Raw genomic sequence first — 55,192 nt, forward strand, 5'->3', positions numbered from 1 at the left:
CACGGTGACCTTGAACTCCGACGGCTCGGTCACGGTCACGGACAATGGCCGCGGCATTCCCACCGACATCCATGCCGAGGAAGGCGTGTCGGCGGCCCAAGTGATCATGACGCAGCTTCATGCCGGCGGCAAGTTCGACCAGAACTCCTACAAGGTCTCGGGCGGCCTGCACGGCGTCGGTGTTTCCGTGGTGAACGCGCTCTCCTCCAAGCTGACGCTGCGCATCTGGCGCGACGGCAAGGAGCACATGATGACCTTCAGCCATGGCGACGCGGATGCGCCGCTGAAGATCGTCGGCCCGGCCGATGGCAAGCGTGGCACCGAGGTGACCTTCCTGCCCTCGACCGACACCTTCACCAAGGTCGAGTTCGACTATGCCACGCTGGAGCGCCGCCTGCGCGAACTCGCCTTCCTCAATTCCGGCGTGCGCATCGTGCTGACCGATCTGCGCCATGGCGGCTCGACCAGCGAGGAGCTGATGTATGAGGGCGGCCTCGACGCCTTCGTGCGTTATCTCGATCGCTCGAAGAATGCCCTGGTGCCGACGCCGATCTATGTGAAGGTCGACCGCGACGGCATCGGCGTGGAAGCGGCCTTGTGGTGGAACGACAGCTATCACGAGACGGTGCTCTGCTTCACCAACAACATCCCCCAGCGTGACGGCGGCACCCATCTGGCAGGCCTGCGCGGGGCGCTGACGCGCCAGGTCACCGGCTATGCCCTCTCCTCCGGCATCTCCAAGAAGGAGAAGGTCGAGATGACGGGCGACGATTGCCGCGAGGGCCTGACCTGCGTGCTCTCGGTCAAGGTGCCCGACCCGAAATTCTCCTCGCAGACCAAGGACAAGCTGGTCTCCTCCGAGGTGCGCCCGGTGGTGGAAAGCGCCATGAACGAGGCGCTGTCGACCTGGTTCGAGGAGCATCCGGCCGAGGCCAAGGTCATCGTCGGCAAGGTGGCGGAAGCCGCCGCCGCCCGCGAGGCGGCCCGCCGCGCGCGCGAACTCACCCGCCGCAAGGGCGTGCTCGACGTCGCCTCCCTGCCCGGCAAGCTCGCCGACTGCCAGGAGCGTGATCCGGCCAAGTCGGAACTCTTCATCGTCGAGGGTGACTCGGCCGGCGGCTCGGCCAAGCAGGGCCGTGCCCGCGAATACCAGGCCGTGCTGCCGCTGCGCGGCAAGATCCTCAATGTCGAGCGCGCCCGCTTCGACAAGATGCTGTCTTCCGAACAGATCGGCACGCTGATCACCGCGCTCGGCACCGGCATCGGCCTGGAGGAGTTCAATCCGGACAAGCTGCGCTACCACAAGATCATCATCATGACGGACGCCGACGTCGACGGCAGCCATATCCGCACGCTGCTGCTGACCTTCTTCTTCCGCCAGATGCGCGAGATCATCGATCGCGGCCATGTCTATATCGCCCAGCCGCCGCTCTATAAGGTCTCGCGCGGCAAGTCCGAGCAATATCTCAAGGACGAGCGGGCGCTGGAGGATTACCTGATCGACACCGGCGTCGAGGGCTCGGTTCTCAGGCTGGCCAGCGGCGAGGAACGCGCCGGCCAGGACCTGCGCGCCATCATCAATGATTCCCGCAACGTCCGCACCCTGCTCGGTGCCTTGCACAGCCGCTACGACCGCACCGTGGTCGAGCAGGCGGCGATCGCCGGCGCCCTCAATATCGGCGTGGTCGCCGATCCCGTCCTCGCCCAGAAGGCGGCGGACGAGGTGGCAAGGCGGCTCGACGAGCTCGCCGAGGAGTTCGAGCAGGGCTGGACGGGCACCGTCGACAAGGGCGGCTACCTGTTCGAGCGCACCATCCGGGGCGTGAAGGAAGCCCACATCCTCGACGCCCAGCTCCTCGCCACCGTCGACGCCCGCCTGCTCGACGAACGCTCGGCGGCACTGCGCGAGATCTATGGCGGCCCCGCCACCCTCAGCCGCCGTGGCGACGAACTCAGCGTCCACGGCCCCGTCGCGCTCTTCGAGGCGATGACGGAGGCTGCCCGCAAGGGTCTTTCGCTGCAGCGCTACAAGGGCCTGGGCGAAATGAACCCCGACCAGCTGTGGGAAACCACGCTCGACCGCAATGTCCGCTCCCTGCTCAAGGTGCAGGTGAAGGAAGTGGTGGAGGCGGAGGATATCTTCACCAAGCTGATGGGGGACATCGTGGAGCCGCGGCGCGAGTTCATCCAGGACAACGCGCTGACGGCGAATTTGGATGCGTGAGGGGTGGGGGCGCTTACGGAGCGCGGAGATAAAAAGGCTAAATGTTAGCCGATGACAGGATTTGGCCCAACGTTTGCCCTCGGGCCATATAGCTTGACGCCGACTTCACGAATTATCGATTGCGGGAGTGAACAGGAATTCCCTAGCGGAATTGGAATCGACTCTTCGGTGAAATTCAGCCCTTATCTCTTCCCTGAAGAGCGCTCTAAACTGTGCAAAGGACGAAAATCCAAATTTTCTGACAAGCCGGCTGATTGCCGATGCGGGCAGGCCGCACGCCTTTGCGAAATCTTGAGCCGAGCCGGCCGCCAGGTCCAGGCGATTGCTCAGGGCATAGTCCATGGCAGATCTGGCCCACGGTTTCAGAGACAGCCAGGTTTCACGGTATCTCAGAGTCAGGTCGTCCAGGTTGGCTGGGTGATGTTGGTCCATTGGTCCCGTTCCCAAATCCCAGGACAACCACAACCTGACCTCGCCTACGATTGGCGCTTCAGGAGAGGCGACAGGTTGGATCCATTTTCCATCAAGGCGAGAGCGTAAGGCCGCTCCTCCGAAGCCGGACGACTTACCCGGCTCGCAGTTTCGCAGCGGATTGGCGCCCGGCGCAGTTGCCGATCAGACACGGCCGCGGAGGGAACCCTCGAGTTCGACCAGCTCCTGTCCGCCCGCCATCAGGTTCTGAAGCTCATCGTGACCAACCTCTCCCCTAAGGGCAGTCCCCAGCGTCTTGCCATGGTTCAAGACAGTGAAGCGGTCGCCGATTGCCATGGCGTGCCGGACGTTATGGGTGATGAAGACAACCCCCACGCCGTTCGCGCGAACCCGATTGATCGTCGCCAGCACGTTGGCGGTTTGCCGGACGCCCAGCGCCGAAGTCGGTTCGTCCAGGATCAGGACGCGGGCCCCGAAATAGACGGCCCGAGCGATGGCAACCGACTGTCGTTCGCCGCCGGAAAGCGTTCCGACGGCCTGGCTCGGCTCGCGGAGCTTGATCCCCATCCGCGTCATTTCTTCCATCGTGATGCGATCTGCCTTGTCGAAATCGTAGAACTGGAAGGGCCCAAATCGCTTCTTGGGTTCTCTCCCCAAAAAGAAATTGCGGGTGACCGACATCAGCGGGATCATGGCCAGATCCTGGAAGACGGTTGCGATTCCGCCGTCGATCGCGCCACGTGCGCCGTTGAACACGGTCTCCTTGCCATCAAGCAGGATCTGTCCGTTGGTCGGGCGATGCACGCCGGACATGGTCTTGATCAGGGTGGATTTGCCCGCCCCGTTATCGCCAAGAAGGCAGTGGACCTCCCCTTCGTTGATCGCGATGCTCACACCGGCGAGTGCGATGATAAGGCCGAAGTGCTTTTCGATGTTGCGGAGTTCAAGGATCGGCGTTGCCATCTCAGCGCTCTCCCGTGATAACGCGGCGAATATAGGTGTTGAGAATGACCGCCAGCAGGAGGATGATTCCGAGGAAAACCCTGAAAAGGGAGCTCTCGACCCCGGCAAAGAACAGCCCTTGTTGCACGACGCCAAAGATGATTGCGCCGAGAGCTGCGCCGGCAACCGTGCCGTATCCGCCGGTCAGCAAGGTCCCGCCGATCACCGCGGCGATGATGGCTTCGAATTCCTTCAGGAGACCGCGATCAGCCGCCGCGGAACCGAACTCCAGAACCTGGCAGGTGGCGAGCACTGTCGCGCAAAACGCAGTCAGCATGAACATGTAGATCTTTACGCGACCAACCGGGACGCCGACGTTGCGGGCGGCATTCGGATCGCCGCCAGCCGCAAAGATCCAGCTGCCGAAAACGGTTCGCGTCAGGATGACGTGGGCAATGACGGCAAGTCCGAGCGCCCAGACCATGAGCATGGGGATGCCGTCGACCACAGGCTGGCCGATTTTCGGGCCGGCCTTGAACGTGCTGATGATGCCATGCTCGGCGAGCCACACGAACAGGCTTGAAAGGATCTTGCCCCCGAAGACTGGGGCCAGCCAGTCATTCGCCGCGGCAGCCTTGAGGCCCCCAATGATCGTCGAGCCGTTGATCATGATGGGGATGTAGGTCGTGAGGCCGCGCAGAATGAAGAGCGACGCCAGCGTCACGATGAATGAGGGCAACCCGGTGCGCAGGATCAGAAACCCGTTCAGCGCGCCGATTATCAAAGCCAGGGCAAAGGCAACGAGGATCGAAACCCACATCGGAAGGCCGAAGGTGGTCGAGAGCAGCGCGATGACGATTCCAGAGAAGCCGATCATCGAACCGACCGAAAGATCGAACTCTCCCGAAATCATGAGGAGGCAGGCGCCGACGGCGATGATCATGAACTGGGCGGAAACCGTGCCCCAGTTCATGAATCCTTCCAATGAAAACATGCCGGACGTGGGAGCGGCCACAATGAAAAACGCGAACACTGCGATTGTGCCGCAGATCGCGCCGAGTTCGGGTCGAATCAACGCTTTGCGAAATGGCGATACCGAACGAAGGCGTGCGTCACGCATAGGCGCCGCCGCCCCTTTGGGGTCATTCATCTTGTCCTCCCTGGTCTCCGCGACGCATTGTTCGCCGGAGCCGTCGAAAGCGCAGCCTTGTCTTGTCCTGCTGGCAATGCACCGCAGTAAGCTGCAATCGGTCAGGAAAACTTGCCGTCAGAGCGGTCGCTCTGCATTGAATGTCTTCCTGCTACCTTGCGTCAATTGGCAGACGCGCATTTCGTTGCGCTTTGTCGCCCAAAACTGAATTAGTTTCGAACGACTCCATACTAGGGGAGAAGGCACTTTCCAGGCGATAACATTTATGATCATATTTCATCAAAGCAGGCGTCGCCGGCAAACGGCGAAAGGCTTTGGAAACGCCGATGAAAAAGGCAACGTTAGCCGATATCGCCAGGGAGGCCGGTGTCGGGACCGCGACCGTCGAGCGGGTCCTCAACTCGCGCGGCAACGTCACAGCCTCGACGATCGAGAAGGTAATCCAGGCGATGCGGCACCTGGGGAGCACCCGGGCTTTGCCGCAGCGGTACAGTGGCGTTCTTCGCATCGAAGTCTTGATGGTTCGGCGCGAAACCCCGTTCTTCAAAAGGCTCAATGATGCCTTTCTGAGAATTTCAGAATCCCTGGATTCGAGCATCCTGTTGCACAGGACCTTCGTCGACGAGAACGACCCCAAGAGCGTGGCTGGACGAATTGCAGAGCCCGGGTTTCGTCGCGTGGGCCTCATCATCGTCGCCCCGGATCATCCAGCTGTACGGGAGCGCCTGAGCGAGGAGCGAGCCAAGGGCGTTGCGATCGTCCAGATCGTCACGCGGATTGACGGTTCGAACGATGCTTTCGTCGGTATCGACAACTATGCCGCCGGCCGCATGGCGGCGATGTTCATGTCAAGAATGCTGAGGGGCATCAAGGGACGGATCGTGGCTGTCTGCCATAGCGGCGTTTACGAGGTGCATCGCCAGCGCATTCTGGGATTTTCGGATTACCTGGCAGAGCATTCGGACGCAGACCGTATGTTCTCTCGCGTTCTGTTCGGGCTCGACCAGGATCTGCGGTCTGGTGAGCTTGTTGAAAGCGCGATCGAGGAGGACGCCCGGATCGTCGGCATCTACAATGCGGGCGGTGCCAACGCCGGTATCGCGGAGGTCTTGAAGCGGCGCAAGCAGGATCCGCATATCATGTGGGTAGGGCACGAACTCACCGATGAATCGCGACTTTGGCTGAAGTCCGGGCTCATGGATATCGTCCTGGACCAGGCCCCGGAAACCCAAGCCCGCCGCGCGATCGATACGGTGTTGAGGAAGATCAATTTTCTGACCGTCGAAGTCAGCACCGAGCCTGTCCGCTTTTACACAATAACCGCTGAAAATGTATGAGGCGGGAGCGAGCTCGCCCTCCCGCCTCATTGGGTCAGATCTCAGCGGTACTTGCCGGCGAGGGCCAGGACCTGGTCGATGTTCTGCTTGGTAATGAGTCCGGGGCCCGACGATATGTCATTGGCCTGGATAACCCCGTAGCGGATGTAATTTGCCAGAATGACGACAGCGTCATAACCCTGCAGGAAAGGCTGCTGGTCGATAGCGACCTTCACGGTTCCATCCTTCATCGCCGCGACGATGTCCTTGCTGAGGTCGAACGTGGCGAAAAAGTACTTGTCGCCCGCGCCCTGGTCCTTGACCCACTTGATCATCGGGTCGGCGCTGGTCGGGCCGAGGGTCAGGATGGCCTGCGTGTCGGGATGGGCCTTGAGGAAGGCGGCAGACCGATTGACGACATCGTTCGGATCGGTGCCGGAATCGATTTCCTGGTCACCGACGGCGATGCCAAGCCCATCGGCAAAGCCCTTGCAACGCAGATGCGAGACCGGATGCTGATAGAAATGATTGACACAAAGGAAGCTCTTGACATTGGCTGCCTTCGCCTGTTCGCCGGCAGCCTTGCCGGCGTCATATTCCGCCTGGCCGATGTAACGCAAAGCGCCGATCTTCTTGGCGAAATCGGCAGATCCGGAATTTACGAGAACGACGGGGATCCCAGAGGCGACGGCGTTGGTCAAGGGGTCGGTGACGAGATTTTCGTCGGGGACTGTGGAGATGATCGCGTCCGGCTTCGAGGCGGCCGCCTGATCAATCAGGCGTCCCATTTCGGAAAGATCTCCGCCTGTCGGATTGCGGAATTCAATCTTTACGCCGACCTGGTCGGCGGCGAGTTGCGCCGAATTTCGGATGACATTGAAGAACGAATCCGACTCGGGCCAATGTCCAACGAATACGAACCGTTCCGCGGCGTGTCCCGAGACGGTGGTCATCAAGAGCGCACAAGCGCCAACCGCGGCTTTAAGCCAACGTTTCATCGAGTCCTCCCATAGCTATGCCGGCTGAGCTTGTTTCATCTGGAGCCGCGCAGCGACGCTCAATTTAGACGTCGTCCAAAATGGCTCAACGAATGATATGATCAAATTTGATCTTCGCTGCGGGAGGGGCGAGCTTAGGATAGCTCTTCCTTCCGAGTTCCCTTTGAGAAAAGATGAGTGAAAGGGAGTCCTTAAACTGCGAAAGCCAGTCGCATATTCGCGGCTGGCCCTTGGGAATATGGATCGATGTTCAGCCGCCGACAAACAGGCGACTTCAGTCCGGGCTCAAACGCGAATTTTGACGTCGACGCCGTCGGTCTCTGCTTGGTAAGTCTGCAAATTGATGCAAGGCGGCATTCTAAGCGCCTCACCCGTTCTGTAATCGAACGCCCCGGAATGCTTGGGGCATTCAATCTCGTAGTCCATCACCAGCCCGTCAGCCAGGTGAACAGCCTCATGCGAGCAAAGGCCGTCGGTACAGAAAACTTCGTCCGTCGGTGAACGATAAATGGCGTATGTTTTGCCGCCGTGGTCGAAGCGGATAACCCCTTCCGCCTCGATGTCGGCCAGTTTGCACGCGGTTATCCAGTCGGCCATCGTCAAGCTCCCGCCCTGTCACTTTCTTTAGCGTTCTGCGATTGGGCCTTCGCATTGAGCTTGGCCTTTTTCTTCTCGTAACGGACCTGCATTTGCTTCTCGCCGTCCTTGCTGCCGTCATGGAAGGTTCCAAGCCATTTATCGAATGGGATCAGGCCATCGCCGTAATTCACCTCGAAGTACTTGTGATGCAGGTAGTGGATGTAGGCATGGCTATCCATCGACGTATCGTTCGTGAGTTCAACCTTATCAAACCCGACATGCCCAGGAATCGCCCCAAAACCAGCGACGTGCAGCTGATACAGGGCAATGATCGGGTTGGACGGGATGATGAGATGCCAGAACATCGTGCCGAGATAGAAGAACTGCTCGACGGGATGCATGGAAAGCGACGACCAGGGCGAGGGGTTCACCGAATTGTGGTGGACCGAGTGAACCCACTTGTAGAGCGGTCCCCAGTGGATTGCCCGGTGCAAAATGAAGAAGTGGGTCTCATGGATGATTGGCACGACGAGGGCGAGCAGGAACAGGTAGACCGGGTTCTGGGCGAATGTCAGCCACGGCACCCAGCCGTTTGCGAAAGCCATGAGCACGAATACCTCGATGGCTGTCCAGATCGGCAGGCCGGTACCGAAGGTCCGCATCATATTGTCGACGTTCTGCCGCTCAAAAAAGAACGCCTTCGACCGCTGCTCGGAAGGGAACTTGCCGTTATATTTGAAGCGGTTGCCCTGGCGCCGCAAAACATAGAGCTTCAGCTCAAAAGCACCGAAGAACAGAAAAACGGTGACAGCATTGGCTATGAAGAGCTTCAGGACCCAGCCCCAAGCCAATGTCTTCATGACTTCGGGGGTTGGCAAAACATAGTACCACCACGCGACCGCCGACAACGCGTACAGGACGTTGTAGGGGAAGAAGTAGTGCGGCAGCCACTTCAGAAACTGCATCGGCCGCGGCGGAAATACGAAAACAGGCGCGGTCGACGCCGGCTCGTTTGGAGCCCAGTCACCGCGCTTATTGCGAGTGCCATATGAGAGATCGTCCATGATCGTCTCCTTCTAGAGCTTGTTCGATAATGTGAGAAACCGCTCAAAAGCGGCGTCGTCCATGTCCAGCTGGTGACCGGCTTCCGGGTAGGCACCGGTCTCGACTTCACCGGCGAAGGCGCGAAAGGCCGTGACGCGCTTGTCCTGAAGCTCTGCTTCAAGAGCAGCGAAGTCGGCATATTTCTTGGCATGCCTCGGATAATGGCCCGTGTTCGTGCCCAGGACGTCGGACGAAAAGAGATACTGCGTATCGCAGGCCGTACCGCAGCCCATGCCCATCGTGATCATGGGCGTATTACGGGTGATGAAGTCTGCAAGGCGCACCGGCACCACTTCGACCTCCACAAAGGCAGCACCGGCATTCTCGATATCCTTGACCGCCCGCATCACGCGAGCGGCTTCATCCGCCGTCTTGCCAATGGCTCGGAAGTTCGTCCAGGTCGCGCGGTTTGGCACAAGCCCGACGTGCCCGGTCACCGGAATGCCTTCCCGAGCCATCGCCTCGATGAACGAGGGCGAATGCGAGCAATAGACAGCATCGGCGCCACGCCGGAGGATCTCGAACCCCAGCCGAATGGCCTCCTGCGGCGAGGATACGGCACCATGGGGCATGCCAGCTGACAGGAACGCTCCAGGCGCTGCCGCCCGGATGGGCTCGAGATTTCGGTCTGGTTCGCACGAAAGAATAGCGATGCTTGCGGCCAGAGCAGCGGCAGCTTCAGCCGGCGTGTCCACGTGCAACTGGACCCACTTGCGCAGACCTTTCTGGCTCTGCAAATCATAGACGGACGGCCGACGGCCCATCACGCTTCCTCCATTTTCTTCGCCTGCGATGATATCCAGGAGCGTGGTGGACGTCGTGAACTAACTTGATCAAATTCGATCAGGCGTTGGCGGATCTAATGGTCACGAACCGTATCCGCGGGTTGTCTGTCGTCATGTCCAGAATGCTCAGGCGAGACAGGAAGATTTCCATGGCCTGACGCGCTTGCGCCTCGGGCGCCAGAGAACGTGCCCTTTCGCCTCAAGCGGCGAGCAGGCTCTTGAGCTTGAAATCGGAGGCCGACAGGTCTGCCAGCCTGGGTCTCGCCCGCTTTGCAATAAGCATCTCTGCGATGCGGATGTCGCGCGCAACGGCATTGCCCGGGCCGATACCGCAGGCGGCGACGAGCCTGCCTGTCTCATCCAGATGGAATTGCAAAAAGGCATCCACGCTCAGCTCCCGGCGAATGGTGGAGTGCCCCTGATCAATGAGCCCGGCGACCTGGAGAGTCAGCTCATACTGATCCGACCAAAACCAAGGAATGCTTGAAATTTCTTCGTTCGCACCCAGCATGTTGCGTGCGGCGAGTGCTCCATGATCCTGCGCGTTGCGCCACGCTTCGAGCCGCACCCGTCGATTGTCGTAGATGGGCAGGGGGAAGGAGCAACAGTCGCCGGCCGCGAATATCGATGCATCGCTTGTGCGAAGCATGGAATCGACTGCAACTCCGTTTGAAAGTTCCAGGCCCGCCGCTTCAGCGAGAGCGGTGCACGGGACGGCCCCGACGCCCACCACAACAAGATCGGCGGTAATTCTTTGTCCACTTGCCAGGCGGACAACGGCCTGGTTATCGCGATCCTCGATTGCCGCGATCCGGGTGCCGCAAGCAAACTCCACGCCGGCAGCCCTATGGCGCGATTCGACGGCACGGGCGATCTCCTCTGGGACGCCACGACCTAAGATCCGTTGCTGAACTTCAATGACCGTGACCCTGGCACCACGCTTGACGGCGCTGGCCGCCAGTTCCAACCCAATGAAACCGCCACCAATAATCGCAATCGCCGCCCCAGGCTGGAAATGCTTGCGCAGTCGCGCGATATCTTCGAAGCGGCGCAGAGTTACACAGTGATGTTCGGCCTCACCCGGAAATGCAACGCAACGTGGCATGGCACCCGTCGCCAGGAGCAATTTGTCGTATCCGATGCTTTTGCCATCGGAAAGATGGACAACTTTTGCTGCAGTATCGATGCCGCGAGCCGTCGTGCGGGTGATACATTTGATATCCGCGGCGTTGAGCCGCGCAGCATCAGCAATAGTCTTTGGAATCGGTACACCCTCAAAGGCGAGCGCTTCTTTCGACAATGGAGGCCGTTCATAGGGCAAATGTTCTTCGTCGCCGATCAGCGCTACAGGCCCGTCATAGCCTTGCTCTCTAAGGGCAAAAGCCGCGCGGGCCCCAGCTTCGCCCGCACCTACGATAACCATCCCGCTATTCATTTTTTGCTCCCGTTTTCTGGCGAAGGCAGTGCTGGAATTGTTTGCCGGAATCTCAATCCCGGAGGACCTGCCTGCAAATCGCCGGGCGTCCATCGCCTGGCACGTTGCCCGCGTTGGACTTCGTTGAGGTGGATTGAACAGCAAAAGCGAAACAAAGTTGATCGCAGATCTGATCAAATTTGATCGCCCACCCACTCGCCGGCGTGCAAGCCAATATACCAACGGTTACTCGAAACATATTAAGAACAGTTATTGACAAAAATCTCCCCTTATGTCCTACTCTCGTACGGAACGAAGCACATGCGGTTCGATCCGAGGCCCGATTGAACCGCCGCTTCCGCCCAGCCCCTTTGATCCCGGTTTTTGCCGGCGGCACGCCAGCCGCAGCGCTTTTCCTGTCTGCTCATCATGCCTGCAAGCCAGCATGGGGCGGGAGAGCGGGGATCAGGCAGGCCGGCTCGCCGTCTTCGGGCGGCGGGGGATTCTCGCCTTCGGCTGTGCCGGAGGCTCGATCCGGTCCGTTTGGCCTGCTTGACGGGGCTTGATGAGGAACCTGTGGGATCGGCGGTCCGTGGAACCGCCCTTGCGATCCCCATGCGATGGGAAAGGGCTTTCGGGCTCGGCTTGCAAGGCCGAGCCTTGGGAGCCCGGTTGGATCCCTGCCGGCTTGCCGGCAGCGGTGGCGGTGACAGCGAGGACAGGGCTGTCGGCGCCGGCGAGCGGGGCGAGAGATCGCTCCATGCGCTCCCATCCCCATCGTCGGTTCCCTGGGCGAGACGATGCATGCGGCCGATGGCTTCCCTGGCTCGGAAGCCTTGATGGCTGACATCGTCTGGCCGGCATGGCTTGGAGGGGAGGGGCCGCGCCCTCCTGTCCTCTTCATGCCTTCCATCTGGCGGCTTGGAGCTACTCAAATGGCGGGGCCGGAAGGCCGCGCTGGTGCGGGGCTCCCAGGCGATGGAAAAGACGCCCCGGCCTTGCCGCGTTGATGTCGGCGCGCGGGCCATGGGTGAAGGAAGGGGCGACGGCGGCCGCATCGACAGGCAGCCAGGTCTCCACGGATATGAGCATCGCGGCCGCATCTGCGGCCGCCGTCGCCCCGATCTTCCTCATGCTCCGGCCCGGACAGGGCGCGGAAAGGCGGAGTCGTGGCTATGGGCGGAAGCGCCACGCGAATGGAGTGTCGATCTCCACAGCTACATCGGCCAAGCCGATGGAGTGAGATCGACATTCTTGGAAACGACGCGCTTGTCGAGAAGAAGGATGTCGATCTGGAGATCGACACTCCGTGTTTGGTGCGCCTCGCCTCGGAAGGTTATCGCCAAAAGGCGAGAATGACCACGGAAGGTCCGATCGTCACTCGGCCGGTGGGGCGTATTGAATGCCGCCGAGGCTCCAGAGCTGGTTCAAGCCCCTTGGAATGCCGAGCTTGGAGTTCTTGCCGAGATTGCGCTCATAGACCTCGTCATAATTGCCGACCTGCTTGACGACGTTCACCACCCAATCCTTGGAAAGGCCCATCTTCTGGCCCATGTCGCCATCCGCACCGAGCAACCGCCGGACGGCGGGGCGGGTCGAAGCCTTGGCCTGGTCGAGCGTAGACTGGTTCACGCCGAGTTCTTCCGCGTCCAGCATGGCAAAATGCACCCATTGGACTAGGTCGCGCCACTTCGGATCATCCTGGCGCACCGCCGGCCCAAGCGGCTCCTTCGAGATCACCTCGGGCAGGATGATATGCTCGCCGGCATCGGGCAGCCCCAGGCGGGCGGCATAAAGCTGCGAGACGTCAGAGGTCACGACCGAGCATTCGCCCTTCTTGTAGCGATCGACGGAGTCCTGCGTCGAGTCCGTCAGCACGACGTCGTATTTCATCGAATTGGCATCGAAATAGTCGGCTTGGTTGCGCACGGTCGTCGTGTCCTTCTGTACGCAGACCTTGCTGCCGGTAAGTTCCAGCGCCGAATTGACGTTCCTGGCCCGCGGCACCATGAAGCCCTGGCCGTCATAATAGGTGGTGCCCACGAAGCTCAGGCCGTAATCCAGTTCCCGCGACAGCGTCCAGGTCGAATTGCGGGCCAGGATGTCGACCTTGCCGCCGTGCAGGGCGTCGAACCGGTCGGTGGTCGAAAGCGGCACGAACTGCACCTTGCTGGCGTCGGCGAAGACCGCGGCAGCAACCGCGCGGCAGAAATCCACGTCGAAGCCGGACCACTTGCCCGAGGCATCTTTGCTCGCGAAGCCCTCCAGGCCCTCATTGACGCCGCAGATGAGGTTGCCCCTTGCCTTTACGGCGTCGAGCGTCTGCGCGCCGGCACCGGTCGCCGCTGCCAGGCCGAGCATCACGGCCGCGGCCTGAATGGAAATTCGCTTCATTTTCGTTCCCCTCGCTCGCAACTTCAAGATGCCAGGCGCGCCGTCGGCGGCGCGCAAACGGGCAGGCGGCATGTCACACCTGAGTGAGCTCAGACCTTCGGAGCCTGCCGAACGACCACGCGCGTGCCCACCGGGACCCTGTCGTAGAGGTTGATGACGTCGGGATTGACCAGGCGGATGCATCCGGACGAAACGGCATAGCCGATCGTTTCGGGCTGGTTGGTGCCATGGATGCGGTAGTCGGTGCCACCGAGATAGAGCGCCCGCGCCCCCAGCGGATTGCCCGGGCCGCCCGCCATGAAGCGGGGCAGATAGGGCTGGCGCTTGATCATCTCCGGCGGCGGCCGCCAGTCAGGCCATTCCTGCTTGCGGCTGATCTTCAGGAGACCCGACCACTGGAAGCCTTCGCGCCCGACGCCGATGCCGTAGCGTATCGCCGTCTTGTTGTCCTGGACAAGATAGAGGAAGCGATCTTCCGTCTCGACGATGATCGTTCCGGGCGGTTCGTTCGAGCGGAAATAGACGGGCTGCGGCCGGTATTCCGGCAGGAGCTGCTCTTCAGTCGGATCCGGGACGAAGCCGGGCCGTTCCATGTCATATTTGGGGTCCAGCGCCTGCTGCTGGGCAAGGGCCGCCGGACCCACGATGAGAACGGCGCCCAGGGCGAGCGCCATGTATCTGCCTGTCCACGTCATGATTTTGCCGCCCCGCAACGGACATAGAGCAGCGTGCCATAGCGTTTGGCAGCGTCCGGATCGACCCACAGGGCGGTGAAGCTCGTGGGGTCATAGGACAGGACCCGCCGGTCGTGCGGATCGCCGGCCGGTCCCTGCGGGCCGATATAGACGGCGCCGTCACTGGCCGTCTTCACGAAGAGTTCCTGCGGCGTCGCCTGATCGGCGAGATGCATCATCACGCCGCCATTCGCACCCTTGCCGATCACATAGGGATTGGAGCAGGCCGCCTTCGCTTGCGCCTGGGTCCGGACCCGATCCTGCTCAGCGCGGTAGGAGGCCAGGCCCCATTTGCCGACGAGTTGGTCCGAGGTGATGGAAAATTGCGGCGTGGCCACGGGCGTTGAAGTACTGCATCCCGCCAGGGCGATGGCACAGAGCAGCGCGCCACCGGCGCCCTTCCCTCGTACCGCTGTTACGAAACTCTGCAAATGTGGGCGCATGGAACCAGTCCTCGGTAGCATTCGGCGGCGAACCGTATCGATAGGCATTGGGAGGAAACTTGTAACGGTAGGATAGTAGACGATACGGGCGCGGCGGCAAGAGGATAGTAGCGTTGCACTGTGGCTTTGACCGATTGGACGGCGGGCTACATTCGATCCATAGCAGCGATTTAGTTCGCGAGGGCAGCGGGCATCCTTCGAAGTGCTGTCATAACTTATTGAGGCCGCCGTTCATTTTAGGCTCAGGAGGAGGAAGATTTGAGCGAAAAGACACTACGCCTCCACATACAACAATGGCAGGGCGGAAACCTTGAAGCCTATCACCTCGGTGCGCAATTGCTGGCATGGCTGGCACCGGCAGCGAACGACCCGGTGGCGACGGTCGACGTCGCTGAGTCCGACGGCCCCAAGCTCATGCTGGAAGACGGCATCATCACCCGCAGCGTCGTGCTGCAGCAACTCGACCGCACAGAACAAATCCTCAGAAGGGAAGCGCCGGACAAGGTGGTCGTTCTGGGAGGCGACTGCCTCGCGGACCTTGCCCCTTTCGCCTATCTCAACGAGCGCTACGAAGGTGACCTGGCGGTTCTCCGGGTCGATGCGCATCCCGACGTGATGACGCCGCAAGAGACTGTGCATGCGCATGCGATGGTCCCGGGCAACCTGATGGGTCTCTCTCCTTTGCCGATGCCCGGTCCGAAAATCCAGTTTGCGACAAGTGCAAATCCATGAGAACGCTGGATAGAGTTCGAAGTCCGACGGACGCTGCCGTCCCGGGGGCCGCTACTCCAAGGCTTTCAGGCGATCAGCAGACATTTTTCCACTGCGCTTATCGGCCACCAGTTCGAAGCTGATCTTCTGACCTTCCCGCAACTCGTACAGGCCTGCGCGCTCTACGGCGCTTACGTGAACGAAGGCATCCGGACCACCGCCCTCGGGTGAGATGAAGCCAAAGCCCTTTTGGGAGTTGAACCATTTTACAGTGCCAGTTGGCATAGGTAGAACCTTTCGCGTCAAGAAAGTGACCTGCAAAAGCGCAGACCTGCAGAAAATCATTTGGACGTATAGATAGGCGGTCGATCGCTGCCCGGATGCAAGCTAAATTATGCATCGTGTGAACATTTGGGCGATTTAACTTCGAATGGTATCACCGAGATTCGCAAACTTCGTTTGATTTCGGTGCGTTAGCCTGGTGATCCTCTCCCGCCGGAACGCATTTTGCTTTGGGCATAGATTGCTGGGACGCCAGGCTGACGATGTGCACATGACGACGATCGTCGCATGTTTGCCGCTCATCCTGAGATTCTCTGCATGGTACCAGAAGTGCGCCCGCGGCCGATGCGTCCGAACGGATCGTGCCATCGGCCGGATGTAGCTCACTGGCAACCAGATGAAAGGATGCGGGTTTTCAAGGCGTCAAACTCGACAGCAGATCGGCGATCTCTATCGTCGAGACATGGCAGAAAGTATCGGATACGGCATAGGGCAGAACAATCCGGCTGCCATGCCGCATCGCGCCGCAGGTATAGACGACGTTCGGAACATACCCCTCACGCTCGGAAGGCTCGGGCTTTATCAGAGGTTGGCTTGACCGTGCCAGAACCTTCGAGGGATCCTGCTTGTCCAACAGAACCGCTCCGATGGAATACTTCCGGACTGGGCCTACGCCGTGGGTCAGCAGAAGCCAGCCCTCGTCAAGTTCGATGGGCGAGCCGCAGTTGCCGATCTGAACGAATTCCCAGGGGAAGCGCGGTTTCACAATAGCCGTGCCGCCATCCCATGCATAAAGATCGTCGGAATAGATCAGATAGAGATTCTCGTTGTCCTGCCGGGCAATCATGGCATAGCGGCCGGCAATCTTGCGCGGAAACAGGGCCATGCCCTTGTTTCGGGCCGCCGATCCTCGCAGTGGCATCATCCGAAATGAGACGAAATCCGTGGTCTCGATCAACTCCGAACGTATGGCCATGCCATTATAGGCTGTGTAGGTGGCGTAATTGGTCCTGCGGCCCTCATCCTCGAATGCAACGAAGCGGGCGTCCTCGATGCCATTGGACTGGCTGAGCGTAAGGGGAAAGATCACGCGCTCGCTCAGTTCCTCGGCGGGGTCGAAACCAACCTCGACCGCTTCGCCCCCCTCGACCGCTTCTCTGCTTTCCACTCTTGGAAGCGAGGCGAGGCGCGAGGCGGGCGCCATGCTGACCGAGCCATCGGCCGCGATGAGGCCGGATCGAAAGGTGAGAGAGGAAATATGTCCCTCCCCGACAGCGCGCAAGCTGAGGACGACGCGGTATCCTCCCTCGGGCGCGCCCGACTGATCGGGATCGACGATGATGCTTGGATTGAACAGGGCTGATGCCTCGAACGAATATTCGTTCAGGAAGTAGGCCCCCACGAGCAGGCGCTGGGCACGGGTGAAAACGGTGTGCGACGCGAATGCGTCCTCCATTTCCTCGGCCCGCCTCTCGAGCAAGGTCAGGAGATTGCGGTGCCGGGATTGGAAATTGCCCAGAACTTCGGTGAGTTCCAATGTCGCTTCCTCGGGACTGAGCGCCAGGACACGGTCGACAATGTGGTTGGCTCTCGTCTTGTCGACCGGGCTGAGATCGCGCGGCTCGGTCGCGGGCCTGAAGGGGCGCACGATGACTCTCGCCGGATTGGGGCGAAGATAGACGTTCTGCCGATTGAAGGCTGGGCTCTGGGACACCACGTCCTCCATTTGCCTGGGCGGGTGCAAGATAGGATCCATCAATCTATTCCAACTTTTCTGGACAAGCGCCGACAACAGAACGAACCGAGAGCACTCTCAGGCATGGAGGGCGCGGATCGGCTTGAGCCGCACCGTCTCGGCATTTTCGCGCGCCAGCTGGCGAATTTCCGCCAGGCTGATCAGATAGGACAGAACGGATTCGCCTCCCTTGTTTTCGTTGGCCCGATCAGGATGCAGCCCGTCGCTGCAGCTTCCCGTCCGAGGGTCGACCAGCGGCACCGATAGATCATTGCTGCCCAGGAACCAGGCAAAGATCCGGGTCGCATCGCCCTGCCAGATCACGTCATTGGTTGCGCGCCAGGCGGACAAGCAGGCGGAAATCATGGCTGTCGCCTCTACCGGCTGCTGGTCGAAGGCATGCGGAGGCTTGCGCTTCTCGCCGAAGCCCCTGGTGCCCACAGGCCTGAAGAAACCGCTCGGACTTGTCTGCAATTGTGTCAGCCAGCGGAGGGAACGCAGGCCCGCTTCGACATAGATGGGATTTCCCACCGTGCTTCCGGTCACGATCAAGGCTTGCGACAGCCGGGCATTGTCATAGGAAAGCCCTTCCTCGAACCAGATCCAGTCCGCTGTCTCGACCGAGTGGAGCAGCGAGATCAATCGGTCGGCAAGGAGCGTTCGTAGACGCAGGGCCCGGACATCGTGTCTCGCCACGGCGCAATAATCGTCGAGGCCAAGCAGTGTGAACGCCCAGGCACGGGGTGACGTGAAGTGCTCGACCGCCTCCAGCGCCTGCTCGAACAGAAAAGCCGCCCAACGCCGGCGCGATCCGTTGGCATCGCTGCTCGCTGTCTTGCCGAGAGCCCAGAGCGTTCGTCCGTGGCTGTCTTCCGAGCCGGTATCCTCGAGCCAGCGACGATCGAAACTCATGAAGTTGCGGAAGCGCTTCGTATCCGAATTCCAGGCATGCTGGACGAAGGCAGCCAGGCGCGTCGTCTGAATTTCGGAAAGCCGCAGTTCACCCGGGCTGTTCAGCGCGCAGGCCAGGAGGAGCGCTCGGGCGTTGTCGTCGACGCAGTAGCCATGGTCCCGATCCGGCACGCAGAGAACCGCATGCTGGAAGAGCCCGGTGTCGTCGCACATCGAGAGGAAATGACTGAGTTCCATCGGGGGCGAAGCAGCGGTATCGCGCGCGAAAAGACGATGATCGATCTGCCTGCGCTCCTTATGGGCCGCCTTGATGTGGCTGTTGCGTATGGCCTTCTCGAAGACGGCGAGATAGCGCTCGGCCGTGCGCTCCCACGTCATCGACCGGCTTGTGGCATAGGCCCGCTCCCGCATGGCCTGGCGACGGGTATCGTTGCTGAGCAGTCCTCCCACCGCGCTTCCGATGGCGCGGGTATCGTTGAAGGGAACCAGGATGCCGCGACCGTCGGCCAGAAGTTCCTGGGCATGCCAATACGGCGTGGAGACCACGGCCTTGCCGAGCCCGAAGCTGTAGGCCAGCGTGCCGGATGTCATCTGCGCCTCCTTGAGATAGGGCGTGACGTAGACATCGCACATCGAAATGAAGGAGAGCAGGGTCGGCTTGTCGACGAACTGGTCGAGGAACACGACGCGATCCTCGATCCCGAGATTGCGAACCCGCTCCATCAGGCTCTCGCGATAGGCTTCGCCCTGCTCAAGGACGAGATTGGGATGCGTTGCACCGAGCACGACATAGATGGCGTCCGGCTGGCTCTGCAGGATGGAAGGCATGGCATCGATCATGGTTTCGATGCCCTTGTTGGGCGAGAGCAGGCCGAAGGTCAGGATGACGGACTTGTCCTTGAAGCCGAGCTTGGCCTTGGCCCGATCCGGTTTGACAAAGGCAAAATCGGGAATGCCGTGCGGAATGACCTCGATCTTTTCGTCCGCCACCTCATAGATCGTGCGCAGGAGTTCGCGCCCTTTCTCCGCCATGACGATGACCTTCGACGAAGCATCGACCACCCTGACAAGAACACTTCGCTGCTCGGGAGTAGGCTCGGCCAGGATCGTATGAAGCGTGGTGATGATCGGCATGGTCAGGCGCGAGAGCAGCGTCATGATATGGCTGCCCGCCTCGCCACCGAAGATGCCGAACTCATGCTGAAGTGAGACGGCGTCGACATGCCCCGTATTCAGGAAATCAGCCGCCTCGATATAATCCTCCAGCCTATCGTCGTGGATCTGAAGCTGTACGGCGGAGGGATAGGCATAATGGTGGCCATGATCGGTCATGACGACGATCGACGTGTCCAGATCGGCTCGCGATGCCGCCACCGCCTGCTGGAGATCGGTCGTGAAGGTTGCGATCCCGCAGCGGCGGGGTAGGGAATTGCCTATAAAGGCCAAACGATTCAACGAACTCATATGCGCACTTCCATCGTGTTCAAGGTCGATCGAGAAAGGATCGAAGGGCGGGGGAAATCGGGGCTGGACGCGTCCGGCGGCAGGTGATCGAGCAGGGTAAGCACGTCGGCCGCGGGCTTGGGGCCGGGATAGGCCAGGAGGCCGCTGAGGCCCTGCGCTCCAACCGTGATGGGAACTTCTTCGGCATCCATGAAGAAGGCCTTGCCGATGCCCGCCTTCATCCGACCGACTTCTGCGTGGCCGTCCAGCACAAGAAGCCAGGTTTCGTGTTCTGCCTTGAGCTCCCAATTGGAATTCGCAGCAAGATCGATGCGTTCGAGGATGAAATAGGGATTGGCGACCAGCAGTATCCTGACATCCGAGAGCCGTGCAGCCCTGGCCTGCGTGACCGGAGCTTCTCGACTTGAGGCCGCTACGGCATCATTCACATCGAGCTTGCGCTGCCGCCCGTAGTCGAACAGCCGGAATGTCGCGTCGCTTCGCTGCTGGATCTCTGCCAACACGATCCCTGGACCGATCGCATGGATGGTGCCCGCAGGAACGAAGATGACATCGTGCTTCTGGACGCCGCGCCATTGCACCAGGTCCGAGATGGAGCCGTCCTCGATGGCCGTTCTGAGCTGCGCCGGATCGAGTTCGCGCTTCAAGCCAAGAGCTACGCTCGCATCGGCGGTAGCGGAGAGAATATACCAGGCTTCGGTCTTGCCATGGTCGAGACCGATCGACCGCGCGAAGGCGTCGTCGGGATGAACCTGGATGGATAGAGGCTCTGTGGTGAACAGGAGCTTGAGAAGCAGGGCCGGTTCAACAGTGATGAGCGCGCTACGCTGGCACCACAATTCCCCGATCGGGCCGCGCTGATCCCGGATATCGCTCCAGGGCAGCAGATCCAGACTTCCCCAGGGTTTGCGAACCGCGCGCATGTCGGCCTGCTCGAGCGTCATCGTGATCTCCTGGTTCGCACCATCGGGCTACCGGAGGTGACGATTGGTCTGGCTGTCTCGATCCTGACGCTGGGACACCGAGGATATGGGCCCGCATCGCCGGCTAGGACGGGAAAGATGTCGAGGCGCGCTATCCCTTTTTCTTAGGAAGAACATTGCTGACGGGGGTCAGCATGCCTCGCGTCAATAAGGAGGTTGCAGCGGCCGGCGCTGTCGGCTTGGCCGTCTTCGGCTTGCGGGTTTCCCGATTGCCGCGTTTTTGTCCCTTGGCCATGCTGTTCTCCTTTGGTCTGCCACACTTAAAAAATAGCGCTGGGCGGCAACGCGGTGCCCCGCGATCCCCAAAAATCGAGAGCTCGATGAAAGGAACGCCCGCAGTGCGAACTGGCACGTAGAAAAGGTTTCACGAAAAGACCATTTTGGTCAATTCATGCTAGGATAAAACAATAATTATTTTCTGGTGCTTAAGGTAATTACGCAAATTGAAATTAAAAGAGGCAAAAGATCATTATTTTAATTTATCTTAATTCACAAATTACTGGAAGATTCTGGTGATTTGATTTATGGTGTTTCGGAAATTACAGGGGTCAACCCGTTTCGAAACTGTCGTTAACAATCTGAGACGCGCACGCAGGGGGCGGAAGCCACACGTCGCGCCCTGCTCGTCCGGCGTTTTGTGGTGATGACCCCGCCGCGCCTATTTTCAAATGCGAAGGAGAATCCAAATGGATACGGATGTCAGGCCTATCTACACGAGCTCCAATGGCGATCGCTGGGTCCTGATCAGCGCCCCGGGATCCGGTCGGTCCTTGGTTCGGCATGAACCAAACCGGTCTTCAGGCGGTAAGGCCGTTGAAATCGAAGTCGCCGACTTCATTCTAAGCGACGGCGAGACCCCGCAAGGAGTTGCGCTGCGCGCATTATTGCAAAAATGATCCTTTGGCACCGCCGAGGCGATCCAAAAGCCGAATTAGAAGCGCTGCTTGCTCTTCGTCGAGGACCTCCCCCGGCTGTATATTGGGATGGTCAGAAATCCTTCTGCGCCAGCGGATAATAGTTTCCGCGCCGGGATGAATAAGCCCTTGCGGCGACTTCCTGGATTTGCGGTCGGTTTGCGTCAAAGATCTGAAGAAGATCTGCTTCACCTGTACTCGGACGGTCAGCGATACGCTCCAGCATGTCACGGCCGACAAAAAAGGATATCTCGAATGCCGAGTCATATCCCCAGAAGCAGACACTCTGCTTTGAGACCTGGTAGTTTCTGCTGGTATTTGGAAAGCTGATCATCGCTGGGTTCCTTCGGTCAAAAAGGGCCTCGTCCACATGTCTGCGGCGACGCCAGTTGCTGCTGCACCTGGCGAACCAAAGCGCCGACCGGATAAGGCTTCGGCAGAAAACTGCCTGCGACGACATCTGACTCGGCCTGGGCATCGATCCAGGTTGAGTGGATCAGAATCTTCATGCTGGGAAGATGGCGGGCCACATAGCGTACAAGAGCCAGCCCTCCTGGTGCCTGGTCCAGGTCGATATCGGCAATCATCACATCGAAGTCGCGGCGGCTGTTGAGCATGTTCATTGCCACGCCGGCACTGTCGCACTCGATGACTTCGTATCCTTCGTCGAGCAGTTCGTTCGCGCAGATCAGCAGGGATGGCAGATTGCTTTCGACCAGCAGGATCAAGGCCGAGGTCAGCGAAAGCGGCCCGGGGCCATGGTCGGGCGTGGCCGTGCCTGGGGCAATGGCGCTGGCCGGTCTCACCAGAGGCGGCCGTGGCAGACTTGGCGTTCTTGCATCCGCGGAATTCGCAACCGGGCCGGCTGAAGCCCAAGGGTTACGCAGCGCTTCCCCTTCGGCGGCCATCAGGACGATTTCATCTGCTTTGCCGCGACCATGTCGAGCTGGATCATGGCATCGAATGCGGCTGGAGCCACGCGTACGACCTGGACCCGGTTCTGCGGCCTGGAAATCGCCGGCAGATGAATAAGAGCCGCGACGCGTCGATAGGCGAGAAACGACAGGCCCTCGAGCAGTTCCTCGTCCATATCGACCCGATAGTCGCCTGGAGGCTGGCTCTCGTCCATGCCATCGATCTGGAAGGACCTGGCGAATGTTACCGTTGACTGCGACGTCCGAATGGTCATCCCATCTCTCCGGTGATCGTATGATTTCTGCGCAAGCGGCCGCAGATCATGCTTCCACGAATGGCCGCACGCGCTGGCAGGCATTCCGCGTCACCGGCTGTCAAACCGGCTGTCATGGCGCGGCCATCGTCGGGCAAAGAAGAAGGGCCCACCTGTATCATTTCACCCGGTCGATGCTGTGGAGCAGACTCTCACCAGCAACGCGCTCGTGGATCTCGATGCTGCGCTTGATACGGTACCGCGGTTCGGGCGATGCCTCGGGCAGGAGGCGGGTTACTTCGTAGCCAGTACCATCCGCCATGTCGCGATGCTCGCTCTGCAGCGAGACATGCTCGCCGAGCCTGAATTTATGCTGTTTCATTGGGGTGTCCTGACGTGTTCGATGTTGAACACTCAACAGAAACTACTATGCCGAAAACCGGCGTTTCCAAAATTCATGGACAGAAAAACATCTATCCAGAGCCTCAAAAATCAATGCATTCGCAGCGCATCAAATAATAATTCTGTAGTTAATGTATTGTACTCCTTATATTCTAAATGACCATAGCTGGTTATGAAATTAATTTATTGAAAATGCCGGCTGAAAATCTCAAGGATTGAAGCTCATTTTTCTAAAAAACTCGAAAGATTTATCTCGAATATTTCTGTCACTCATATCATTCGAGTGCCAAAGGGTGTACAAAGCCAATGTGGCTCGCGACGCTCGCCCAGCCCGGAAGGGACCTCCCGGTGTTAGTCCGACCACCTCGAGACCAAGGCGACCCGAGCGTTGCAAAAGGCCAGATAGGGGGAATGCCGCTCCCGATGGAACGAAGCTCGCCAGAAGGGCGACCAGATCGCTGGCAGGCCTGCAATGCGCAATGCGGGCGGTAGCGACGTTCCGCCAGCGACCAGGCCTGGCGCTCTTGTCCTTTTCGGCAAAGAGGGTGGGGGCCAGATCAAGCGACGGGTTCTCCCGATCCATGAAGGGAAGCGATGTCCCTTGGCTTCATCGGCGGCGCCAAAACCGATGACGTAGCCGCCCAATGCGTCGCACCACTTTTTCTTTTCATAAGGACCGGAGTTCGACCATGCCCGCTAAAGACGTCAGATTTTCCGCCGATGCGCGTGACCGCATGTTGCGCGGCGTCGAAATTCTTAACAACGCCGTCCGGGTGACGCTGGGCCCCAAGGGGCGGAATGTCATCATCGACCGCTCCTTCGGGGCCCCCCGCATCACCAAGGACGGCGTTACTGTCGCCAAGGAAATCGAACTGGCGGACAGGTTCGAAAACATTGGTGCGCAGATGGTGCGCGAAGTCGCCTCGAAGACCAATGACCTTGCTGGTGACGGCACCACCACGGCAACCGTTCTGGCCGCTTCCATTCTCCGCGAGGGCACGAAATTCGTGGCCGCGGGCATGAATCCCATGGATCTCAAGCGCGGCGTCGACATGGCAATCCTTGCGGTGGTCAAGGATATCGAAGAGCGTGCCAAGAAAGTGCGATCCTCCGAGGAAATCGCTCAGGTCGGCACCATCGCCGCCAACGGCGATGCCTCGATCGGCGCAATGATCGCCAAGGCGATGAAGAAGGTCGGTAACGAAGGCGTCGTCACCGTGGAGGAAGCCAAGAGCGCCGAGACACAACTCGACGTCGTGGAAGGTATGCAGTTCGATCGCGGCTATCTCTCGCCCTATTTCATCACCAATGCCGAGAAGATGTCGGCCGAGCTGGAGGATGTCTACCTCCTGATCCACGAGAAGAAGCTGGCGGGCCTGCAGGCCCTCCTGCCGCTGCTGGAAGCGGTGGTGCAGACTGACAAGCCCCTTGTCATCATCTCCGAGGACGTCGAGGGCGAGGCGCTTGCAACCCTGGTGGTGAACAAGCTGCGTGGCGGCTTGAAGGTCGCCGCCGTCAAGGCTCCCGGCTTCGGTGACCGCCGCAAGGCCATGCTCGAGGATATCGCCACGTTGACGGCGGGACAGCTCATCTCCGATGATCTCGGCATGAAGCTGGAGAATGTCACGATCGATATGCTCGGCCGTGCCAAGCGCGTGCGGATCGACAAGGACAGCACGACCATCATCGATGGCGCAGGCAAGAAGAAGGACATCGTGGCCCGGATCCAGCAGATCAAGGGCCAGATCGAAGAGGCAAGTTCAGAGTACGACACGGAGAAACTGCAGGAGCGCCTCGCCAAGCTATCGGGCGGCGTCGCTGTCATCCGTGTCGGCGGTGCCACCGAGATCGAGGTCAAGGAAAAGAAGGACCGAATTGAGGACGCATTGAACGCCACGCGTGCCGCCGTTCAGGAGGGCATCGTCCCCGGGGGCGGCGTGGCGTTGCTGCGGGCCAAGGCAGCCTTGGCGAAAATCACTTCGAGCAATCCCGATGTCCGGGCCGGCATCGCGATCGTGATGCGCGCCCTGGAAGCGCCGATTCGCCAGATCGTCGACAATTCCGGTGGTGAAGGCTCGACCGTGGTGGGCAGGCTCCTGGAGGCGAATAATCCGAACCTCGGTTTTGATGCGCAGACCGAAACCTATGTCGACATGGTCGAGGCCGGCATCATCGATCCCGCCAAGGTGGTGCGAGCCGCTTTGCAGGACGCAGGTTCGGTTGCCGCGCTGATGATCACGACCGAAGCGATGATCGTGACGGCAAAATCGGACGAAGCCGGCGCCGCGCCAAGTGCTGGAATGGGATATTGACCATGGCAAATGTCGAGCTGACGAAAGTCGAGCAACGCAGGAACGGCCAACTCCTGTTCAGCGTTCGGGTGCAAACAACCGCGGGCAGAATGGAACTTCCGACTGCAATCGAGGATCAGGGATCATCGGCTTTGAATGAGGCGGCGGTCCTGCGATCCACACTCACCTTTGCGGAAGAACTGGCGGCGACGGTTCGGTCAAAACTCGGGGGTGGCTAGAGCAAAGCGCGTTTAAGCGTAAACGCTGCTTTGCAGTCACTCTTTGTTTCGGCGCGTCTTTGCGATTCTTGCCAATTCCGTCAAATCGCAAAACGCTCCATCAGGCATAGCGCCAATGGCCGATCCTGGTCCAAAGCGGTCCATCTGAACAGATCGAGATCGTCCTGTGCACGTCCAGGCATCCGGCACGAAGCTCGTTACCGTAATGAGACCCAGATCGTCTTGGTCTGAAGATACTGCTCGACGGCTTCGGTGCCATTGTCGCGGGCGAGGGAGCCCGAGCGCTTGTAGCCGCCGAACGGGGTGGTGACATTGCCCTCGGTGAAGCCGTTCACCGCCACCGTGCCGCAGGGCAGGCGCTTGGCGAGGTGGAAGGCCTTGTCGATGTCACGGGTGAAGATGGTGGCGTGCAGGCCGTAATCGGTGTCGCGGGCAATCTTCAGCGCCTCCTCGACGCCGTTGGCGCCGATCACGCCGAGCACCGGGCCGAAGATTTCCTCGCGCGCCACCCGCATCGCAGGCGTCACGCCATCGAAGACTGTGGGGTCGACGAAGCAGCCGGGCAGGCCCGCGCTGGCGCCGCCGCCCGCCAGCAGGCGCGCGCCCTCGCTCTTGCCGGCCTCGATATAGGAGAGCACGCGGCTCTGGTGCTCGGCGCTGACCATCGAGCCGAGATCCGTACCCGGATCGAGCGGATCGCCGACCACCAGCGCCCGGGTCTTTTCCAGCACGCGGTGGAGGAAGGTGTCCTTCACCTTGAGGTCGATGATCTGGCGCATGTTGGCCGAGCAGTTCTGGCCGCCGTTCCAGAAGGCGGCGTTGATGGCGCTGGAGATCAGGGCATCGTCGATATCGGCATCCTCGAGCACGATGAAGGGGCTCTTGCCGCCCATTTCGAGGCCCACCGGCTTGAGGTTGCTCTCGCTGGCATATTTCAGGAAGTAGGCGCCCACTTCCGTCGAGCCGGTGAAGGAGACGACATCGATGTCGTTATGCCGGCCGATCGCCTGGCCGGCGGTCTCGCCGAAGCCGGGCACGACATTGAGCACGCCAGCGGGCAGTCCTGCCTCGGTGGCGAGCTCGGCGAGGCGGAGCGCGGTGAGCGGGGTCTGCTCGGCGGGCTTCAGCACGGCGGAGCAGCCCGCAGCGAGGGCCGGCGCCAGCTTCCAGGCGGCCATCAGCAGCGGAAAGTTCCAGGGCAGCACCAGGCCGACGACGCCAACCGGCTCCTTCACGATCATCGCCACCGTCTTCTCGCCGGTGGGCGCCACCTTGCCGAAACTCTTGTCGGCGAGTTCGGCATACCATTGGAAGAAGGTCGGCACTTCATGGCCGATTTCGTTGAGGCAGTCCTTGATGGTCTTGCCGCTGTCGAGGCTCTCCATCACCGCCAGTTCCTCGGCATGCTCGCGCACGAGATCGGCGAGGCGCAGCAGCACGGCCTTGCGCTCCTCGGGTGCGGCGCGTGACCAGGCGCCATCCTCGAAGGAGCGGCGCGCGGCGCCCACTGCCTTGTCGACTTCAGCGGCATCGCAATGGGCGACAGTGCCGAGGACAGCGCCGGTGGCGGGGTTGATGTTCTCGAACACCCTGCCCGAGGTGGCCTCATGCCAGCTGCCATCGATATAGGCCCTGGACGGGAAGGCAAGGCGGCTGGCGATCACGCGATAATCGGCGGCGGAGGAGGGTGACGTCATCGGGTGGGCTCCGGAGCAGGTTCGGGTTCGGGGATGGCGGTCGGCATCGCGAGGCCGAAGCGGGCGGCAAGGCGCCCGAGGTCGCCGGCAATGCCGGGATGGAGCCGTACGCCCTTCGCCAGCGCTTCGCGCTTGCGGCCGAGGGCGGCCTCGCCCGGCAGGCGCACGCGCGGCCTGCCTGCGGGGACGCGAGCGGCGCGGCAGGCATCGGCGAGCCAGCCGGTCTGGCGGGTGAAGCCGTCGAGGCCGCCGAAGAGGCCGGGCGCGAAGGCCAGCACGAGCACGCTGGCGCCCCATTCCGTCGGCTTGTCGGCGCGGCCATAGGCGCCGAGTCCCTGGGTGAGCGCTTCGACCATCAGGGAGAGGCCGTAGCCCTTGTGCCCGTGGTCGAGGCCGCCCACGGGCAGGATCGAACCGCCCTGCTTCATCACGGTAGGGTCATCCGTGGCGGTGCCATTCTCATCCATCACCCAGGCACCCGGCAATCTTCCCCCAGCTGCGCGTGTTCGTCCGCACAAGGCGGCCGTCGTGATCGAGGTGGAGATATCGATGATCATGGGATCGCCGTCCGTGGGAATGCCCGCCGCAATGGGATTGGGGGTCATGACGGGTGTCAGGCCGCCGAAGGGGGCGACATGGGAATCGCTCGGGTCTGACGAGAGCACCAGCACCATCTGCCCCTTGCGCGCCGGCTCTTCGAGGAAGGCGGCGAGGCAGGCGATATGGTGGCTGCGCCGGAGGGCGATGGCGCCGATGCCGAAGCGCTCGGCGCGCCTCGCGGCCTCCTCCACCGCGAGCCTGGTCGTCCATACGCCGGGCAAGCGCCTGGCGTCCCAGGTGGCGATGGCGGCGTGGTCGACGACGATGGCGGGCTGGCCCTCCTTCTCCATCGTGCCGTTGTCGAGTTCCTCGACATAGTCGGCCAGCAGCGCCAGGCCATGGGTCGTGTGGCCGAGGAGATCGGCCTCGATGAGGCCCTGCGCCACCGCCTGCGCCGGCTTGTCGCCGAGGCCTGCCGCCTCGAGCGCGGCGGAGGCAAGTTTCTTCAGGTCTTCATAGCGATAGCGCGGTTCCATGGCTTCGTCTCCCGGGAGCGGTGGGTTCAATGCCGGCGCACGGAGATGTGCCAGGGAATGAGCAGGCGTTCGGCCAGCGTCACCATGCCGAACAGGAGGAGGCCGAGCACCGTGAGGAAGAAGATGCCGGCAAAGGCGAGGTCCGGCCGCATATTGCCGGTGACGATCTGGATGTAGAAGCCGAGGCCCTGGTCGCTGCCGATGAATTCGGCGATGGTGGCGCCCACGGTGGCGTTGACGGCCGCATATTTGAAGCCGACGAAGCATTGCGGCAGCGCCGCCGGCAGGCGCACCTTCCAGAAGGTCCGCCAGGGACCGGCGCCGGTGGAGCGGCAGAAGCGCGTCAGCTCGTCGCTGAGCGAGCCGAAGGCGTGGATGGCGTTGAGCGCCACCGGAAAGAAGCAGACCAGCACGACGATGATCACCTTGGGCAGCAGGCCGAAGCCGAGCCAGGAGATGAAGAGCGGCGCAAAGGCGATCTTCGGCACCATTTCGAGGCTGACGAAGAAGGGATAGATCGTCCGCCGCAGGATCGGCGAGAAGGCGATGGCGAGCCCCATGGGAAGGCCGACGGCGATGGCGAGGAAATAGCCGAGGAAGCTTTCCAGGCCCGTGATCAGGAAATAGTTGGAGAGGCGGGGAATGTCGGCCCACCCCTTGGCGACGATTTCCGAAGGCTTGGGCAGGATATAGGCCGGGATACCGAAGAGGTCGACCGACCATTCCCAGCAGAGGAAGAGCCCGACGAAGAAGGCCAGGAACGGCCAGGAGCGCTGCAGCGAACCCGCGAGGCGCAGCAGGAGGGCCGGGAGGCGCCCGGTTTCGGCGGGTTTTTCAGATGACGCCATAGTCACGGAAAATCCCCTGGATACGATGGACATGGCCGGTGAATTCGGGCGTGGTCTTGACATCGAGATCGCGCGGCCAGGGCAGGTCGATGTCGATGGCGCATTCGATCCGGCCGGGCCGCGGAGTGATCACGCAGACGGTGGAGGAAAGCTGCACCGCCTCCTCGATCGAATGGGTGACGAAGACCACGGTGGGCCGGCGCTTCATCCACAGCGCCTGCAGGTCGGTGCGGATGCCCTCGCGCGTCATGGCGTCCAGCTTGCCGAGCGGCTCGTCGAGGAGCAGCGTGTCGGGATCGTGCACCAGCGCCTGGCAGAAGGCGGCGCGCTGCTGCATGCCGCCGGAAAGCTCATGCGGATAACGCCCGGCAAAGCCTTCGAGGCGCACGGAGCGCAGCAATTCGCCGATGCGCCCGGCATGGGCGCCCGGACTGAGGCCGCGCATTTCGAGCTGCAGGGCGACATTGCCCTCCACTGTGCGCCACGGCACCAGCGTGTTGTCCTGGAACATGATGCCGATATCGGTCTGCGGCCCACTGACGCGCTTGCCGTCGACCAGGATCTCGCCGCGCGAGGCATCGAGGAGGCCGGCGATCATCAGCATCAGGGTGGATTTGCCGCAGCCGGATGGACCGAGCAGCGAGATGAAGCCGCCGGATGGGATGGTGAGATCCGCCGGGCCGAAGGCATGCACCGCCTGCGGGCCGGAGCCGAAGGTCTTGGCAAGGGAACGCAATTCGATCGTCGCGGCCATGGCGCTGGAGGGGTCCGTTCTGTCAGGCCCTATGGGATCAAGGAAGCACCCCGGGCGCCGTTCGGGCACCCGGGGCCGGGGACAGTCCGCCTATTTCGGCAGGAAATCGTTGGTGTAGAAGGCGCTGGCCGCGTCTTTGGTCTCCAGGCCGTTATATTTCTTCATGAGGTCCAGCATGTCGTTCCAGTCCGCGGGAACGTTGAGCCCGAGCACCTTGTCCTTGTTGGCCTTGGAATAGAGGATGCCGAGCGTGACCTTCTCCACCGCGAGGGCCTGCTGCTTGCCGGCATCCTCGGCCATGCTGCCACCGACGATATCGGCCATGGCGTCGACGGCCGCCTGTGGATTGGCTTCTGCCGCCTTGTAGGACTTGATCGTCGCGCCGACGAAGCGCTTCACCAGGTCCGGATTATCGGCGAGCAGCTTCTTGGTGGTGACGATGCAGTAGCCGATCTGGTTCACGCCGAAGTCCGAATAGGCAAAGGTCACCGGCGGCTTGCCGCCATTGGCGAGAATTTCGGCTGGCTTGTCGTCGAGGCCGCCGAGAATGCCGACCGTGCCACCCGCACCCTGCAGATAGCTCGACACGATGGCGCCGTCCGGCACATTGGTGACGCCGATATCGCTATCCGACAGTCCGGCATTCTTGAGCACCAGCGGGAAGAAGGTGTTCACGCCGGCATTGGCGGTTGTGAGGATCTTCTTGCCCTTGAGGTCGGTGATCTTGCTCACACCGGCATCGGGACGCACGATGATGGCGTCGGTGCCCATCGCGTCGATTACCGCCACCGAGATCAGCGGCGCGCCCTTGGCGACGAGGTTCACCATGCTGGCGCAGGAGCCATAGGAGAAGGTGCTGTCGCCATTGGCAACCAGGCGGTGCGCCGAGCCCGAGCCATTGCCGGAGCGGATGTCGAGATCGATGCCGGCATCCTTGAAGAAGCCCTTGTCCTTGCCCAGCGCAAAGGCGGCGTGAGAGCCGTACCACATCCAGTTGAGGCGCAGGCGAACCGCATCCTCGGCCCGCGCCACGCCCGCGCCGGCTATCCCTGTTGCCGCCAGCAACGCGATGGCGGTACGCTTCGTCCAAAGTCGCAATCCGGTCATGACGATCCCCTGTGGTTCTCCGGAGCAAAGCGCGTTTACACGTAAACGCCAATTGCTCTAACTCTTTGTTTTAACGCGTCTTTGCGATTCCTGCCGATGACGTCAAATCGCAAAACTCCATGGCAGTCTCTTTTTTCTCACACCGGCAGGCAGCCGGGGCCGAGCGGTTCATAGGTCTTGTAGGCAAGTACGAATTCCTGGTGCCCGAGCGCTTCGGACTTGGTGGGCATGCCGGAGGCGGCGGCTGCAACGGCTTCCACCACATGGCGGCCGACATCCTCCACCGTCTCGACACCGTCGGCGATAGTGCCGCCGTTGACGTCCATGTCGCCCTCCATGCGCTCGAAGACGCGGCTGTTGGACACGCCCTTGATCACCGGCGCCAGGGCCTGCCCCACCACCGAGCCCGCCCCGGTGGTGAAGATGATCAGGTGGCAGCCGCTCGCCACCATCTCGGTGATGGTCTGCGTGTCGTTGATGTTGGGAATGCCGTAGCGAACGGGGCCGTCATTGACGGTGTCCATCAGATAGAGCCCGCCATGGGGTGGCTGGATGCCGGGCTTGATCACGCCGCTGATGGGGCGCGAACCGCTCTTGGCATAGGCGCCGAGGGATTTTTCCTCCAGCGTCGACAGGCCGTACTTGATATTGCCGCCGCCGAAGCTGCCATGGCCGAGATCGCTGTAGTAGCGGTCGGCCTTGCGCACGGCCTCGCGCAGGGCCTCGCCGAGATCGGGCGTGATGGCGCGCCCTGCCATGTGCTCCTCGCAGCCGATCAGTTCGCAGGTCTCCTCGAACATCACGGTGGCGCCCGCATCGACCAGGAGGTCGACGGCATGGCCGACGGCCGGGTTGATGGTGACGCCGCTGAGCCCGTCCGAACCGCCGCATTTGGTGCCGATCACCAGATCCTCGAAACCGAAGGGCACAGTGGCGGCGGCCTTGAGGGCGGCAAGCTGCGCCTCCACCCAGGCGCGGCCGAGTTGCGTGGTGCCGGCGGTACCGCCAGAGGCCTGGATGGTGAAGAGTTCGACCGGCCGGCCGGAGGCCTCGATCGCCGATTTCAGCTTTCTGCGCTGGAATTCCTCGCAGCCGAGCGAGACCAGCAGCACCGCGCCCACATTGGGATGGGTGCACAGATCCGTCATCGCGCGATGGGCATAGTCGCTGGGATAGCAGCCGGGAAAGCCGATGAGCTGCACGCCGTCTTCCTCATAGGGCGCGGCGATTCTGCGGGCGACATGGTGGGCACATTCGACCAGATAGGCCACGACGAGATAGTTGCGGATGCCCTTGCGCCCGTCCTGGCGCAGGTAGCCGCGCATGGCGCCGGCGTTTTCGAAGGCATGAGCGAGGCTATTCATAGTGGTCCTCGTCATTGTTGAGGTAGCGGCTGGCGACATTGTGGACATGCACCAGCCGCCCCATCGGGATATCGGCCCTGGTCACCGCCACCGGCACGCCGAAACGCAGGATCAGGGCGCCTCTGGCAATGTCGGCGAGGGCGATCTTGTGGCCCTGCGGGATGGCCTCGCCGGCTTCGAGCGCCCTGCCGGCGATGGTTCGGGCGAGGCTGCCGGCCGCGATATCCCGCAGCGCGATACCGACATTGTCGTTCGGCGCAAGGATCACCATGTTGGCGGCAGCTTCAGCCATGAATCATCAAGCCTCGACCAGATTCGGCGTGCCGATGGCGCGCATCATCGCGAGCGCCGGAGCACGGTAGCGCTGGCGCGCATCGCGCGTCGGCGGGCGGCAGCGGCTGGAGGGCAGGCCAACCAGTTCCATGCATAATTTATCGAGATAGCCGTCGCCGCTGGTAAAATCGCGCTCGATCTCGACCCAGAGCTTGTAGAAGGGCATGGCCTCTTCCACCAGCATGCGCGCCACTTCCGCATAGTTGCCCGCGCCGATCTCTCGGACCAGCTTCAACCCCCATTGCGGCCAGAAGTTGCACAGATGCACTTCGAAGGCCCGCGCCCCGAGGGCTGGCATCGGGCTGAAGGCGAAGAAGAGATTGTTGTCGATGATGGTAAAGCGCTTGGAGAAGCGGGAGGTGACGCTCTCGAACTCCATGGCATCGGTGCGCGGCGTTGCCCATTTCAGGCCCACGACATTGGGAATTTCGGCAAGACGCTCGACCATGGCGAAGGAGATGTTCGTGGTGGTCCAGAACGTATTATAGATGATGATGCCGATGTCGGGGGCGGCTTGCGCGGCCGTGCGCACGAATTCTTCGAAGTCGCCTTCCGTATGGGCAAAGTAGAACGGGCAGGAAACCTGGATGAAATCGGCGCCGATGCGCTGGGCCGCCTTGGCGAGGCGGACGAGTTCGAGCGTGGACGTGGTCTGCGCTCCCATGGCGACGGGCACGCGCCCGGCCACCTCCTCGACCACCACCTCTGCCACGCGCACGCGCTCCTCGAAGGTCATGGTCGAGAAATCGCCCGCGGCGCCTCCGGCCAGGAACACCGCATTGTCGGCCGTCAGCCCGCCATCGATGAGGAAGCGCACATAGGTGCGCAGGGCATCCTCGTCGATCGGGAAGCCTTCCGCGTCATGAAACGGCGTCGGAACCGTCACGTAGCAACCTTCGAGCTTCTTCTTCAAAACGTCGGTCTGCACGGCCGTTCTCTTTCCCTTGAAGCGTCGGCATCCTGAAGCGTCAGCACCCGGCAATGCGCCGATGTTCGCGGCGCAGGTAGCGCCGTGTTCGCAGTCGCTTCGATGTCCGTTGGCTGCTCGTGGCGACCGCCGAGCCGGCGGCCGCTATGTCGTCTGAACGATAGCTTGCTATCATAGTTCACACGATTGAGCCGAAAGAGTTGACTTTCCTGGACAGTGAATGGACATTTTTAGACAAACGCGCATTCGCATGATGTCTCAGGGACGGTGAACCATGGTTGTCAGCGGAGCGCAGGTGGCGCATGGCACAAGCGGGGCGGATACGCCGGCGCCGGCCTTCAACCTGATCATGCAACCGGAATTTCCGCTGAACGCTCTCATCCTTGCGAGCGAGGCCTTGCGCATAGCCAACCAGAACAGCGGCCGGGAGCTCTTTCGCTGGCGTTTCGTATCGGAAGACGGCGCGCCGGTGCGGGCCAGCAACGGCATGTGGATGTCCGCCGACGACAGCCTGCAGACCATGCCGCATGCCGATTACTACCTCGTCTTCGAGGGCAACCTGCCCGTGCAGCGCAATTCCCCAAGGCTTCTCAACCAGTTGCGCGGCGTGGCCCGGTTCGGCGCCACCATCGGGGCTGTCGATACCGGCTCCTTCGCGCTGGCGCAGGCCGGCCTCGTCGACGACCGCCAGGTCGTGCTGCACTGGGAGGCCGTTCCTTCCTTCAAGGAGCGCTTTCCGCAGGTCAGCGTCAATGGCCAGATCTATCTCGTCGAGAACCAGCGCATTACCTGCGCCGGCGGTGTCGCCACGCTCGACATGATGCTCGATATCATCGGCCGGCTGAAATCGCCCACGCTGGCCAATGAGGTCGCCAACGCCCTCGTGCATACGCCGCGCCCGGCCAGCGCGCCGCAGCGGCTCGACGATCGTCCCAAGCTCGCCAAGCTGACCCTGTCCGACCGCATTCTCGCGTTGATGGAGCGTCATCTCGACTTTCCGCTCTCGCTGCAGGAGATCGCCCACCGCTTGGACGTATCGCACAAGACGGTGCTGCGCGAATGCCAGCGCAGCTTCGAGGAGACGCCGATGCGGCTCTATCTGCGCATCCGCCTGCAGGCCTCGCGCAACATGCTGTTCTATGAGGAATTCAGCATAAAGGACGTGGCGACGGCCTGCGGCTTTTCCTATCCATCCGTCTTTGCGCGGGCTTTCCTCGCCCAATTCGGCATGTCGCCGCGTGCCTTCCGCGACACGCTGCGCCGGGGACAGAGCCAGACCTACCGGCCCGAGGTGCGGCGCCTGTCGATCACGCCGCCAACGGGTGAGGCGCAGTAGCGGGCTGGACGAGGTGAAGCGGCCGAGAGTGAGGCTCGTCGCCGCCTCCTTTCCCTCGCGAATAATGACCTTCTCATGATGATAGCGCTCCACGCTGTCCATTGGAGCAAACAGTGAGACTATTTTCGTCAACTCTGCGCAGCAAACTGGTTCACTATAGCGTCCAGCCTGGGGTCGTGAGCGGCAAATAGTCCGTAAAGTTACTCACGCCCGTCGCGACTAGAAAGAGAATGAAGCCGATAGCCACGCAGAAATGCTGTTTCTGCGAACGTTCGAATTTTGCCGTCGTCAAGTCTAAGGCTGCTTCGAAAACCTAGCATTGCCTTGCGTCCAGTCGCTGCTCAAAGCCAACCCTCTGCGATGAACAAGATCAAAACTTCGCGAGGTCCACGAGAAAGAGCGAGCATCAGCTCGAGCCGGAGAGGGATAGAGATGAAGATCAAGACAGACTTAGCTGGCACCACCCTGGCGGGCCTGCCCCTGCTCGGGGCCAGCCGGCGCGAATTCCTTGTCGGGGCCGGCGCGGCCGCCTTCGTCGCCAGCGCCCCCTTCCTTGCCGCCCGCCCCGCCATCGCCGCCGATCCCATCGAGATCGTGCACTGGAGCTGGCTCGCCGCCTCCGACGGCGAGGTCTGGGCCAAGATGATCGACAGTTTCAACGACGCCCACAAGGACAAAGGCGTCAAGATCCGCATGGAAGTGGTGCCCGAAGAGCAATATGTCACCAAGGTCCTTGCGGCTGCCGCCACCGGCAAGGCGCCGGATTTCGGCTGGGGCACGGCCGGCAAGGGTGCCGCATTGGCCCGCGATGAGGTCACCGTTCCGCTCGACGACCTTGCCAAGCAGGCCGGTCTGGACCTGTCGGACTTCTCCGAATCCTCGCTGACCGCTGCGCGCTATCCCAAATATGACAACAAGCTCTTCATGGTCCCGATGGACCTGATGAGCCTGCAGCCCGAGATCAATCTCGACATTGCCAAGGAAGCGGGCCTCGACCCCTCCAAGCCGCCAACGGATGCCAAGAGCCTGCTCGACTGGGCCATGGCGATGACCAAGCGCGAAGGCGACAAGGTCACGCGCTCCGGCATCATGATGACGGGCTCCGGTGTGCAGACGACCGTGACGTGGGGCATCATCGCCGCCCAAATGGGCTTCCGCCGCGCCAGCGACGATCTCAAGACGGCCTGCGTCAATCCGGACGCCGGCAAGGCCGCCATGCAATGGGTGCTCGACCTTTTCGACAAGCACAAGGTTTCCACGCGCGACGTCACCGATCGCTACAAGGCCTTCGGCACCGGCCAGGGCGGCATTTTCTGGACGGGGCCGTGGACGCTCAACGGCTATCTCGGCCAGAAGCTGAACTTCCAGACCTCGCTCTTCCCCAATGTGGGCGGCACGCTGCGCACCTATCGCGAGGAGGGGGGTCTCGAACTCTACGTCCAGCCCGACAAGGGCCGTTACGAGGCGACAATGCAGGCCGTCAAATGGCTGTCGGACAACAGCTTCCTGTGGACCACCGTCGGCCGCGGCGCCTCGCCACGCAAATCCATCCTATCCCGTCCCGACTACAAGACGGCAGGCGCGCCCTGGAACGTGCGCGGTCCCTTCGTCGAGGGCATGGATTTCGCCACCGAAGGCGAGATCCCGGTCGTCGCCGGCCCTGACTTCACCATCTATTCGCCCGGCAACTTCCTGGCCAAGACGCTCGACGGCGTCTGGGCCGGCCAGACCACCATCGACCAGGCCATGTCGCAGATCCAGGACCAGTGGCAGCGCGGCCTCGACGAGGGCTGAGCCGGGGAGGCGCGAGGAATTCGGAGTGTCGATCTCCGATCGACATCTTGGAAGCGATGCACTTGGAAGATGTCGATCGGAGATCGACACTCCGCCTTTGGCGCACCTGAGCATCCCAGGTGGCGCTCATGACATCGACAGTTGGGTCCGGCATCTCTTGCCGGACCTTGGAACCGCCGTCCGGATGTAGGCCATGAGTACCGTAACCCTCATCGACAAGCAGTCAGCCCGCCGCGGCCCCAAGGCGGATGACGACAGGCGCATCGATGCGGTCGGCTACCTCTTCGTGGCCTTCTTCACCATCCCCTTCTTCCTGTTCAACATCCTGCCGGTGTTCTTCGGCATCTATGTCGGCTTCACCCGCTGGAGCATCGTCGGCAGCCCGCGCTGGATCGGTTTCGACAACTACACGCAGGCCTTCCATGACAAATGGGTCTGGGTCGGCTTCGAGAATATGCTGCTCTACGGCCTGCTGATCGTACCGAGCGTCACGGTTCTCGGCCTCGTCTTTGCTCTCTTCGTCAACAGGGGCTACCCGCTGTCCGGCCTGGCGCGTGCGCTGTTCTTCGCGCCCAATGTCGTTTCGGCCACGGTGATCGGCCTTGTCTGGGTATGGCTGCTCGACACCCAATACGGCCTGCTCAACCACTATCTCGGCTCCTTCGGCATCGAGGCGGTACCTTGGCTCACCTCGACGCGATGGTCGCTGGTGGGCGTCAGCATTGCCTCGGTCTGGTGGGATCTCGGCCTGGCCTTCGTGCTCTTCCTCGCGGCGCTGCAGGACATTCCTTCCGATCTCACGGAGGCGGCGATGGTCGACGGCGCTGGGCGCTGGAACCGGCTGCGCTTCATCATCCTGCCCCATCTGCGCCCCGTGCTGTCAATGGTGGTGACGCTGCAGCTGATCTCGACGCTGCGCATCTTCAGCCAGGTCTATGTCATGACCAATGGCGGCCCCGGCACCTCGTCGCAGTCACCGATCTACTACGTCTACCAGATGGCGATCGTGCGCAACCTGTTCGGCTATGCCTCGGCCATCGCCATCCTGCTCTTCATCGGCATCCTGGTGCTGACCTTCCTGCAGCGTTTCCTTCTCTCGGAGCGGGCCTGATGAGCGTCGTGCCCAGAAGCGTCCAGAACTGGCTTGACGAGCGGCGGATGACGGCGGTCGACCTGCCCATCTGGGCACTCGGCATGATCGTGGCGGTGGCCTGGTTCGCGCCCTTCATCTGGATGGTCTCGACGTCGCTGAAATACCCGGCCGACGTGATGACGCAGGACATCGAATGGCTTCCGCGCCGGATCACTTTCGATAATTATATCAAGGTCTTCAGCTATCCCGTGGTGCGCTGGGGGCTCAACAGCCTGATCCAGGCGGTGGCGTCCACGGCGCTCTCGGTCCTGTTCGGGGCGATGGCCGGCTACGCGCTGGCGCGGCTCAAGTTCCCGGGACGCGATGCCCTGTTCGCGCTCTTCCTGGCCTCGCTGATGATTCCGACCGAGGTCTCCATCGTTCCCATGCTGCTCGGCTTCATCAAGCTCGGCTGGGCCTCGAGCTACCAGGCGCTGATCCTGCCGACCATCGGCAATGTCTTCAGCGTCTACATCTTCCGCCAGTTCTTCCTCTCTTTCCCGCGCGAGATCGAGGAGGCGGCGCGGGTCGATGGCGCCGGGCCGTTGCGCCTGTTCTTCCTGATCGCTCTGCCGCTTGCTCGCGCGCCGGCGATCGCCGCCACCGTGATCCTGTTCACGCTGAACTGGAACAACTTCCTCTGGCCGCTGCTGGTGACCTTCGATGAATCGATGAAGACGCTGCCGGTCGGCATCGCGGCCTTCACGCCGGTGGTCGGCACGCACACGCAGCTCGAAGGCTTCTCCGTCGCCATGGCGGCGGTAACCATCCTCAGCGTCCCCAGCCTGCTGCTGTTCTTCTTTCTGCAGCGCTACTTCATCCAGGGCATTTCGCAAGGAAGTATCAAGCAGTGACCGTCCAATCCCGAGATGCCGAGCTCGGCCTCGATCTGCCGCGCTCTCTGTTCATCGACGACGTCTTCGAGGCGGCTGCCTCCGGCGAGACCTTCGCCACCATCGATCCCAGCACCGAAGGGGAACTCGGCCAGGTGGCCCGCGGCGGTGCCGCCGATGTCGACCGCGCCGTCGCCGCCGCCAAACGCGCGACCAGGGGCGATTGGCTGCATCTCACTCCAGCCCAGCGCGGACGGATGCTGTTCGAGCTCGCCGATGCCATCGCCGCCCGCAGGGATGAGATCGCCCGGGTCGAAACGCTGGATGTCGGCAAGCCGCTGAAGGAGTCCCGCGGCGACGTCGACGGCGTGGTCGCCACATTGCGCTACAATGCCGGGGCCGCCGACAAGCTCGAAGGCGCCACCATTCCGCTGGGCCGTTCGGTGATCGATTTCACCTTGCTGGAGCCGGCCGGCGTCACCGCTCATATCGTGCCCTGGAACTATCCGCTCGGCATGCTCGCCCGCTCGGTCGCGCCGGCGCTCGCCGCTGGCTGCACGGTGGTGATCAAGCCGGCCGAGCAGTCGCCGCTCAGTGCCATGCTGTTCGCCCAATGCTGCCGCGAGGTCGGCCTCCCCAAGGGCGTTGTGAATGTCGTCACCGGCTATGGCGAGGAGGCCGGCGCGGCCCTCGTCGCCCATCCCGACATCCGCGGCATCACCTTCACCGGTTCGGTCGAGACCGGGCGGCTGGTCTATCAGGGCGCGGCGCGTGGGCTGAAGCCGGCAGTGCTCGAGCTCGGCGGCAAGAACCCAGTGATCCTGTTCGAGGACGCCGACCTCGACCGCGCGGTCGTCGATATCCTCGACGGCGCCTTCGGCAATTCCGGCCAGGTCTGCTCGTCCTCTTCCCGCCTGATCCTGCACCGCGCCATCCATGACGCGTTCCTGGAACGGCTGGCCCACGCGGCCCAGGGGCTAACGGTCGGCCCCGGCCTCGCCGATCGCGACCTCGGTCCCGTGGTCTCGGCCGAACAGTATCAGCGCGTGAACGCCTACGTCGAAAAGGGGCGAGGCGAGGGCGCGCGGCTGCGGCTCGGCGGCGGCCGGCCCCAAGGCCTCGACCGCGGCTATTTCGTCGAGCCGACCATCATCGACTGCGTCGAACCCTCCCATGTGGTGGCGCGCGAGGAGATTTTCGGCCCGGTGGCCGTTGCTCTTTCCTTCGAGACGGAGGAGCAGGCGAGGGCGCTCGCCAACGGCCTCGGCTACGGCCTTGTCGCCGGCCTTTACACCCAGGATATCAGCCGTGCCTTGCGTCTCGCCCAGGATATCGAAGCCGGGTCCGTCTGGATCAATGGCTGGTTCATCGGCGGCCAGCAGGCGCCCACCGGCGGCATCAAGGACAGTGGCGTTGGCCGCGAGCGCGGCCTGCCCGGCATCATGAACTACGTGCAGATCAAGAATGTCGGCATCCGCCTCTAGGCAGGGTGCTGCTCGGCCATCTCAAACCTCAAACCGGAAACGCGAGACAGAAGTCATGGACCAAGTTGTGGGCGGTATCAGCCAGATCGAGCATTACGATATCTTTCGCCATCCAGAGCACTGCGTGAACCAGATTGCGATGCGGACACTGAAGAACGGCGACCTGCTGGCGGTGTTCAACGAAGAGCGCTTCCCCTTCCATCATGACAGCGGCCAGACGCTGATGACCCGCTCCACCGATGGCGGCAAGACCTGGAGCGAGCCGCATGTCGTGCTGCCCTGGAGCGCTACCGAAGGCAATTGGGATTGCGGCATCTGCGAGCTGGAAGACGGCACGCTTCTGGTCAATCTCACCATCACCGGTTTCTTCAAGCGCGGCGTGCGCCCGGAGCAGCCCTCCTGGTCCTCCCATCCGATGACGCCGGAATGGGGCGACTGGACCTGGACCTACAAGCTGCAGGGCTGGCTCGGCACCTATGTGATCAAGTCCACCGACAATGGCGCCACCTGGACCAGGCCGATCCCGGTCAACGTCCGCCCGCTCAAGCATGGCGGCTGCCGTCTCGGCTCCTGGCAGTTGCCCAACGGCTCGCTGCTGATGGGCCTCTATGGCCGCATCCACGGCTATGAGGAGGAGGGCGAGGGCGAGACCACGCGCTCGGCCCTGATGCGCTCGGACGATGGCGGCGACAATTGGGAATATTTCTCGACGCTTGCCTATGATCCCGCCAGCATCATCGACTATGAGGAGCCGGCGCTGCTGCGCCTCAAGGACGGCCGCCTCGTCTGCTTCATGCGTACCCACACCCAGCCGAGCAGCGACGCCAGGAACATGGTGATGACCATCTCGGAGGATGATGGCTTCTCCTGGACGCCGCCGAAATGGACCAATATCTGGGGGTATCCGGCCGAGCTGATCGCGCTCCAGGACGGCCGCTACCTCATGGTCTACGGCTATCGCCGGCCACCCTATGGCGTGCGCGGCCTCATCTCGGAAGACGGCGTCACCTGGGACGTGAAGAACGAGTTCGTCATCCGCGAGGGCGGCGTGCCGGGCAAGACCGTTACCGATACGCCCGGCTCCAGTCGCATGACGCCGGAATCGGGCAAGATCGCCGGCGGCGGCGTGAACTGGCATCACCCGGGCATCTACCAGCATATCGGCTATCCGAGTGTGGCCCAGGTCGCCGATGGCACGGTGGTCTGCTCCTATCATGAATGGAGTGACGACCCGAAGCCGCTGCAATATGTGCGCTGCACGCGCTTCCGGGTCTGAGCGCGACCACGATGCGGACCGATGTGGCTGACATGGGGGTCGAGGTGATGGAGCGCAGGGTGCTCCAGCGGGATCCCCATGCCTATTGCGCTCATCCGCATCTCGCCGTTGCCACCGACGGCGCCTTCCTTCTGGTGTTCAACCGGGCGCCGAGGCGGGTGCTGACGTTGCACCCGCCGCAGGATCCGGAGTTCCGCAATGTGCTGATGCGGTCGGAGGATGAGGGGCGGAGCTGGAGCGCGCCTGCCGTGGTGCCGGCCTACGACTGGAGCGGCGTCGAATGCGCGGGGCTCACGGCGCTGCGCAACGGCCGCGTCCTGCTCAACCAATGGCGCTTCGAATGGCTGCCCTTGCCGCTCGCCCGCACCTTGGGCCGCACCGATCTCACCTTGCCCGGAACCCTGATGCGCCATCTGGTCGCGTCGCCCGAGCTTGACAGCTTCACCGGCGCGCACCCTGCCGAGCAGGGCCTCGCTGAGCAGAGTTTTCCCTGGGCGCGTGGCGGCGGCGAGACTGTGGTGCATCTGTCGGATGATGGTGGGCGGACATTCATCACGACCTCCCGTATCGACACTCTGCCTTTCAGTGGCGGCTACGGCATGCGCGGCGCGCTGGAACTGCCCGATGGTGATATCCTGCTGCCGCTCTCGGACGTGCCGCATTACCGAGCTGTCTTTACGGTGCGCTCACGTGACGGCGGCGACAGCTGGGGCGCACCGATGCTGGTAGCCGCGGGGCACGGCCATGAATTCGAGGAGCCGGCGCCGTTGCTGCTGCCCTCCGGGCGTATCCTCATGCTGCTGCGGGACAATGTCAGCCGCATCCTGCATGCCGTGGTTTCCGACGATGGCGGCCTGAGCTGGTCGAAGCCCATGCCGACGGGCATAGGCAGCTATCCCGCGCAGCTGATCGCTCTGCCCGGCGGCGAGATCGCCTGTGTCAGCGGGCAGCGCTCGCCGCCCTTCGGCATCATGCTGCATCTCTCCCGCGACCAGGGTCGGACCTGGGGATCCCAAGCAATCGCACTCGCAGATGATTTGCCGACCAAGGATCTGGGTTATCCCACAGTTGTCAGGCGCGCGGGCGGCGATCTCGTGGTTGTGTTCTACGCCCGGGATCGCGAGGGCGTGACCGGCATTCACAGCCTGACGGCGAGGCTCTCGTGACTTCGGCAAGCTTTTCCCAGGGTGGCCCTCATGTCGCATGTTGAACTAGCCGGCCTGGTGAAGCGGTTCGGCACCTTCGAAGCCATTCGCGGCATCGACCTCGCGATGCCGGACGGCGCCTTCACGGTCTTCGTCGGCCCCTCGGGCTGCGGCAAGTCCACCTTGCTGCGGCTGATCTGCGGGCTGGAGGTACCGAGTGAGGGCACAATCCATTTCGACGGCCGCGACATGCGGGGCGTGCCGCCGGCGGGGCGCAAGCTCGCGATGGTGTTCCAATCCTATGCACTTTATCCGCATATGTCGGTGGCCGATAATATGGGCTTCGCGCTCAGGATGGCCGGAGTGCCGAAAGCGGCGCGCGCGGCGCAGGTCGCCAGGGCGGCCGAGACTTTGCAGATCACCCCCCTGCTTGCCCGCCGCCCCCGCGAACTCTCGGGCGGCCAGCGCCAGCGCGTGGCGATCGGGCGCGCCATCGTGCGCGAGCCTTCGCTATTCCTGTTCGACGAGCCGCTCTCCAATCTCGATGCGGAGCTGCGGGTGGAAATGCGCTTCGAGCTAGCTGAACTGCACCGCCGGCTCAACGCCAGCATGATCTATGTCACCCACGACCAGGTGGAGGCGATGACGCTCGCCGATCGCATCGTCGTGCTGCATGACGGCCAGATCGAGCAGGTGGGATCGCCTGCCGAACTCTACGAGCGGCCGGTGAACCGCTTCGTCGCCAACTTCATAGGCTCGCCCCGCATGAATTTCCTGACCGGGCGTGTTACTGCCCTGCCGCCGGATGCGATCGAGATCGCCATCCCCGGCATCGATCCTGCTCGCCTGACCCTGCCGCTTCGGGAAAGCGGCTCGTTGGCCGTTGGCGATGGCATCGAGATCGGCATCAGGCCCGACGAATTGCTCATCGGCGAGGGCGGCGCTGCAAGCCTGCCCGTCAGGGTCGAGTTCAGCGAATATATCGGCGGCGCCATGTATCTCCACGCGCCCAGCCACCAAGCGGGCCGCCTGACCATACGCTGCCCGGGCACCCGGGCGCCGCAGGGCACTCTCATGCTCGGGATCCCGCGCGAGAGATGCCATGTCTTTACAACGGGCGGGCAGCGGCTGTCATAAGAGCTCGGCAGGAAAAATCGGCGCAACGTCGACTTTTTGTCATCGCCGGGCTTCGTCCCGGTGATCCAGGCGCCTGCAGGCATGGCGAAGGTCGCAGCTGGAGGCCCGGGACGAAGCCCGGGGATGCCAAAAACCGAGGCTCTCGCGTCACTGTCGTGATTTTCGAGCGAGTTTCCTAAAGCAAAATGCGTTCGGGTAGGAGCGGATTCCGAAATTAACCTACTGGAATCAAAAGCATTTTGCGATTCTTGATGATTCGATCTGAAAGTAGAACGCGCTAAGTCGCCCCCAGCAGGTCGACGAGGATGGCGAGGAAGATAGCGGTTACCAGGGTGGATGCGAGCATGGTCAAGCCTTTCCTATCTGGGGCTGTCACGATAGCGGCCTGACATTTCCTGAATTCGCGGCGTTCGTTTCCGCAAGCGCTCAAAGTCGTGGCGCTTTGCCGTCAATTTGGGGGTGGCGTAACCGTCGAGAGCAAGCTCCGTCTTGCTCCTGCTGTGATCTAAGCTTTGAAGGTTAAGGAAATTTCTCCTCCAAGGCGACTTATTCTGTTGAGTCGTGCTGATGTTGGGTGCCCGAATGGGCCTTGCATGTAGAGGCAACGTCTCCTAACGATCATAATACTGGCTTTCCAAGTTCGACGTCTTGGCTGAGGCGCGCATGGGAATGGTGGTCCTCGACTGGCTGGAAAGGCTCGATCCGGGAACGCATCGCCGCATCCGGGGCCTGAGGCTCGTCACGGCCTACGGGATCGCGGCCATGCTCGGCCTGATGCCGCAGATCGCGCAGCATGCCGGCAATAATGTCACGCTGAGCGTGATCGCGGGGAGCTTCGCGCTCTGGGCGAGCGTTTCGGAAAATCGCGCCACCCGCTGGGAGAGTTCCCGGGACCTTTTGCTCTTTTGCGGCAGTGCCGGCATTGGCGCCCTGAGCTATGTGGTGCTCGTCCACGTGCTCAACCTCGTCGGGGCGGCGGGGCTCGAACTGCCGCTGGTAAGCGGCGCCTTCTGCGTGGGCTATTTCAAGCGCTTCACGCCTTTCAGTGCCGGCATCGGCTCGCAGATCTTCATCGGCCAGCTCCTCGCCTACAGCGCCAGGCTGCGTCTGGACGACGCCGATGTGGTGGGCATTGCGACCATGATCGCGATGGTCGCCGCCGTCGTGCCGCGCCTTCTGAGCGGGCCGGCCGAACATCCGATCCTGATGGCGACCATGCCGGTTTCGACCGACTTCGACGACTGGCTGCCCATCGAGTTCATCATGGGTCTTCAGGCCGCGGCTGCCGCGCTGGTGATCGTGGGCCTGAATGGCGAATTCGGCCTCGAGAAGTCGTCCTGGGCTATCTGCGCCTGCACCTTCGTCATCACCAATTCGACGGTGGCAACGCTCGCCCGGATACGCGGCCGCATTCTTGGAACCATGGTCGGCGTACCGCTTGCCATCGCCTTCCTTCCGCTTGCCATCAATGCGCCGCTCCTTGTCTGGGTTGTCGCGGCCATCGCCATGATCATCTACGCCATGGCCTTTCCGGAACGCTATGATGTCGCCTGCGGGGCCTATGCCTTCGCCTTGATCGTGACGCTGGCCGTCTCCGGCGAACGCTCCTTCTACGAGCTTGCCGCCCGCGCCTGGGAGACGGTCGTCGGCGGCACCCTGGGCATGGCCGCGGCAGTCCTGCTGCGGCCCCTGTTTTCGAGGCACCGAAAATCGCCTGCCGACCCCTGAGGAGATAGACCAGACAATCGCGGGACTCGACTTCTTGGTCATTGCCGGGCTTGTCCCGGCAATCCAGAGGCGCGCGAACGCGGACGGAGGTCGCGCCTGGATGCCCGGGACAAGCCCGGGCATGACAAAGTCTGCACCCTCTTCCGCCATCGCGCGCTTTCTGATTCAGGCTCCGAAGAGCCGGTAGCGGCCCGCAATTTCTGCTGAAGCGGGCCGGCGGCTCTCACGAAACGATCAACTCGTCGTGACGGGCGTTATTCCCGTAACGAAATAGCGTATGCGTTCGTAGCCGATTGCGGGTGGTTCCAATCCACCGATCAATCCTGGAGAAGCACCATGCTGAACCGTCGCACGATCCTGAAATCCGGCGTCTGCGCCAGCGCCCTCCTCGCGGCGGGCCGCGTGCTGGGCAATGGCGCCGCGCTCGCTGCCGGTGCGGATCATCTCAAGCTTACCGACGCCGAATGGCACCAGCGCCTCACCGACGACCAATATGCTGTGCTGCGGCAAGAGGCGACCGAGCGTCCCTTCACCAGCCCGCTGCTGCATGAGGAGCGTACCGGTGTGTTTACCTGCGCGGGTTGCGACCTCGCGCTGTTCTCCTCCAAGACCAAGTTCGACAGCGGCACGGGATGGCCGAGCTTCTGGGCGCCGCTCGACAACGCCGTGTCGACCAAGGAGGACAATTCCTTTGGCATGACCCGCACCGCGGTTGCCTGCCGGCGCTGCGATGGACATCTCGGCCATGTCTTCGACGACGGTCCGAAGCCGACCGGCCTGCGCTATTGCATGAACGGCGTGGCGCTCAAATTCGTGGCGGCGGCGGCCTGAATTTTTCCGACGCTCGTGTGTTTCCGGCAGGTGCCGGCGCCGGGCCGCAATGTGTCCGGCGGTGTCGGGGCGTTCCTTTCCTTCCAAGGCTAGACGATGCTGCTTTTTATCGTGTCCTATCTCGGCGGCGTGCTGACCATCCTCAGCCCCTGCATCCTGCCGGTCCTGCCCTTCGTCTTCGCCAGGGCAGACAAGCCTTTCATCAAGAGCGGCTTGCCGCTGCTGCTCGGCATGGCCCTCACCTTCGCCGCCGTCGCCACGCTTGCCGCGGTGGGCGGAGGCTGGGCGGTGCAGGCCAATGAATACGGCCGCTGGATCGCCATGGGCCTGCTGGCGATCTTCGGCGTGACCCTGCTCTTCCCGCATCTGTCCGACTGGCTGACGCGTCCGCTGGTTTCGGCCGGCTCGCGCCTGTCGCAGGCGGCGTCGAGGCAGGACGGAAACGGTTCTTCTGTCGGACCCTCCTTCCTGCTCGGTATCGCCACCGGCCTGCTGTGGGCGCCTTGCGCCGGCCCAATCCTTGGCCTCGTGCTATCCGGCGCCGCCCTGCAGGGGGCCAATGTGCAGACCACGGTCCTGCTCCTCGCCTATGCCCTCGGCGCTGCAACTTCGCTTGCCTTGGCGCTCCTGATCGGCGGGCGCGTGTTTACGGCGATGAAGAAGTCGCTCGGTGTCGGCGAGTGGATCCGCCGCGGCCTCGGCGTGCTGGTGATCGCCGGCGTCGGCGCCATTGCCCTCGGCCTCGATACCGGCTTCCTGACACAGGTCTCGCTGGCCAGCACGTCGGCCGTCGAACAAGGCCTGGTCGACAAGGTGAGGCCCATTCCCTCCGACACCCAGCCGACTTCCTCGGTGATCGCCAAGAGCGACCAGAATTCCGGCGATCAGAATTCCGGCGACCAGAACTCGATGATGATGAGCGCCAACCCGGCCATGATGATGAAGGCCAAGCCCGCCGGGGGCGGCGAGACGCTGCCGGTCGAGGGGCAACTGCCTTCGCTCTCGGGCGCGGTCGAATGGCTCAACACGCCGCCGCTCACCGCCGAGGGCCTGCGCGGCAAGGTGGTAGTGGTCGATTTCTGGACCTATTCCTGCATCAACTGCCTGCGCTCGATCCCCTATGTCCGGGCCTGGGCGGAGAAATACAAGGATCAGGGCCTGGTGGTGATCGGCGTCCACGCCCCGGAATTCGCCTTCGAAAAGAATGCCGACAACGTCAAGCAAGCCGTCAAGGACCTTAAGATCGACTATCCCGTCGCCATCGACAACAATTATGCCATCTGGCAGGGCTTCAACAACGAGTACTGGCCGGCGCATTACTTCATCGATGCGCAGGGCCGCATCCGCGGCCACCATTTCGGCGAGGGTGACTACGACAAGTCCGAGCAGATCATCCAGCAATTGCTGAAGGAAGCCGGCAAGACCAATGTCGCGCAGGGCGTTGTCCAGGTCGAGGCCAAGGGCGCGGAAGCCGCGGCCGACATGAGCGACGTGATCTCACCGGAGACCTATATCGGCTACGACCGGGCCGACAACTTCATCGCGCCCTCCGGCATGGTTGTCGACAAGTCGCAGGTCTACGCCAAGGCCGGTTCGCTCGATCTCAACCAGTGGACGCTGTCTGGCGACTGGACCGTCGACAAGGAAAAGGCGACCCTCAACGCCGCCAACGGCAGCATCACCTATCGCTTCCATGCCCGCGACCTGCATCTGGTGCTCGGGCCGGGCGGTGGCGGCAAGCCGGTGCGCTTCCGTGTCCTGGTCGACGGCAAGGCGCCGGGCGACGATCACGGCGTCGACATCGATGCCGACGGCAACGGCACCATCACCAACCAGCGGCTCTACCAGCTGATCCGCCAGAACAAGCCAGTCGCCGACCACACCTTCGAGATCGACTTCCAGGACCCGGGCGCCCAGGCCTTCGCCTTCACCTTCGGGTGAAGACCCTGACAGCGATCGCGGGAGGTAGTCTCGCCTTTGGCGTCATATTGATCCATACATAGCGCGAACTTCGCCAAGTCCAGGAGACGACTTATGGATCCGAAATCGACAGCCGTGGTTCTCATCGAATACCAGAACGACTTCACCACCGAAGGGGGCACCCTTCATGGGGCCGTGAAAGGCGTGATGGAGCAGACCAACATGCTCGCCAACACGGTGGAGACCGTGAAACAGGCCCGGGCCGCCGGTGCCACCATCGTCTTTGCGCCGATTACCTTCACCGAGGACTATCACGAACTGCGCCCTAGTCCCTATGGCATCCTCAAGGGCGTCGTCGACAGCAAGTCCTTTCGCCAGGGCTCCTGGGGCGCCGAAATCGTCGACGTGCTGAAGCCTGAACCCGGCGACATCGTGATTGAGGGCAAGCGCGGCCTATGCGGCTTCGCCACCACCAATCTCGACTTCATCCTGCGCAGCCGCGGCGTCCAGACCATCGCGCTCGGCGGCTTCCTGACCAATTGCTGCGTCGAATCCACCATGCGTACAGGCTACGAGAAGGGCTACGACGTCGTTACCTTGAAGGACTGCACGGCGACGCTGAGCGAGGAAGAGCAGCGCCTGGCGGTGGAGAAGAACTATCCGATGTTCTCCCGCCCGATGATGCATCAGGAATTTCTCGCGGAGCTGAGGGGGGCCGGCGCCGCCGAGACCAAATCGCGCGGCTACGAAGCGGCCTAAGGCGGAGCAAATGCACCAAACACGGAATGTCGATCACCGATCGACATTCCCGGGGAACGGCGACCGATGAAGAGTGGCAATCCCACCTTCAGCCGCTCGTGTTTGTACCGCAGCGGGTCAATCGAACTGCAGCTCGACCCCGGTCGCATCCTTCGGGTCGAAGCGCTGGCTGTTCAGCGCTCGCTCCATCTCGTCGAGCACTTTCGCCCGGGCGGCATCGTCGGCCGGCGAGACACGGAATGTCAGAGCATAACGGTCGTTGACGATGGCTGCCTTGGCAACGACGGCCGATTTAACATTGGCCCGTGCAATCGCCGCGACCTCCGCCAGCCCTTGCTGCGTCGGGCCCTTCAAGGCACTCACCGCCATGTCCTGCTCCCACCAGAGCGTCCCGATCCAGAGGCACCATAGTTGAGCGAAAGGCTGGGGCAAGCCCGAAATCCGGCGTGGCACGATGTTGTGATGATGGGCGGGATATGGCCTTGAGGCGTGGCGCGATGGCCGATCCGGGTGCCTAGGAGGCAATGGCGGCCGGTTGGGAGGAGGCGCGCGAAACACGGAGTGGCGGTCTCCGGCCGCCATCTTCGGAAGCGTTACATCTACAGGATAGGGTAATGGCGGTCGGAGACCGCCACTCCACGCTCGGCCCGCGGCCCAGCCATGCAGCTATCGCGCTTGAATTAGATGTCGAACATCATCTAAGCTAAACGTCGTCCGTAACCCTGGAGTCTCCCTTGCGCGTCTCCCGTGAACAGGCTGCCCGCAACAAGGAGCGGGTCATCGAGGCGGCGGACCGGCTCTTTCGCGAGCGCGGCTTCGACGGCGTCGGCATCGATGACCTGATGGCGTCGGCCGGTCTGACGCGTGGGGGCTTCTACAAGAGCTTTGATTCGAAGGAGGCGCTGATCGAGACGGCCTGCCGGCAGGCGGCAGAGCGTTCGCAACGCCGCTGGGACCGACTGCTGGCGCGTGGAGAAGATCCGTTGGCGACGCTGGTTTCCTCCTATCTGTCCATGGCGCATCGGGACAATCCTGCCGACGGATGTCCCTATGCCGCTCTTGCCGGCGAGACGGGGCGGCGCGAGAGACCCGTGCGCGGCGTCTTCCGGGAGGGCATCGAGGCCGCCGTCGCCAGGCTCTCCCGCTTCATGCCGGGGCGCGTCGCGGACCGCCGGCGCGAGCAGGCAATGGCTGGCCTCGCCACCATGCTGGGTGCCGTCGTGCTGGCGCGGGCGGTGGACGATCCCCATCTCTCCGAAGAGATTCTCGCCGCAGCCCGGCGGGTGCTGCTGAACGGGGAAACATCGCCAACCCCCAGAAATCAAGGCGGCGGATAGCCGCCGGAGGATCCTTCATGACCGATACCCCCTTTTCCACCGCCCTGATCGTCGGGGCTGGCCAGGGCATCAGTGCCGCCGTCGCCCGGAGATTCTCCGCGGCTGGACTGAAGGTCGCCCTGGTGGCTCGCAACGCCGACAAGCTGGCCGGCCTCGCCAGCGAGATCGGCGCGCTCGCGCTACCGGCCGATGCGACCGATGCCTCTGCCGTCGCCGATGTCTTCGAGAAAGTAAGCCGGCAAATCGGTACGCCCGATGTCGTCGTCTACAACGCCTCGGCTCGCGCCCAGGGGCCGATTGCCGAGCTCGACCCGGAAACCGTGCGCAACGCCATCGCCGTGAGCGCCTTCGGCGGCTTCCTGGTCACCCGCGAGGCGGCCCGGCGGATGCTGCCGCTCGGGCGTGGCGCCATCCTGCTCACCGGTGCGAGCGCCAGCGTCAAGGGCTTTCCCCAGTCCGCTGCCTTCGCCATGGGCAAGTTCGCCCTGCGCGGCCTTGCCCAGAGCAGCGCCCGCGAACTGGGGCCGAAGGGCATCCATGTTGCCCATATCGTCATCGACGGCGGCGTGCGTAGCACCGTGCGCCCGGATCCCGCCGATCGGCCGGATTCCACCCTGTCGCCCGAAGGCATCGCACAGACCTATCTCGATCTCATTCGCCAGCCACGCGATGCCTGGTCGCTCGAAGTCGAGCTCAGGCCCTGGGTCGAGCATTTCTGACCCTCATTCCCATAGGAGTTTTGTCATGGCACATGCCGATATCGTCCTCAGCCATCCCGTCCGCACGGCGATCGGCGCTTATAACGGCTCTCTAAAGGGCACGCCGGCCACCGAGCTCGGGGCCACCGTGGTGCGCGAGACGCTGCGTCGCGCCGGCCTCGATGCCGGCAAGGTCGGCTCGGTGGTGATGGGCAACGTCATCCAGGCTGGCAATCGCATGAATCCGGCCCGGCAGGCCGCCATCGGCGGCGGCGTACCGGTTACCGTGCCCGCTCTCGCCGTCAACCGCGTCTGCGGTTCCGGCGCGCAGGCGGTGGTGAGCGCCGCACAGCAGATCATCGCGGGCGAAATCGAGGCGGCGGTTGCCGGCGGCATGGAGAACATGGATCGCGCGCCCTATCTGATGGATGGAGGGCGCTGGGGCTATCGCATGGGCCCGGCCCAGATCCTCGACAGCATGCTGACCGATGGCCTGAACGACGCCTTTTCCGGGGAGCATTCAGGCTGGCACACGGAGGATCTGGTTACGCAAGTGCAGCTCACCCGCGAGGCGCAGGACCGTTTCGCCGCCCGCTCGCAGCAGAATTTCGCCGTCGCCCAGAAGGCGGGCAAGTTCGCCGAGGAGATCGTGGCGGTGGAGATCAAGGGCAAGAAGGGGCCGGAGAGCTTCGCCACGGATGAGGCGCCGCGCCCGGACACCACGGCCGAGGTGCTCGCCAGGCTGAGACCCGCGTTCCGCAAGGACGGCACCATCACGGCCGGCAATGCCCCCGGCCTCAACAGCGGAGCGGCGGCGATGATCGTGTCCTCCACCGCCTTTGCCGAGAAGGAGGGGCTCACGCCTGCCGGCCGCCTCGTGGCCTATGGCATCGCCGCCGTTGAGCCCGGCCTGTTCGGCCTCGGCCCGGTGCCGGCTATCCGCATCGCCCTGGAGCGGGCGGGCTGGAAGCTTGCCGACATCGACCGCGTGGAGATCAACGAAGCCTTCGCCGCCGTGCCCCTCGCTGCCATCCAGGAGCTGGGCCTGCCCGAGGACATCGTCAATGTCGAGGGGGGCGCCATCGCCCATGGCCATCCGATCGGCGCCACCGGCGCGGTGCTGACGACGCGCCTGCTGCACTCGCTGAAGCGCGACGGCCTGAAGCGCGGCATCGTGAGCCTGTGCATCGGCGGCGGCCAGGGTATCGCGCTGGCGCTGGAGACGGTGTGACGGGCAAAGTCTTTTGGCGGTGCGGTCTGGGGGACGGGTCATCAGACTCGGCTCTTGGCTGCGGCCGCCGCCTGAAGAGCCGGGTCTGATGACCCGCCCCCCGAAACGGCATTGTGCCGTGCAAAGCAGGAACCGGGTCGTGAGCCCGGATATTCGGCGCTATCCATGATCCCAAGCCCGATGGCTCAAGAGGAGAGTGTGATGTCCGACCGTATTCGCTATGCCTGGGGCAGCAGTTCCCTCGGCGATTTCCTGGTGGCTGCTTCTGACAAAGGGCTGGTCGCTTTCGAGTTCGGCAATGAGTGGGAGGGTTTGCTGGACACCCTCCAGGAGCGTTTGCCGGAGGCCATGCTCGAACCCGATGACATTGGTCTCGCCGAAGCCGTTACCAAGCTCGCCCGCCTCATCGATCATCCCGAGGAAGATCCAGGCCTGGCGCTCGATCCTCGCGGGAACGGCTATCAGCTCAAGGTCTGGCAGCTCTTGCGCGAGATCCCGGCCGGCGAGATCACCTCCTATGGTGCGCTCGCGGCCAGGCTCGGCACGCGCGATCCCCGCGACCTGACGAAGGCGATCGCCGACAATGCCCTCGCCATCCTCATTCCCTGCCACCGCGTGCTCAAGAAGGACGGCTCGATTTCCGGCTATCGCTGGGGCGTGCGCCGCAAACGGGCGCTGCTCGAGCGCGAACGTCTGGCCGTGGCGCAGCGGGCGGCCTGAGTCGCGCCCTTTAAAACAGCTTGCCCGCCCCCCCTCGCTCCGATCAACAAAAGTTGTGCCGGCTCGAAAGTGCAGGTTAGAGTGCCTATATCCGGCTCTGCAAAATCAAGCTCAAGGAGTTAGACATGACAGCGTCAACTGAACGGGCGGTCCTGGCCGGCGGGTGCTTCTGGGGCGTGCAGGATCTGGTAAGGCGCCAGCCCGGCGTGATCTCCACGCGGGTGGGCTACACCGGCGGGGATGTGCCCAACGCGACCTATCGCAACCACGGCAGCCATGCGGAAGGGATCGAGATCATCTTCGATCCTACGAAGACCAGCTTTCGCAATTTGCTGGAGTTCTTCTTCCAGATCCATGATCCGACCACGCGCAACCGCCAGGGCAACGATATCGGCATGAGTTATCGCTCGGCGATCTACTATACGAGCGAAGAGCAGAAGCGCATTGCCGAGGACACCATCGCTGACGTCAACGCCTCCGGCCTGTGGCCCGGCAAGGTCGTGACCGAGGTCGAACCAGTCGGCTCCTTCTGGGAGGCCGAGCCGGAGCACCAGGACTATCTGGTGCACTATCCCGATGGTTACACCTGCCACTTCGTCCGCCCCAACTGGAAGCTGCCGGTACGCAGCCAGGCCACGGCGGCCGAGTGACGGAAGGGCTGCGCATCAAGCGTATCTACGATCCAGCCTCGCCCGACGACGGGCAGCGCGTCCTGGTCGATCGGGTCTGGCCGCGCGGGATCAGCAAGCAGACGGCATCCCTGAGCCTCTGGCTCAGGGAGATCGCCCCGAGCACGGTCCTTCGCCAGTGGTTCGGACATCGACCAGATCGCTGGGATGTATTTCGTGGCCGCTATCACGCCGAGCTCGATGCCAATGAAAGCGCCGTCGCCACGCTGCGTGAGCTTGTCAAAGCCGGCCCGGTGACGCTTCTTTATGGCGCCCACGACACAGTTCACAACAATGCGCAGGCGCTGGTCGACTACCTGCGCGAGAATGAGCGGCGATGACGAGTTTCCTGTTCGACGGACCTGGCGATAGCAGCCACACCATCCTTCTCGCACATGGCGCCGGCGCACCGATGGATTCAGCCGCCATGACGGCCAGTGCCGCGGCGCTCGCCGAGGCAGGTTTCCGCGTCGCGCGCTTCGAGTTCGCCTATATGGCTGGCCGCCGCGGCGGCGCAGGCGTCAAGCCGCCACCCAAGGCGGAGAAGGTGATGCCGGAATATCGCACCGCCGTCGACGCGCTCGGCGCCAGCGGACCGCTGATCATCGGCGGCAAGTCGATGGGCGGGCGCGTCGCGAGCATGATCGCCGACGAACTCCATGAGCAGGGCAAGATCGCAGGTCTCCTCTGCCTCGGCTATCCCTTCCATCCGCCGGGCAAGCCGGAGCAGTTGCGCACCGCCCACCTCCTGGCGATGAAGACGCCGGCCCTGATCGTGCAGGGCACGCGCGATCCCTTCGGCACGCTGGAGGAGGTTTCCACCTATACGCTCTCCAAGGCCATCGAGATCCTCTGGCTGGAGGACGGCGACCATGATCTCAAGCCGCGCAAGGCCGTGTCGGGCTTCACCGCTGCCGACCACATGAAGACGATGGCGAAGACCGCCTCGGCCTGGGCTGCAAGAGTGGCGCCCTGACGCTTCATGGCCGACGCCCTTCCCGATATCCTGGCTGAGCACCTCTCGGTGATCTTCTGCGGCATCAATCCCGCCGCGACTGCTGCAGCGGCCGGCCATAGTTTCGTCAGTCCCAGCAATCGTTTCTGGCGGGCCCTGCACCTCGCCGGCTTCACGCCGGTGCAACTGCGCCCGCAGGACGATGCCACGCTCGTCAAGTACGGCTACGGCCTCACCGCCGCGGTCAGCAGGCCGACCCGCAGTGCCTCGGACCTTTCGCGAGGCGAACTGGTCGCGGCTGGCGCGGCGCTGGAGGCCAGGATCAGCCGCTATGCCCCACGCTTCGTGGCTTTCCTCGGCAAGCCGGCCTATGCAGCCATTGCCGGCAAGGCGGAGATCCCCTGGGGACCGCAGTCCGACCGTTTCGGCGGCGCCTCGGTCTGGGTCCTGCCCAACCCCAGCGGCCTCAACCGGGCCTTCACGCT

The 55,192-nt window shown here is 62.6% G+C and carries 57 protein-coding genes (2 of these 57 cut by a window edge); 27 read left to right on the top strand and 30 right to left on the bottom strand.

From position 1 onward, the window contains the following. Positions 1-2,224 carry the 3' portion of a DNA topoisomerase (ATP-hydrolyzing) subunit B gene (gene gyrB, locus ACMDCR_RS01395; RefSeq protein ID WP_413990797.1) on the top strand. It extends 203 nt beyond the left edge of the window, so only the last 2,224 of its 2,427 coding nucleotides appear in the window; the start codon falls outside the window, past its left edge; it ends in the stop codon at positions 2,222-2,224. Between the two features lie 105 nt (positions 2,225-2,329). On the opposite strand, the gene ACMDCR_RS01400 is transcribed toward gyrB, so the two are convergent. The 3 genes from ACMDCR_RS01400 to ACMDCR_RS01410 form a co-directional block, all read right to left on the bottom strand. Continuing rightward, on the bottom strand, positions 2,330-2,566 hold the full coding sequence (locus ACMDCR_RS01400; protein WP_413990798.1) for a hypothetical protein: 237 nt from the start codon (positions 2,564-2,566) through the stop codon (positions 2,330-2,332). 273 nt (positions 2,567-2,839) lie between these two features. Next, positions 2,840-3,619: an ATP-binding cassette domain-containing protein gene (locus ACMDCR_RS01405; protein ID WP_413990799.1), complete on the bottom strand. Its 780-nt coding sequence runs from the start codon at positions 3,617-3,619 to the stop codon at positions 2,840-2,842. Position 3,620: 1 nt separating this feature from the next. Continuing rightward, entirely contained in the window at positions 3,621-4,571 is a 951-nt protein-coding gene (locus tag ACMDCR_RS01410) for an ABC transporter permease (RefSeq protein ID WP_413990800.1), read from the bottom strand. Between ACMDCR_RS01410 and ACMDCR_RS01415 the strand changes: the two genes are divergently transcribed. Beyond that, a complete protein-coding gene (locus tag ACMDCR_RS01415; protein ID WP_413990801.1) occupies positions 4,540-4,956 on the top strand; it encodes a hypothetical protein in 417 nt (138 codons plus the stop codon). The two genes, ACMDCR_RS01410 and ACMDCR_RS01415, sit on opposite strands and share 32 nt — an antisense overlap. Positions 4,957-5,074: 118 nt before the next feature. Continuing rightward, positions 5,075-6,085, top strand: a complete 1,011-nt coding sequence (locus ACMDCR_RS01420) for a LacI family DNA-binding transcriptional regulator (protein WP_413990802.1) — start codon at positions 5,075-5,077, stop codon at positions 6,083-6,085. A 41-nt stretch (positions 6,086-6,126) separates the two neighbouring features. Here ACMDCR_RS01420 and ACMDCR_RS01425 read toward each other — a convergent pair whose 3' ends face one another. The 9 genes from ACMDCR_RS01425 to ACMDCR_RS01465 all read right to left on the bottom strand — a co-directional run bounded on the left by ACMDCR_RS01425 (position 6,127) and on the right by ACMDCR_RS01465 (position 14,515). After that, entirely contained in the window at positions 6,127-7,062 is a 936-nt protein-coding gene (locus ACMDCR_RS01425; RefSeq protein ID WP_413990803.1) for a sugar ABC transporter substrate-binding protein, read from the bottom strand. A gap of 285 nt (positions 7,063-7,347) precedes the next feature. Continuing rightward, positions 7,348-7,659: a non-heme iron oxygenase ferredoxin subunit gene (locus ACMDCR_RS01430; protein WP_413990804.1), complete on the bottom strand. Its 312-nt coding sequence runs from the start codon at positions 7,657-7,659 to the stop codon at positions 7,348-7,350. A gap of 2 nt (positions 7,660-7,661) precedes the next feature. Then, complete coding sequence (locus ACMDCR_RS01435; protein WP_413990805.1) at positions 7,662-8,705, bottom strand: sterol desaturase family protein; 1,044 nt, start codon at positions 8,703-8,705, stop codon at positions 7,662-7,664. Positions 8,706-8,717: 12 nt separating this feature from the next. Then, complete coding sequence (locus ACMDCR_RS01440; RefSeq protein WP_413990806.1) at positions 8,718-9,509, bottom strand: 3-methyl-2-oxobutanoate hydroxymethyltransferase; 792 nt, start codon at positions 9,507-9,509, stop codon at positions 8,718-8,720. 220 nt (positions 9,510-9,729) lie between these two features. Next, a complete protein-coding gene (locus tag ACMDCR_RS01445) occupies positions 9,730-10,953 on the bottom strand; it encodes an NAD(P)/FAD-dependent oxidoreductase (protein ID WP_413993801.1) in 1,224 nt (407 codons plus the stop codon). Positions 10,954-11,871: 918 nt separating this feature from the next. Then, complete coding sequence (locus tag ACMDCR_RS01450; RefSeq protein ID WP_413990807.1) at positions 11,872-12,078, bottom strand: hypothetical protein; 207 nt, start codon at positions 12,076-12,078, stop codon at positions 11,872-11,874. Positions 12,079-12,321: 243 nt separating this feature from the next. Beyond that, positions 12,322-13,338 carry an amino acid ABC transporter substrate-binding protein gene (locus tag ACMDCR_RS01455; RefSeq protein WP_413990808.1) on the bottom strand — a complete coding sequence of 339 codons (1,017 nt, stop codon included), beginning with the start codon at positions 13,336-13,338 and terminating at the stop codon, positions 12,322-12,324. 89 nt (positions 13,339-13,427) lie between these two features. Beyond that, positions 13,428-14,033, bottom strand: a complete 606-nt coding sequence (locus ACMDCR_RS01460) for a L,D-transpeptidase (protein WP_413990809.1) — start codon at positions 14,031-14,033, stop codon at positions 13,428-13,430. Continuing rightward, positions 14,030-14,515: a hypothetical protein gene (locus ACMDCR_RS01465; RefSeq protein ID WP_413990810.1), complete on the bottom strand. Its 486-nt coding sequence runs from the start codon at positions 14,513-14,515 to the stop codon at positions 14,030-14,032. Before ACMDCR_RS01465 ends, ACMDCR_RS01460 begins: the two co-directional genes overlap by 4 nt. A 258-nt stretch (positions 14,516-14,773) precedes the next feature. On the opposite strand from ACMDCR_RS01465, the gene ACMDCR_RS01470 reads away from it, so the two are divergent. Then, positions 14,774-15,247: an arginase family protein gene (locus ACMDCR_RS01470; protein ID WP_413990811.1), complete on the top strand. Its 474-nt coding sequence runs from the start codon at positions 14,774-14,776 to the stop codon at positions 15,245-15,247. A 51-nt stretch (positions 15,248-15,298) separates the two neighbouring features. On the opposite strand, the gene ACMDCR_RS01475 is transcribed toward ACMDCR_RS01470, so the two are convergent. The 5 genes from ACMDCR_RS01475 to ACMDCR_RS01495 all read right to left on the bottom strand — a co-directional run bounded on the left by ACMDCR_RS01475 (position 15,299) and on the right by ACMDCR_RS01495 (position 20,837). Then, positions 15,299-15,511 carry a cold-shock protein gene (locus ACMDCR_RS01475; protein ID WP_413990812.1) on the bottom strand — a complete coding sequence of 71 codons (213 nt, stop codon included), beginning with the start codon at positions 15,509-15,511 and terminating at the stop codon, positions 15,299-15,301. A 412-nt stretch (positions 15,512-15,923) separates the two neighbouring features. After that, positions 15,924-17,264: a glycoside hydrolase family 130 protein gene (locus tag ACMDCR_RS01480; RefSeq protein WP_413990813.1), complete on the bottom strand. Its 1,341-nt coding sequence runs from the start codon at positions 17,262-17,264 to the stop codon at positions 15,924-15,926. 57 nt (positions 17,265-17,321) lie between these two features. Continuing rightward, positions 17,322-19,619 (bottom strand): glycosyltransferase family 4 protein, encoded by a 2,298-nt coding sequence (locus ACMDCR_RS01485; protein ID WP_413990814.1) that lies wholly within the window; start codon positions 19,617-19,619, stop codon positions 17,322-17,324. Beyond that, the gene (locus tag ACMDCR_RS01490; protein WP_413990815.1) at positions 19,616-20,563 is read right to left on the bottom strand and encodes a class I mannose-6-phosphate isomerase; all 948 of its coding nucleotides are present in this window, start codon (positions 20,561-20,563) and stop codon (positions 19,616-19,618) included. Before ACMDCR_RS01490 ends, ACMDCR_RS01485 begins: the two co-directional genes overlap by 4 nt. A 130-nt stretch (positions 20,564-20,693) precedes the next feature. Beyond that, the gene (locus ACMDCR_RS01495; protein WP_413990816.1) at positions 20,694-20,837 is read right to left on the bottom strand and encodes a hypothetical protein; all 144 of its coding nucleotides are present in this window, start codon (positions 20,835-20,837) and stop codon (positions 20,694-20,696) included. A 451-nt stretch (positions 20,838-21,288) separates the two neighbouring features. On the opposite strand from ACMDCR_RS01495, the gene ACMDCR_RS01500 reads away from it, so the two are divergent. Further along, complete coding sequence (locus ACMDCR_RS01500; RefSeq protein WP_413990817.1) at positions 21,289-21,498, top strand: hypothetical protein; 210 nt, start codon at positions 21,289-21,291, stop codon at positions 21,496-21,498. A 91-nt stretch (positions 21,499-21,589) separates the two neighbouring features. On the opposite strand, the gene ACMDCR_RS01505 is transcribed toward ACMDCR_RS01500, so the two are convergent. The 4 genes from ACMDCR_RS01505 to ACMDCR_RS01520 form a co-directional block, all read right to left on the bottom strand. Then, positions 21,590-21,850, bottom strand: a complete 261-nt coding sequence (locus ACMDCR_RS01505) for a DUF1488 domain-containing protein (protein ID WP_413990818.1) — start codon at positions 21,848-21,850, stop codon at positions 21,590-21,592. A gap of 16 nt (positions 21,851-21,866) precedes the next feature. Beyond that, the gene (locus ACMDCR_RS01510; RefSeq protein WP_413990819.1) at positions 21,867-22,424 is read right to left on the bottom strand and encodes a response regulator; all 558 of its coding nucleotides are present in this window, start codon (positions 22,422-22,424) and stop codon (positions 21,867-21,869) included. Continuing rightward, positions 22,424-22,705, bottom strand: a complete 282-nt coding sequence (locus ACMDCR_RS01515; protein WP_413990820.1) for a hypothetical protein — start codon at positions 22,703-22,705, stop codon at positions 22,424-22,426. The genes ACMDCR_RS01510 and ACMDCR_RS01515 overlap by 1 nt, the downstream gene beginning before the upstream one ends. Before the next feature lie 157 nt (positions 22,706-22,862). Then, entirely contained in the window at positions 22,863-23,066 is a 204-nt protein-coding gene (locus ACMDCR_RS01520) for a hypothetical protein (RefSeq protein ID WP_413990821.1), read from the bottom strand. A 709-nt stretch (positions 23,067-23,775) separates the two neighbouring features. Here ACMDCR_RS01520 and groL point away from each other — a divergent pair. Both groL and ACMDCR_RS01530 read left to right on the top strand, forming a co-directional pair. Continuing rightward, positions 23,776-25,398, top strand: coding sequence for a chaperonin GroEL (groL, locus tag ACMDCR_RS01525; RefSeq protein WP_413990822.1), 1,623 nt, complete (start codon positions 23,776-23,778; stop codon positions 25,396-25,398). A gap of 2 nt (positions 25,399-25,400) precedes the next feature. After that, positions 25,401-25,616: a hypothetical protein gene (locus ACMDCR_RS01530; RefSeq protein ID WP_413990823.1), complete on the top strand. Its 216-nt coding sequence runs from the start codon at positions 25,401-25,403 to the stop codon at positions 25,614-25,616. 197 nt (positions 25,617-25,813) lie between these two features. Here ACMDCR_RS01530 and ACMDCR_RS01535 read toward each other — a convergent pair whose 3' ends face one another. From ACMDCR_RS01535 to ACMDCR_RS01570, 8 genes are all read right to left on the bottom strand, one after another. Further along, on the bottom strand, positions 25,814-27,313 hold the full coding sequence (locus ACMDCR_RS01535; RefSeq protein ID WP_413990824.1) for an aldehyde dehydrogenase: 1,500 nt from the start codon (positions 27,311-27,313) through the stop codon (positions 25,814-25,816). Next, entirely contained in the window at positions 27,310-28,389 is a 1,080-nt protein-coding gene (locus ACMDCR_RS01540; protein WP_413990825.1) for an Ldh family oxidoreductase, read from the bottom strand. The genes ACMDCR_RS01535 and ACMDCR_RS01540 overlap by 4 nt, the downstream gene beginning before the upstream one ends. Positions 28,390-28,415: 26 nt before the next feature. Then, positions 28,416-29,237: an ABC transporter permease gene (locus tag ACMDCR_RS01545; protein WP_413990826.1), complete on the bottom strand. Its 822-nt coding sequence runs from the start codon at positions 29,235-29,237 to the stop codon at positions 28,416-28,418. After that, the gene (locus ACMDCR_RS01550; RefSeq protein ID WP_413990827.1) at positions 29,224-29,991 is read right to left on the bottom strand and encodes an ABC transporter ATP-binding protein; all 768 of its coding nucleotides are present in this window, start codon (positions 29,989-29,991) and stop codon (positions 29,224-29,226) included. Before ACMDCR_RS01550 ends, ACMDCR_RS01545 begins: the two co-directional genes overlap by 14 nt. Positions 29,992-30,081: 90 nt before the next feature. Then, positions 30,082-31,098, bottom strand: coding sequence for an ABC transporter substrate-binding protein (locus tag ACMDCR_RS01555; RefSeq protein ID WP_413990828.1), 1,017 nt, complete (start codon positions 31,096-31,098; stop codon positions 30,082-30,084). Positions 31,099-31,235: 137 nt separating this feature from the next. Further along, a complete protein-coding gene (locus ACMDCR_RS01560; RefSeq protein ID WP_413990829.1) occupies positions 31,236-32,462 on the bottom strand; it encodes a UxaA family hydrolase in 1,227 nt (408 codons plus the stop codon). Continuing rightward, the gene (locus ACMDCR_RS01565; protein WP_413990830.1) at positions 32,455-32,754 is read right to left on the bottom strand and encodes a UxaA family hydrolase; all 300 of its coding nucleotides are present in this window, start codon (positions 32,752-32,754) and stop codon (positions 32,455-32,457) included. The genes ACMDCR_RS01560 and ACMDCR_RS01565 overlap by 8 nt, the downstream gene beginning before the upstream one ends. A 6-nt stretch (positions 32,755-32,760) precedes the next feature. After that, positions 32,761-33,723, bottom strand: a complete 963-nt coding sequence (locus ACMDCR_RS01570; protein ID WP_413990831.1) for a dihydrodipicolinate synthase family protein — start codon at positions 33,721-33,723, stop codon at positions 32,761-32,763. Between the two features lie 274 nt (positions 33,724-33,997). Here ACMDCR_RS01570 and ACMDCR_RS01575 point away from each other — a divergent pair, with 274 nt between their 5' ends. From ACMDCR_RS01575 to ACMDCR_RS01630, 12 genes are all read left to right on the top strand, one after another. Further along, a complete protein-coding gene (locus ACMDCR_RS01575; RefSeq protein WP_413990832.1) occupies positions 33,998-35,059 on the top strand; it encodes a GlxA family transcriptional regulator in 1,062 nt (353 codons plus the stop codon). Between the two features lie 432 nt (positions 35,060-35,491). After that, a complete protein-coding gene (locus ACMDCR_RS01580) occupies positions 35,492-36,853 on the top strand; it encodes an extracellular solute-binding protein (RefSeq protein WP_413990833.1) in 1,362 nt (453 codons plus the stop codon). Positions 36,854-37,046: 193 nt separating this feature from the next. Further along, on the top strand, positions 37,047-37,964 hold the full coding sequence (locus ACMDCR_RS01585; protein ID WP_413990834.1) for a carbohydrate ABC transporter permease: 918 nt from the start codon (positions 37,047-37,049) through the stop codon (positions 37,962-37,964). After that, entirely contained in the window at positions 37,964-38,839 is an 876-nt protein-coding gene (locus tag ACMDCR_RS01590) for a carbohydrate ABC transporter permease (protein ID WP_413990835.1), read from the top strand. The genes ACMDCR_RS01585 and ACMDCR_RS01590 overlap by 1 nt, the downstream gene beginning before the upstream one ends. After that, on the top strand, positions 38,836-40,302 hold the full coding sequence (locus ACMDCR_RS01595) for an aldehyde dehydrogenase family protein (protein WP_413990836.1): 1,467 nt from the start codon (positions 38,836-38,838) through the stop codon (positions 40,300-40,302). Before ACMDCR_RS01590 ends, ACMDCR_RS01595 begins: the two co-directional genes overlap by 4 nt. 55 nt (positions 40,303-40,357) lie before the next feature. After that, a complete protein-coding gene (locus ACMDCR_RS01600; protein ID WP_413990837.1) occupies positions 40,358-41,578 on the top strand; it encodes a sialidase family protein in 1,221 nt (406 codons plus the stop codon). Positions 41,579-41,589: 11 nt separating this feature from the next. After that, positions 41,590-42,744 carry an exo-alpha-sialidase gene (locus ACMDCR_RS01605; protein WP_413990838.1) on the top strand — a complete coding sequence of 385 codons (1,155 nt, stop codon included), beginning with the start codon at positions 41,590-41,592 and terminating at the stop codon, positions 42,742-42,744. Between the two features lie 30 nt (positions 42,745-42,774). Next, the gene (locus tag ACMDCR_RS01610; protein ID WP_413990839.1) at positions 42,775-43,860 is read left to right on the top strand and encodes an ABC transporter ATP-binding protein; all 1,086 of its coding nucleotides are present in this window, start codon (positions 42,775-42,777) and stop codon (positions 43,858-43,860) included. 663 nt (positions 43,861-44,523) lie between these two features. Continuing rightward, a complete protein-coding gene (locus tag ACMDCR_RS01615; RefSeq protein WP_413990840.1) occupies positions 44,524-45,588 on the top strand; it encodes an FUSC family protein in 1,065 nt (354 codons plus the stop codon). A 336-nt stretch (positions 45,589-45,924) separates the two neighbouring features. Beyond that, complete coding sequence (msrB, locus tag ACMDCR_RS01620) at positions 45,925-46,419, top strand: peptide-methionine (R)-S-oxide reductase MsrB (RefSeq protein ID WP_413990841.1); 495 nt, start codon at positions 45,925-45,927, stop codon at positions 46,417-46,419. Between the two features lie 96 nt (positions 46,420-46,515). Continuing rightward, the gene (locus ACMDCR_RS01625; protein WP_413990842.1) at positions 46,516-48,360 is read left to right on the top strand and encodes a cytochrome c biogenesis protein DipZ; all 1,845 of its coding nucleotides are present in this window, start codon (positions 46,516-46,518) and stop codon (positions 48,358-48,360) included. Positions 48,361-48,453: 93 nt separating this feature from the next. Continuing rightward, the gene (locus ACMDCR_RS01630) at positions 48,454-49,098 is read left to right on the top strand and encodes a cysteine hydrolase (protein WP_413990843.1); all 645 of its coding nucleotides are present in this window, start codon (positions 48,454-48,456) and stop codon (positions 49,096-49,098) included. 117 nt (positions 49,099-49,215) lie between these two features. Here ACMDCR_RS01630 and ACMDCR_RS01635 read toward each other — a convergent pair whose 3' ends face one another. After that, a complete protein-coding gene (locus tag ACMDCR_RS01635) occupies positions 49,216-49,467 on the bottom strand; it encodes a hypothetical protein (RefSeq protein WP_413990844.1) in 252 nt (83 codons plus the stop codon). 365 nt (positions 49,468-49,832) lie between these two features. Here ACMDCR_RS01635 and ACMDCR_RS01640 point away from each other — a divergent pair, with 365 nt between their 5' ends. The 8 genes from ACMDCR_RS01640 to mug form a co-directional block, all read left to right on the top strand. Continuing rightward, the gene (locus tag ACMDCR_RS01640; protein ID WP_413990845.1) at positions 49,833-50,435 is read left to right on the top strand and encodes a TetR/AcrR family transcriptional regulator; all 603 of its coding nucleotides are present in this window, start codon (positions 49,833-49,835) and stop codon (positions 50,433-50,435) included. Between the two features lie 17 nt (positions 50,436-50,452). Further along, on the top strand, positions 50,453-51,154 hold the full coding sequence (locus tag ACMDCR_RS01645) for an SDR family NAD(P)-dependent oxidoreductase (protein WP_413990846.1): 702 nt from the start codon (positions 50,453-50,455) through the stop codon (positions 51,152-51,154). A 25-nt stretch (positions 51,155-51,179) separates the two neighbouring features. Then, complete coding sequence (locus tag ACMDCR_RS01650; RefSeq protein WP_413990847.1) at positions 51,180-52,364, top strand: acetyl-CoA C-acetyltransferase; 1,185 nt, start codon at positions 51,180-51,182, stop codon at positions 52,362-52,364. Between the two features lie 201 nt (positions 52,365-52,565). Continuing rightward, positions 52,566-53,084 carry a methylated-DNA--[protein]-cysteine S-methyltransferase gene (locus ACMDCR_RS01655; RefSeq protein WP_413990848.1) on the top strand — a complete coding sequence of 173 codons (519 nt, stop codon included), beginning with the start codon at positions 52,566-52,568 and terminating at the stop codon, positions 53,082-53,084. A 125-nt stretch (positions 53,085-53,209) separates the two neighbouring features. After that, positions 53,210-53,734 carry a peptide-methionine (S)-S-oxide reductase MsrA gene (gene msrA / locus ACMDCR_RS01660; RefSeq protein ID WP_413990849.1) on the top strand — a complete coding sequence of 175 codons (525 nt, stop codon included), beginning with the start codon at positions 53,210-53,212 and terminating at the stop codon, positions 53,732-53,734. Next, on the top strand, positions 53,731-54,093 hold the full coding sequence (locus ACMDCR_RS01665; protein WP_413990850.1) for a DUF488 domain-containing protein: 363 nt from the start codon (positions 53,731-53,733) through the stop codon (positions 54,091-54,093). Before msrA ends, ACMDCR_RS01665 begins: the two co-directional genes overlap by 4 nt. Next, positions 54,090-54,728 (top strand): alpha/beta family hydrolase, encoded by a 639-nt coding sequence (locus ACMDCR_RS01670; RefSeq protein ID WP_413990851.1) that lies wholly within the window; start codon positions 54,090-54,092, stop codon positions 54,726-54,728. Before ACMDCR_RS01665 ends, ACMDCR_RS01670 begins: the two co-directional genes overlap by 4 nt. Positions 54,729-54,734: 6 nt before the next feature. Beyond that, positions 54,735-55,192 carry the 5' portion of a G/U mismatch-specific DNA glycosylase gene (gene mug, locus ACMDCR_RS01675; RefSeq protein WP_413990852.1) on the top strand. It continues 49 nt past the right edge of the window, so only the first 458 of its 507 coding nucleotides appear in the window; it begins with the start codon at positions 54,735-54,737; its stop codon lies off the right edge, out of view.

It is taken from the genome of Labrys okinawensis (assembly GCF_047345005.1).
Taxonomy (GTDB): domain Bacteria; phylum Pseudomonadota; class Alphaproteobacteria; order Rhizobiales; family Labraceae; genus Labrys; species Labrys okinawensis.

Bases quoted from the DNA above. Each gene is read 5' to 3' on its own strand.
- ACMDCR_RS01495 (WP_413990816.1), bottom strand. From the start codon at position 20,837: ATGGCCAAGGGACAAAAACGCGGCAATCGGGAAACCCGCAAGCCGAAG.
- ACMDCR_RS01630 (WP_413990843.1), top strand. From the start codon at position 48,454: ATGGATCCGAAATCGACAGCCGTGGTTCTCATCGAATACCAGAACGAC.
- ACMDCR_RS01625 (WP_413990842.1), top strand. From the start codon at position 46,516: ATGCTGCTTTTTATCGTGTCCTATCTCGGCGGCGTGCTGACCATCCTC.
- ACMDCR_RS01535 (WP_413990824.1), bottom strand. From the start codon at position 27,313: ATGACGTCACCCTCCTCCGCCGCCGATTATCGCGTGATCGCCAGCCGC.
- ACMDCR_RS01420 (WP_413990802.1), top strand. From the start codon at position 5,075: ATGAAAAAGGCAACGTTAGCCGATATCGCCAGGGAGGCCGGTGTCGGG.
- ACMDCR_RS01460 (WP_413990809.1), bottom strand. From the start codon at position 14,033: ATGACGTGGACAGGCAGATACATGGCGCTCGCCCTGGGCGCCGTTCTC.
- ACMDCR_RS01540 (WP_413990825.1), bottom strand. From the start codon at position 28,389: ATGGAACCGCGCTATCGCTATGAAGACCTGAAGAAACTTGCCTCCGCC.
- ACMDCR_RS01480 (WP_413990813.1), bottom strand. From the start codon at position 17,264: ATGGATCCTATCTTGCACCCGCCCAGGCAAATGGAGGACGTGGTGTCC.
- ACMDCR_RS01450 (WP_413990807.1), bottom strand. From the start codon at position 12,078: ATGAGGAAGATCGGGGCGACGGCGGCCGCAGATGCGGCCGCGATGCTC.
- ACMDCR_RS01605 (WP_413990838.1), top strand. From the start codon at position 41,590: ATGCGGACCGATGTGGCTGACATGGGGGTCGAGGTGATGGAGCGCAGG.
- ACMDCR_RS01560 (WP_413990829.1), bottom strand. From the start codon at position 32,462: ATGAATAGCCTCGCTCATGCCTTCGAAAACGCCGGCGCCATGCGCGGC.
- ACMDCR_RS01425 (WP_413990803.1), bottom strand. From the start codon at position 7,062: ATGAAACGTTGGCTTAAAGCCGCGGTTGGCGCTTGTGCGCTCTTGATG.
- ACMDCR_RS01615 (WP_413990840.1), top strand. From the start codon at position 44,524: ATGGGAATGGTGGTCCTCGACTGGCTGGAAAGGCTCGATCCGGGAACG.
- ACMDCR_RS01455 (WP_413990808.1), bottom strand. From the start codon at position 13,338: ATGAAGCGAATTTCCATTCAGGCCGCGGCCGTGATGCTCGGCCTGGCA.
- ACMDCR_RS01545 (WP_413990826.1), bottom strand. From the start codon at position 29,237: ATGGCGTCATCTGAAAAACCCGCCGAAACCGGGCGCCTCCCGGCCCTC.
- ACMDCR_RS01550 (WP_413990827.1), bottom strand. From the start codon at position 29,991: ATGGCCGCGACGATCGAATTGCGTTCCCTTGCCAAGACCTTCGGCTCC.
- ACMDCR_RS01580 (WP_413990833.1), top strand. From the start codon at position 35,492: ATGAAGATCAAGACAGACTTAGCTGGCACCACCCTGGCGGGCCTGCCC.
- ACMDCR_RS01600 (WP_413990837.1), top strand. From the start codon at position 40,358: ATGGACCAAGTTGTGGGCGGTATCAGCCAGATCGAGCATTACGATATC.
- ACMDCR_RS01670 (WP_413990851.1), top strand. From the start codon at position 54,090: ATGACGAGTTTCCTGTTCGACGGACCTGGCGATAGCAGCCACACCATC.
- ACMDCR_RS01430 (WP_413990804.1), bottom strand. From the start codon at position 7,659: ATGGCCGACTGGATAACCGCGTGCAAACTGGCCGACATCGAGGCGGAA.
- ACMDCR_RS01555 (WP_413990828.1), bottom strand. From the start codon at position 31,098: ATGACCGGATTGCGACTTTGGACGAAGCGTACCGCCATCGCGTTGCTG.
- ACMDCR_RS01410 (WP_413990800.1), bottom strand. From the start codon at position 4,571: ATGAACTGGGGCACGGTTTCCGCCCAGTTCATGATCATCGCCGTCGGC.
- ACMDCR_RS01485 (WP_413990814.1), bottom strand. From the start codon at position 19,619: ATGAGTTCGTTGAATCGTTTGGCCTTTATAGGCAATTCCCTACCCCGC.
- ACMDCR_RS01635 (WP_413990844.1), bottom strand. From the start codon at position 49,467: ATGGCGGTGAGTGCCTTGAAGGGCCCGACGCAGCAAGGGCTGGCGGAG.
- ACMDCR_RS01405 (WP_413990799.1), bottom strand. From the start codon at position 3,619: ATGGCAACGCCGATCCTTGAACTCCGCAACATCGAAAAGCACTTCGGC.
- ACMDCR_RS01400 (WP_413990798.1), bottom strand. From the start codon at position 2,566: ATGGACTATGCCCTGAGCAATCGCCTGGACCTGGCGGCCGGCTCGGCT.
- ACMDCR_RS01565 (WP_413990830.1), bottom strand. From the start codon at position 32,754: ATGGCTGAAGCTGCCGCCAACATGGTGATCCTTGCGCCGAACGACAAT.
- msrA (WP_413990849.1), top strand. From the start codon at position 53,210: ATGACAGCGTCAACTGAACGGGCGGTCCTGGCCGGCGGGTGCTTCTGG.
- ACMDCR_RS01610 (WP_413990839.1), top strand. From the start codon at position 42,775: ATGTCGCATGTTGAACTAGCCGGCCTGGTGAAGCGGTTCGGCACCTTC.
- ACMDCR_RS01530 (WP_413990823.1), top strand. From the start codon at position 25,401: ATGGCAAATGTCGAGCTGACGAAAGTCGAGCAACGCAGGAACGGCCAA.
- ACMDCR_RS01445 (WP_413993801.1), bottom strand. From the start codon at position 10,953: ATGGTTATCGTAGGTGCGGGCGAAGCTGGGGCCCGCGCGGCTTTTGCC.
- ACMDCR_RS01575 (WP_413990832.1), top strand. From the start codon at position 33,998: ATGGTTGTCAGCGGAGCGCAGGTGGCGCATGGCACAAGCGGGGCGGAT.
- ACMDCR_RS01520 (WP_413990821.1), bottom strand. From the start codon at position 23,066: ATGAAACAGCATAAATTCAGGCTCGGCGAGCATGTCTCGCTGCAGAGC.
- ACMDCR_RS01655 (WP_413990848.1), top strand. From the start codon at position 52,566: ATGTCCGACCGTATTCGCTATGCCTGGGGCAGCAGTTCCCTCGGCGAT.
- ACMDCR_RS01645 (WP_413990846.1), top strand. From the start codon at position 50,453: ATGACCGATACCCCCTTTTCCACCGCCCTGATCGTCGGGGCTGGCCAG.
- ACMDCR_RS01650 (WP_413990847.1), top strand. From the start codon at position 51,180: ATGGCACATGCCGATATCGTCCTCAGCCATCCCGTCCGCACGGCGATC.
- ACMDCR_RS01475 (WP_413990812.1), bottom strand. From the start codon at position 15,511: ATGCCAACTGGCACTGTAAAATGGTTCAACTCCCAAAAGGGCTTTGGC.
- ACMDCR_RS01515 (WP_413990820.1), bottom strand. From the start codon at position 22,705: ATGACCATTCGGACGTCGCAGTCAACGGTAACATTCGCCAGGTCCTTC.
- ACMDCR_RS01490 (WP_413990815.1), bottom strand. From the start codon at position 20,563: ATGACGCTCGAGCAGGCCGACATGCGCGCGGTTCGCAAACCCTGGGGA.
- ACMDCR_RS01415 (WP_413990801.1), top strand. From the start codon at position 4,540: ATGAACTGGGCGGAAACCGTGCCCCAGTTCATGAATCCTTCCAATGAA.
- ACMDCR_RS01435 (WP_413990805.1), bottom strand. From the start codon at position 8,705: ATGGACGATCTCTCATATGGCACTCGCAATAAGCGCGGTGACTGGGCT.
- ACMDCR_RS01585 (WP_413990834.1), top strand. From the start codon at position 37,047: ATGAGTACCGTAACCCTCATCGACAAGCAGTCAGCCCGCCGCGGCCCC.
- ACMDCR_RS01440 (WP_413990806.1), bottom strand. From the start codon at position 9,509: ATGGGCCGTCGGCCGTCCGTCTATGATTTGCAGAGCCAGAAAGGTCTG.
- msrB (WP_413990841.1), top strand. From the start codon at position 45,925: ATGCTGAACCGTCGCACGATCCTGAAATCCGGCGTCTGCGCCAGCGCC.
- ACMDCR_RS01590 (WP_413990835.1), top strand. From the start codon at position 37,964: ATGAGCGTCGTGCCCAGAAGCGTCCAGAACTGGCTTGACGAGCGGCGG.
- ACMDCR_RS01510 (WP_413990819.1), bottom strand. From the start codon at position 22,424: ATGGCCGCCGAAGGGGAAGCGCTGCGTAACCCTTGGGCTTCAGCCGGC.
- groL (WP_413990822.1), top strand. From the start codon at position 23,776: ATGCCCGCTAAAGACGTCAGATTTTCCGCCGATGCGCGTGACCGCATG.
- ACMDCR_RS01505 (WP_413990818.1), bottom strand. From the start codon at position 21,850: ATGATCAGCTTTCCAAATACCAGCAGAAACTACCAGGTCTCAAAGCAG.
- ACMDCR_RS01465 (WP_413990810.1), bottom strand. From the start codon at position 14,515: ATGCGCCCACATTTGCAGAGTTTCGTAACAGCGGTACGAGGGAAGGGC.
- ACMDCR_RS01500 (WP_413990817.1), top strand. From the start codon at position 21,289: ATGGATACGGATGTCAGGCCTATCTACACGAGCTCCAATGGCGATCGC.